This is a genomic window from Microbacterium sp. Mcb102 (genome assembly GCF_024519805.1).
Classification (GTDB): domain Bacteria; phylum Actinomycetota; class Actinomycetes; order Actinomycetales; family Microbacteriaceae; genus Microbacterium.
Map to the genome: position 1 here is coordinate 325,919 of NZ_JALJRG010000004.1, position 56,296 is coordinate 382,214.

At 69.2% G+C, this 56,296-nt stretch carries 55 protein-coding genes (1 of these 55 only partly in view); 36 read left to right on the forward strand and 19 right to left on the reverse strand.

Annotated elements, in window-relative coordinates:
- Window positions 1-664, reverse strand: the 5' portion of a protein-coding gene (locus OC372_RS12930) for an ABC transporter permease (protein WP_262002304.1). 164 nt of this gene lie to the left of the window's left edge; the window shows 664 of its 828 coding nt (coding positions 1-664); it begins with the start codon at window positions 662-664; the stop codon falls past the left edge of the window.
- A complete protein-coding gene (locus OC372_RS12935; RefSeq protein WP_262002305.1) occupies window positions 661-1,554 on the reverse strand; it encodes an ATP-binding cassette domain-containing protein in 894 nt (297 codons plus the stop codon). The genes OC372_RS12930 and OC372_RS12935 overlap by 4 nt, the downstream gene beginning before the upstream one ends.
- A gap of 102 nt (window positions 1,555-1,656) precedes the next feature.
- Between OC372_RS12935 and OC372_RS12940 the strand changes: the two genes are divergently transcribed.
- The 9 genes from OC372_RS12940 to OC372_RS12980 all read left to right on the forward strand — a co-directional run bounded on the left by OC372_RS12940 (window position 1,657) and on the right by OC372_RS12980 (window position 6,681).
- Window positions 1,657-2,589, forward strand: a complete 933-nt coding sequence (locus OC372_RS12940; protein ID WP_262002306.1) for a TetR/AcrR family transcriptional regulator — start codon at window positions 1,657-1,659, stop codon at window positions 2,587-2,589.
- Between the two features lie 139 nt (window positions 2,590-2,728).
- Window positions 2,729-2,920: a helix-turn-helix domain-containing protein gene (locus OC372_RS12945; RefSeq protein WP_017204627.1), complete on the forward strand. Its 192-nt coding sequence runs from the start codon at window positions 2,729-2,731 to the stop codon at window positions 2,918-2,920.
- A 113-nt stretch (window positions 2,921-3,033) separates the two neighbouring features.
- A complete protein-coding gene (locus tag OC372_RS12950; protein ID WP_003792170.1) occupies window positions 3,034-3,132 on the forward strand; it encodes a 30S ribosomal protein bS22 in 99 nt (32 codons plus the stop codon).
- A gap of 78 nt (window positions 3,133-3,210) precedes the next feature.
- Window positions 3,211-3,513, forward strand: a complete 303-nt coding sequence (locus tag OC372_RS12955; protein WP_029263856.1) for a rhodanese-like domain-containing protein — start codon at window positions 3,211-3,213, stop codon at window positions 3,511-3,513.
- Window positions 3,510-3,806 (forward strand): glutaredoxin family protein, encoded by a 297-nt coding sequence (locus OC372_RS12960; RefSeq protein ID WP_029263857.1) that lies wholly within the window; start codon window positions 3,510-3,512, stop codon window positions 3,804-3,806. Before OC372_RS12955 ends, OC372_RS12960 begins: the two co-directional genes overlap by 4 nt.
- On the forward strand, window positions 3,803-4,105 hold the full coding sequence (locus tag OC372_RS12965) for a Dabb family protein (RefSeq protein WP_262002307.1): 303 nt from the start codon (window positions 3,803-3,805) through the stop codon (window positions 4,103-4,105). Before OC372_RS12960 ends, OC372_RS12965 begins: the two co-directional genes overlap by 4 nt.
- A gap of 173 nt (window positions 4,106-4,278) precedes the next feature.
- On the forward strand, window positions 4,279-5,097 hold the full coding sequence (locus tag OC372_RS12970) for a basic amino acid ABC transporter substrate-binding protein (RefSeq protein ID WP_029263859.1): 819 nt from the start codon (window positions 4,279-4,281) through the stop codon (window positions 5,095-5,097).
- 34 nt (window positions 5,098-5,131) lie between these two features.
- Window positions 5,132-5,929, forward strand: coding sequence for an amino acid ABC transporter permease (locus OC372_RS12975; protein WP_029263860.1), 798 nt, complete (start codon window positions 5,132-5,134; stop codon window positions 5,927-5,929).
- Window positions 5,926-6,681 carry an amino acid ABC transporter ATP-binding protein gene (locus OC372_RS12980; RefSeq protein ID WP_029263861.1) on the forward strand — a complete coding sequence of 252 codons (756 nt, stop codon included), beginning with the start codon at window positions 5,926-5,928 and terminating at the stop codon, window positions 6,679-6,681. The genes OC372_RS12975 and OC372_RS12980 overlap by 4 nt, the downstream gene beginning before the upstream one ends.
- A 101-nt stretch (window positions 6,682-6,782) precedes the next feature.
- On the opposite strand, the gene OC372_RS12985 is transcribed toward OC372_RS12980, so the two are convergent.
- The 6 genes from OC372_RS12985 to OC372_RS13010 all read right to left on the reverse strand — a co-directional run bounded on the left by OC372_RS12985 (window position 6,783) and on the right by OC372_RS13010 (window position 11,733).
- Window positions 6,783-6,962: a YegP family protein gene (locus OC372_RS12985; protein WP_029263862.1), complete on the reverse strand. Its 180-nt coding sequence runs from the start codon at window positions 6,960-6,962 to the stop codon at window positions 6,783-6,785.
- Between the two features lie 85 nt (window positions 6,963-7,047).
- Window positions 7,048-8,139, reverse strand: a complete 1,092-nt coding sequence (locus tag OC372_RS12990) for an ABC transporter ATP-binding protein (protein ID WP_029263863.1) — start codon at window positions 8,137-8,139, stop codon at window positions 7,048-7,050.
- The gene (locus OC372_RS12995; RefSeq protein WP_262002308.1) at window positions 8,136-8,927 is read right to left on the reverse strand and encodes an ABC transporter permease; all 792 of its coding nucleotides are present in this window, start codon (window positions 8,925-8,927) and stop codon (window positions 8,136-8,138) included. Before OC372_RS12995 ends, OC372_RS12990 begins: the two co-directional genes overlap by 4 nt.
- A complete protein-coding gene (locus OC372_RS13000) occupies window positions 8,924-9,862 on the reverse strand; it encodes an ABC transporter permease (RefSeq protein WP_262002309.1) in 939 nt (312 codons plus the stop codon). The genes OC372_RS12995 and OC372_RS13000 overlap by 4 nt, the downstream gene beginning before the upstream one ends.
- On the reverse strand, window positions 9,859-10,998 hold the full coding sequence (locus tag OC372_RS13005; protein ID WP_262002310.1) for an ABC transporter substrate-binding protein: 1,140 nt from the start codon (window positions 10,996-10,998) through the stop codon (window positions 9,859-9,861). Before OC372_RS13005 ends, OC372_RS13000 begins: the two co-directional genes overlap by 4 nt.
- Window positions 10,999-11,217: 219 nt before the next feature.
- Window positions 11,218-11,733, reverse strand: coding sequence for a GNAT family N-acetyltransferase (locus tag OC372_RS13010; protein WP_262002311.1), 516 nt, complete (start codon window positions 11,731-11,733; stop codon window positions 11,218-11,220).
- Between the two features lie 66 nt (window positions 11,734-11,799).
- Between OC372_RS13010 and OC372_RS13015 the strand changes: the two genes are divergently transcribed.
- Entirely contained in the window at window positions 11,800-12,627 is an 828-nt protein-coding gene (locus OC372_RS13015) for a sulfite exporter TauE/SafE family protein (RefSeq protein WP_262002312.1), read from the forward strand.
- Window positions 12,628-12,766: 139 nt separating this feature from the next.
- Here the strand turns inward: OC372_RS13015 and aspS are convergent, their stop codons facing one another.
- Window positions 12,767-14,548: an aspartate--tRNA ligase gene (aspS, locus tag OC372_RS13020; RefSeq protein ID WP_029263869.1), complete on the reverse strand. Its 1,782-nt coding sequence runs from the start codon at window positions 14,546-14,548 to the stop codon at window positions 12,767-12,769.
- A gap of 116 nt (window positions 14,549-14,664) precedes the next feature.
- On the opposite strand from aspS, the gene OC372_RS13025 reads away from it, so the two are divergent.
- The gene (locus OC372_RS13025; RefSeq protein ID WP_029263870.1) at window positions 14,665-15,063 is read left to right on the forward strand and encodes a DUF5684 domain-containing protein; all 399 of its coding nucleotides are present in this window, start codon (window positions 14,665-14,667) and stop codon (window positions 15,061-15,063) included.
- A 1-nt stretch (window position 15,064) separates the two neighbouring features.
- The gene (locus OC372_RS13030) at window positions 15,065-15,694 is read left to right on the forward strand and encodes a histidine phosphatase family protein (protein WP_262002313.1); all 630 of its coding nucleotides are present in this window, start codon (window positions 15,065-15,067) and stop codon (window positions 15,692-15,694) included.
- A 95-nt stretch (window positions 15,695-15,789) separates the two neighbouring features.
- Here OC372_RS13030 and OC372_RS13035 read toward each other — a convergent pair whose 3' ends face one another.
- Window positions 15,790-16,683 (reverse strand): NAD(P)/FAD-dependent oxidoreductase, encoded by an 894-nt coding sequence (locus tag OC372_RS13035; protein WP_262002314.1) that lies wholly within the window; start codon window positions 16,681-16,683, stop codon window positions 15,790-15,792.
- 55 nt (window positions 16,684-16,738) lie between these two features.
- On the opposite strand from OC372_RS13035, the gene OC372_RS13040 reads away from it, so the two are divergent.
- The 6 genes from OC372_RS13040 (at window position 16,739) to OC372_RS13065 (ending at window position 22,266) form a co-directional block, all read left to right on the forward strand.
- Complete coding sequence (locus OC372_RS13040; RefSeq protein ID WP_029263873.1) at window positions 16,739-17,143, forward strand: MerR family transcriptional regulator; 405 nt, start codon at window positions 16,739-16,741, stop codon at window positions 17,141-17,143.
- A 63-nt stretch (window positions 17,144-17,206) separates the two neighbouring features.
- Entirely contained in the window at window positions 17,207-17,857 is a 651-nt protein-coding gene (locus tag OC372_RS13045; protein WP_262002315.1) for a TlpA family protein disulfide reductase, read from the forward strand.
- Window positions 17,858-17,873: 16 nt separating this feature from the next.
- Window positions 17,874-18,659, forward strand: a complete 786-nt coding sequence (locus OC372_RS13050) for a cytochrome c biogenesis CcdA family protein (RefSeq protein WP_105711155.1) — start codon at window positions 17,874-17,876, stop codon at window positions 18,657-18,659.
- Window positions 18,640-20,499: a cytochrome c biogenesis protein ResB gene (locus OC372_RS13055; RefSeq protein ID WP_262002316.1), complete on the forward strand. Its 1,860-nt coding sequence runs from the start codon at window positions 18,640-18,642 to the stop codon at window positions 20,497-20,499. The genes OC372_RS13050 and OC372_RS13055 overlap by 20 nt, the downstream gene beginning before the upstream one ends.
- Before the next feature lie 4 nt (window positions 20,500-20,503).
- Entirely contained in the window at window positions 20,504-21,478 is a 975-nt protein-coding gene (gene ccsB, locus OC372_RS13060; RefSeq protein ID WP_262002317.1) for a c-type cytochrome biogenesis protein CcsB, read from the forward strand.
- Between the two features lie 152 nt (window positions 21,479-21,630).
- A complete protein-coding gene (locus tag OC372_RS13065; protein WP_029263878.1) occupies window positions 21,631-22,266 on the forward strand; it encodes a response regulator transcription factor in 636 nt (211 codons plus the stop codon).
- Between the two features lie 16 nt (window positions 22,267-22,282).
- Here the strand turns inward: OC372_RS13065 and OC372_RS13070 are convergent, their stop codons facing one another.
- Window positions 22,283-23,851, reverse strand: a complete 1,569-nt coding sequence (locus tag OC372_RS13070) for an SLC13 family permease (protein ID WP_262002318.1) — start codon at window positions 23,849-23,851, stop codon at window positions 22,283-22,285.
- A 96-nt stretch (window positions 23,852-23,947) separates the two neighbouring features.
- On the opposite strand from OC372_RS13070, the gene OC372_RS13075 reads away from it, so the two are divergent.
- Window positions 23,948-25,609, forward strand: a complete 1,662-nt coding sequence (locus OC372_RS13075; protein ID WP_262002319.1) for an AbgT family transporter — start codon at window positions 23,948-23,950, stop codon at window positions 25,607-25,609.
- 68 nt (window positions 25,610-25,677) lie between these two features.
- Window positions 25,678-27,183, forward strand: coding sequence for a leucyl aminopeptidase family protein (locus OC372_RS13080; RefSeq protein ID WP_105711161.1), 1,506 nt, complete (start codon window positions 25,678-25,680; stop codon window positions 27,181-27,183).
- Window positions 27,184-27,241: 58 nt separating this feature from the next.
- Here OC372_RS13080 and OC372_RS13085 read toward each other — a convergent pair whose 3' ends face one another.
- The 3 genes from OC372_RS13085 to OC372_RS13095 all read right to left on the reverse strand — a co-directional run bounded on the left by OC372_RS13085 (window position 27,242) and on the right by OC372_RS13095 (window position 32,727).
- Complete coding sequence (locus tag OC372_RS13085) at window positions 27,242-27,832, reverse strand: 2'-5' RNA ligase family protein (RefSeq protein WP_258134188.1); 591 nt, start codon at window positions 27,830-27,832, stop codon at window positions 27,242-27,244.
- A gap of 138 nt (window positions 27,833-27,970) precedes the next feature.
- Entirely contained in the window at window positions 27,971-29,944 is a 1,974-nt protein-coding gene (locus OC372_RS13090; RefSeq protein WP_105711162.1) for a YhgE/Pip family protein, read from the reverse strand.
- On the reverse strand, window positions 29,941-32,727 hold the full coding sequence (locus OC372_RS13095) for an MMPL family transporter (RefSeq protein ID WP_262002320.1): 2,787 nt from the start codon (window positions 32,725-32,727) through the stop codon (window positions 29,941-29,943). Before OC372_RS13095 ends, OC372_RS13090 begins: the two co-directional genes overlap by 4 nt.
- 131 nt (window positions 32,728-32,858) lie before the next feature.
- Here OC372_RS13095 and OC372_RS13100 point away from each other — a divergent pair, with 131 nt between their 5' ends.
- Complete coding sequence (locus OC372_RS13100; protein WP_029263884.1) at window positions 32,859-33,482, forward strand: TetR/AcrR family transcriptional regulator; 624 nt, start codon at window positions 32,859-32,861, stop codon at window positions 33,480-33,482.
- Here the strand turns inward: OC372_RS13100 and OC372_RS13105 are convergent.
- Window positions 33,469-34,908 (reverse strand): MFS transporter, encoded by a 1,440-nt coding sequence (locus OC372_RS13105; protein ID WP_146114836.1) that lies wholly within the window; start codon window positions 34,906-34,908, stop codon window positions 33,469-33,471. The two genes, OC372_RS13100 and OC372_RS13105, sit on opposite strands and share 14 nt — an antisense overlap.
- A gap of 78 nt (window positions 34,909-34,986) precedes the next feature.
- On the opposite strand from OC372_RS13105, the gene OC372_RS13110 reads away from it, so the two are divergent.
- On the forward strand, window positions 34,987-35,613 hold the full coding sequence (locus tag OC372_RS13110; RefSeq protein ID WP_262002321.1) for a helix-turn-helix domain-containing protein: 627 nt from the start codon (window positions 34,987-34,989) through the stop codon (window positions 35,611-35,613).
- 31 nt (window positions 35,614-35,644) lie between these two features.
- On the opposite strand, the gene OC372_RS13115 is transcribed toward OC372_RS13110, so the two are convergent.
- Window positions 35,645-36,628, reverse strand: a complete 984-nt coding sequence (locus tag OC372_RS13115; RefSeq protein ID WP_105711166.1) for an o-succinylbenzoate synthase — start codon at window positions 36,626-36,628, stop codon at window positions 35,645-35,647.
- A 237-nt stretch (window positions 36,629-36,865) separates the two neighbouring features.
- Between OC372_RS13115 and OC372_RS13120 the strand changes: the two genes are divergently transcribed.
- The 14 genes from OC372_RS13120 to OC372_RS13185 all read left to right on the forward strand — a co-directional run bounded on the left by OC372_RS13120 (window position 36,866) and on the right by OC372_RS13185 (window position 54,205).
- Window positions 36,866-37,198 carry a PadR family transcriptional regulator gene (locus tag OC372_RS13120; RefSeq protein ID WP_029259789.1) on the forward strand — a complete coding sequence of 111 codons (333 nt, stop codon included), beginning with the start codon at window positions 36,866-36,868 and terminating at the stop codon, window positions 37,196-37,198.
- A 1-nt stretch (window position 37,199) separates the two neighbouring features.
- Window positions 37,200-38,195, forward strand: coding sequence for a permease prefix domain 1-containing protein (locus tag OC372_RS13125; protein WP_105712375.1), 996 nt, complete (start codon window positions 37,200-37,202; stop codon window positions 38,193-38,195).
- A gap of 84 nt (window positions 38,196-38,279) precedes the next feature.
- Window positions 38,280-39,200, forward strand: a complete 921-nt coding sequence (locus OC372_RS13130) for a 1,4-dihydroxy-2-naphthoyl-CoA synthase (protein ID WP_029263889.1) — start codon at window positions 38,280-38,282, stop codon at window positions 39,198-39,200.
- A gap of 13 nt (window positions 39,201-39,213) precedes the next feature.
- A complete protein-coding gene (locus OC372_RS13135) occupies window positions 39,214-40,368 on the forward strand; it encodes an AMP-binding protein (RefSeq protein WP_262002322.1) in 1,155 nt (384 codons plus the stop codon).
- Window positions 40,369-40,391: 23 nt separating this feature from the next.
- Complete coding sequence (locus OC372_RS13140) at window positions 40,392-41,468, forward strand: hypothetical protein (RefSeq protein ID WP_262002323.1); 1,077 nt, start codon at window positions 40,392-40,394, stop codon at window positions 41,466-41,468.
- 5 nt (window positions 41,469-41,473) lie between these two features.
- Window positions 41,474-42,265, forward strand: coding sequence for a class I SAM-dependent methyltransferase (locus tag OC372_RS13145; protein WP_262002324.1), 792 nt, complete (start codon window positions 41,474-41,476; stop codon window positions 42,263-42,265).
- A gap of 130 nt (window positions 42,266-42,395) precedes the next feature.
- Window positions 42,396-46,283 carry an Ig-like domain-containing protein gene (locus tag OC372_RS13150; protein WP_262002325.1) on the forward strand — a complete coding sequence of 1,296 codons (3,888 nt, stop codon included), beginning with the start codon at window positions 42,396-42,398 and terminating at the stop codon, window positions 46,281-46,283.
- Window positions 46,225-48,822: an Ig-like domain-containing protein gene (locus OC372_RS13155; RefSeq protein ID WP_262002326.1), complete on the forward strand. Its 2,598-nt coding sequence runs from the start codon at window positions 46,225-46,227 to the stop codon at window positions 48,820-48,822. The genes OC372_RS13150 and OC372_RS13155 overlap by 59 nt, the downstream gene beginning before the upstream one ends.
- 86 nt (window positions 48,823-48,908) lie before the next feature.
- The gene (locus OC372_RS13160) at window positions 48,909-50,087 is read left to right on the forward strand and encodes a sensor histidine kinase (RefSeq protein WP_105712371.1); all 1,179 of its coding nucleotides are present in this window, start codon (window positions 48,909-48,911) and stop codon (window positions 50,085-50,087) included.
- Window positions 50,084-50,719 carry a response regulator gene (locus OC372_RS13165; protein WP_105712370.1) on the forward strand — a complete coding sequence of 212 codons (636 nt, stop codon included), beginning with the start codon at window positions 50,084-50,086 and terminating at the stop codon, window positions 50,717-50,719. Before OC372_RS13160 ends, OC372_RS13165 begins: the two co-directional genes overlap by 4 nt.
- A gap of 107 nt (window positions 50,720-50,826) precedes the next feature.
- Complete coding sequence (locus OC372_RS13170) at window positions 50,827-51,588, forward strand: ABC transporter ATP-binding protein (RefSeq protein ID WP_029261819.1); 762 nt, start codon at window positions 50,827-50,829, stop codon at window positions 51,586-51,588.
- Window positions 51,585-53,045 (forward strand): ABC transporter permease, encoded by a 1,461-nt coding sequence (locus tag OC372_RS13175; protein WP_029261820.1) that lies wholly within the window; start codon window positions 51,585-51,587, stop codon window positions 53,043-53,045. The genes OC372_RS13170 and OC372_RS13175 overlap by 4 nt, the downstream gene beginning before the upstream one ends.
- Window positions 53,046-53,063: 18 nt before the next feature.
- Window positions 53,064-53,723: a 2-phosphosulfolactate phosphatase gene (locus tag OC372_RS13180; protein WP_262002327.1), complete on the forward strand. Its 660-nt coding sequence runs from the start codon at window positions 53,064-53,066 to the stop codon at window positions 53,721-53,723.
- Window positions 53,724-53,782: 59 nt separating this feature from the next.
- Window positions 53,783-54,205, forward strand: a complete 423-nt coding sequence (locus OC372_RS13185) for a DUF3054 domain-containing protein (protein ID WP_262002328.1) — start codon at window positions 53,783-53,785, stop codon at window positions 54,203-54,205.
- A 7-nt stretch (window positions 54,206-54,212) separates the two neighbouring features.
- On the opposite strand, the gene OC372_RS13190 is transcribed toward OC372_RS13185, so the two are convergent.
- From OC372_RS13190 to OC372_RS13200, 3 genes are all read right to left on the reverse strand, one after another.
- On the reverse strand, window positions 54,213-54,701 hold the full coding sequence (locus OC372_RS13190) for a SprT-like domain-containing protein (RefSeq protein ID WP_029261823.1): 489 nt from the start codon (window positions 54,699-54,701) through the stop codon (window positions 54,213-54,215).
- 47 nt (window positions 54,702-54,748) lie between these two features.
- Window positions 54,749-55,276, reverse strand: a complete 528-nt coding sequence (locus OC372_RS13195; protein WP_029261824.1) for a hypothetical protein — start codon at window positions 55,274-55,276, stop codon at window positions 54,749-54,751.
- 142 nt (window positions 55,277-55,418) lie between these two features.
- Complete coding sequence (locus OC372_RS13200) at window positions 55,419-56,279, reverse strand: spermidine synthase (protein ID WP_105712368.1); 861 nt, start codon at window positions 56,277-56,279, stop codon at window positions 55,419-55,421.
- Between the last annotated feature and the right edge of the window lie 17 nt (window positions 56,280-56,296).

A 56,296-nucleotide genomic window follows, 5' to 3' on the forward strand; every position in this document is an offset into this window, starting at 1 on the left:
CCGCGATCGGCTGCAGCCACTCCGGCATGCTCGCGACGGGCACGAACGCGCTGGAGAGATAGGGCAGGAACAGCAGGACGAAACCGTAGCCGTTCGCGCCCTCCGGGCTTCCTGCGGCGAGACCGATCGCCGCGAACAGGTAGGTGATCGCGAGGATGTAGAGGGTGATGAGGCCCGCCAGCGCGATCCATTCCCCGAGGTCCGCGGTGGGTCGGAACCCGACCAGCACGCCGACGCCGATCACGATCGCGGTGGCGACCAGGTTCCGCAGCACACTGGCGACGACGTGCCCGGTGAGCACGGCGCCTGCACGCAGGGGCATGGTGCGGATCCGATCGATGATGCCGGTGCGCATGTCGTTCGCGACATACACGGCGGTGGACGATGCTCCGAAGCCGGCGCAGGTCAGGATGATGCCCGGCACGACGTAGTCGACGTATGCGCCCGAAGGGTCGATGGCGCCGCCGAAGACCCATGTGAACATCAGCATGAGCATCACCGGCAGCATGATCGCCATCAGCAGCGATTCGCCGTCGCGCACGGAATGGCGCAGGCTCCGTCCGACGAAGACGGCCTCGGCGGCGAACCCGCGCAGCCTCGGACGCGGAGTGGGCGCGGAGGGGGTGGATGCCGTCGGTCGAGGCGTGGCCAGGGTGGCGTTCATGCGTTCTCCTTCACGGGGCGAGAAGTCGAGGTGGGCGAGGTGACGGCGAGGAAGACGTCGTCGAGGGTGGGGCGGCGCAGCGTGACGACGCCGTCGGCTCCCTCCTCATCGAGCAGGTCGAGCGCTCGCCGCAGGTCGGCGACCGTGCCGTCGGTGGGGATCCGTCGGCTGAGTGCGCCGTCACTGTCATGGAGCTCGACCGTGTCTCCGCCGATGCGCGCCTTCAGCTCCGCCGGTGTGCCGAGCGCGGCGATGCGGCCGTCGTGCAGCACGGCGATCCGGTCGGCGAGCTGATCGGCCTCCTCCAGGTACTGCGTCGTGAGGAACACCGTGGTGCCTGACGCCGCGAGCGTCCGGATGATGTCCCACAGGTCGCGGCGGCTCCGGGTGTCGAGGCCGGTCGTCGGTTCGTCGAGGAAGAGTACCTCGGGGGTCACGACGAAGCTCAGGGCGAGGTCCAGTCGACGGCGCATCCCCCCGGAGAACGTGCGCACGGTGCGGGCGGCGGCGTCGGTCAGATCGAACTGGGTGATCAGTTCGGTCGCACGACGCGCGGCGGCTGCGCGGCCGAGCCCGGCGAGCCGGGCGAACATGACCACGTTCTCAGTCGCCGTCAGGGCGTCGTCGACGGCGGCCGCTTGACCGGTGAGGCTGATGCGGCGTTGCACTTCGACCGCGTGGGTGTGCACATCCCACCCGGCGACGGCCGCCGCACCGGCGTCGGCACGGGTGAGTGTGGTGAGGATGTTGATCGTGGTCGTCTTTCCCGCCCCGTTTGGTCCGAGCAGGGCGAAGACCTCTCCGCGTCCGACGGTGAAGTCCAGGCCGTCGACGACGGTCTTCTGGGCGAAGGCCTTGTGCAGGCCGCGCACCTCGATGGCTGTGTCCATCAGGCGATCCTTTCTGTGTATGAAGAAAACTGTGTATGAGCAACGCAACTGTGTATGACCGTAACACACTGTTTATTAAATAAACAGAAGTAGGATGAGCGCATGACTGAGACCGAGCCGCCGGAGCTGCCACGGGGGATCGCGCTCGCCTGGGGTGTCGCCGCGAACCCGCAGCGCGGACCCAAGCGGGAGATGAGCGTCGAGAAGATCGTCGATGCGGCCGTCGAGCTGGCCGATGCCGAGGGGATCGGCGCCGTTTCCATGGCGGCCGTGGCGGCGAAGCTCGGCTTCACGCCGATGTCCCTCTACCGGTACGTGACCGCCAAGGACGATCTGCTGCTGCTCATGCAGGAGCAGGCGACGGGGCTTCCGCCGGCGAGTCACCTCGAGGTCGACGGATGGCGCGCACGATTGCTGGCGCTGTACGAGGCGCAGATCATGCTCTACCTGCGCCACCCCTGGATGCTCTCGCTGCCGATCACCGGATCGCCGATCACTCCGAACAGCTCCGCCTGGCTCGATGCAGGCCTCGCCGCGCTCGAAGAGACCCCGCTGACCGCCGAGGAGCGGCTGGCCGTCGCGCTCGCCATGACGGGGCATGCTCGCTGGTGCGGGATCGTGCTGGCCGGCTACACGGAGCAGGCCCGCGGCAGCGGCCTCACTCCCGACGAGGTCTCTGCGCGCGAGGCCGAGCTCTTCGATCGGGTGATCACCGCGGAGGAATTCCCTGCTCTGCGTCGCGCGATCGAAGACGACGTGTTCCTCTCCGCGGCCGACCCCTTCCGCTTCGGGGTCGAGCGGACGCTCGACGGCGTTGCTGCGTACATCGCCGCCCTCGAGCGTGGTGAGCCGCGATCCGTGGCGACCGACTGGGTCGACCTCGAGCCCGCAGAGCTCGCGGGGGACCGCCGCCTGAAGGAAGCACAGAGGGCGGTGCGCGAAGCGGAGAAGGCTCTGCGCGCGGCCCACAAGATCGAGCGGCAGGCGCTTCGCGAGGCGCGCGAACGACTGGCCAAGGCGAAGAAGCCGGCCTGACCCGCGTCCCGGGTTCAGTGCGTACCCTCGTCGCGGGTCAGTGACCGCGCATTCGTCCCGTTGATCACACGGGCCACATGGGTTTACATGCGTCCCAGCTACCCCATAGAGTGTGCACATCGAGAAAGGGGTACGTGGGATGCCCGAGGTTCCAGATGTCCGATTCCTCACGGTGGCCGAGGTCGCCGAGCTGATGCGCGTGTCCAAGATGACCGTGTACCGGCTGGTTCACGCCGGGGAGCTGCCGGCCGTTCGCTTCGGCCGCAGCTATCGCGTGCCCGAGTCCGCCGTGGCCGATGCGCTGCAGCGGCCCATCGCCGACGTCGGTTGAGGCGCGCGCGGCGGAGCCCGTCGGGTTTGCTAGACTGACCCGAGGCATTTTCCGTGCCCGTACCCGGGTGTCCGATTTCGGCGACACCCAGCCACTGACTTAGTGAGGTTTCCGTGGGTTCTGTCATCAAGAAGCGCCGCAAGCGCATGGCGAAGAAGAAGCACCGCAAGCTGCTTCGTAAGACTCGCCACCAGCGTCGCAACAAGAAGTAAGCGACCAGACACGAGCGCCTGTCTTCGGACGGGCGCTTTGTGTCTCTGCCCGCAGCTCCGTACCGCCGAGAGGATGTCATGAAGTCGATCACCGTCGCCGAACTCGCCGAGCGGTCGGGTGTTCCGCTCATCGACGTGCGGGAGGTGGACGAGTTCGCCGCAGGCCATGTGCCCGGCGCCGTCAACATCCCCATGTCCGAGATCGGCAACAGGCTCGATGAACTGCCGGCGGAGTCGTTCGACGTCATCTGCCAGGCCGGCGGTCGCTCCGCCCGCGTCGTCGAGGCGCTGGAGTCACGCGGCTTCGATGCCACCAACGTCGAGGGCGGCACGGGGGAGTGGATCTCCCAGGGGCGCGCTGTCGAGGTGCCGTCGGCGTGACCACGCTGACCCTGATCCGCAAGCCTGACTGCCATCTGTGCGAGGTGGCCTCCGACGTGATCGACGCTGTCGTCGCCGAGCTGCCCGACGCCGCCGCGGAGCAGATCGAGATCGTCGAGGCGTCCATCCAGGACGACCCCGCACTGTATGAGCTGTGGTGGGAGAAGATCCCCGTCGTCCTGATCGACGGCGATCTGCACGCGCACTGGCGCGTCTCGCCCGAACGACTGCGCGAGGCGCTGGAGGCCGCGGTCCGCGGTGAGGCGCGAACCGAGACGAAGGAATCCCTGTGACCATCCGCCATGTCGTGATGTGGAAGCTCGCGGCCGAAGATGCCGCCGTGCGTGCCGAGCAGGCGGCCGAGGTCGCTCGTCGCCTCAACGCCCTGGGCGGTGTCGTGCCGCAGCTGCTGTCGATCTCCGCCGGTGCCAACGAGGCCTACCCGGAGACGAACTGGGACGTGACGCTCGTGGCCGACTTCGACTCGGTCGCCGACATCGACGCGTACCAGGTGCACCCCGCGCATGAGGAGGTCGCCGGTTACATCCGCTCGGTGGTCGCCTCGCGCGCAGCGGTCGACTTCGAGGTCTGAGACCGCGTCGCACGCGCTGCGGCACTTGATTTCACGTCGCCACTGACGTGCACTTGCAACGCAAACGTGATACGTCGACCGACTGATGTCATTGGTCACGCGACGAGCCGCATGTTTAGATGTTCTCCTACCCGTCCGTGGGCACACCCCGCCCTCGTCTTACAGGAGCCGACATGCCTCGTCGTAACCTCATCGCCGGTCTCGCCCTCGTGGCGACCGCCACTCTCGCGCTCGCCGGCTGCGCGACCGGTTCGTCCGATGCGGGAAGCAGTGACGCTCCCGCCGCGGGCGAGGAGTACGGTCTGATCGAGGCCGGCACGCTCACGGTCTGCTCCGACGTTCCCTACCCGCCCTTCGAGGTCGAGGACCCGTCCAGCGACATCGAGTACTCCGGATTCGACATCGATCTCCTCGCGGCGATCGCCGAGAAGCTCGATCTCAAGGTCTCCGTGCAGGACGTGGGCTTCGACCCGCTGCAGTCGGGTGCGATCCTCGTCTCGGGTCAGTGCGACATCGGTGCGTCGGCCATGACGATCACCGAGGAGCGCAAGGCCAACATCGACTTCTCCGACCCGTACGTCGACTCGCTGCAGTCGCTGCTGGTCCGTGCCGATTCGGACATCAAGTCCATCGACGACCTCGACGGCAAGAACGTCGGCGTGCAGCAGGGCACCACCGGCGAGTCCTACGCGACCGAGAACGCCAAGGGCGCCCAGCTCGTGCAGTATCCGTCGGACGGTGAGCTGTGGCCGGCGATGCAGGCCGGGCAGATCGACGCGATCCTGCAGGACCAGCCCGTCAACTACGTGCACGAGCAGGACGACCCCGCGTACAAGATCGTCGAGACCTACCCGACCGACGAGTCGTACGGCTTCGCCTTCGCCAAGGGCGAGAAGGACGAGCTCCGTGAAGCCATCAACAAGGCGCTCAAGGAGCTCCAGGACGACGGCGGATACCAGGAGATCTACGACGAGTACCTCGCGGCCAAGTGACCGGCGGCGTCGGTAGAGCGGGAGGACCTCGACGATGGCGTTGAGGCGTACCACCAAGGGCAAGCTGTATCGGTATTCGGTCTATGCGGTGCTGATCGCGATCGCCGTCTGGGCGATCGTGACCACCGACTGGGCGAAGATCGGACCGCTGTTCTTCAACCCCGAGATCGCGGCGAAGATGTTCCCCGGGATCATCACGACCGCACTCGTGAACACCCTGTGGTTCACGGCCGTGGCGTTCGTCGGCGGCCTGTTGCTCGGCGTGCTGCTGGCCCTGATGAAGCTGTCGGTCATCGCGCCGTTCCGCTGGATCGCGACGTGCTGGATCGAGCTGTTCCGGGGACTCCCCGCGATCCTCACGATCTTCGCCATCGCCTTCATCCTGCCGATCGCCGTGGGCGTTCCCGGGACGAAGCTCGGCGGACCGGTCGTGCTCGGACTCATCGGTCTCATCCTCGTCGCCTCGGCGTACATGGCCGAGACGATCCGCGCCGGTATCCAGGCGGTCCCGAAGGGGCAGACGGAGGCCGCGCGCTCGCTGGGTATGTCGCCCATGAAGACGACCTTCTGGATCGTCGTGCCGCAGGGGTTCCGGATCATCATCCCGCCGCTCACCAACGAGTTCGTGCTGCTGCTGAAGGACACGTCCCTGCTGTTCATCGCCGGGTCCTTCATCTGGTCGAAAGAGCTCACGAACTTCGCGCGTGACGCGAGCACCCAGAACGCGAACGGAACGCCGTTGATCATGGCGGCGATCCTGTACCTGATCGTGACGATCCCGCTCACGCGCTTCAGCGCGTGGCTGGAACGTCGGATGGCGAGGCAGCGATGATCACCGAACTGATCGATGTGCATGCGCCGGCGATCGACGTGCAGGGGCTCGTGAAGTCGTTCGGCGACAACGAGGTGCTCAAGGGCATCGACCTCACCGTCACCAGGGGCGAGGTCGTCTGCGTGATCGGGCCATCGGGCTCCGGCAAGTCGACGCTGTTGCGGTCGGTGAACCTGCTCGAGGAGCCGACCGCCGGCAAGGTGCTGATCGAGGGGATCGACATCACCGATCCCGACGTCGACATCGACGGTGTGCGCACGCGCATCGGCATGGTGTTCCAGAGCTTCAACCTCTTCCCGCACCTGGATGTGCTCGGCAACCTCACGGTCGCCCAGCAGCGGGTGAAGAAGCGCTCGAAGAAGGAAGCAGAGCTGATCGCGCGCGCCATGCTCGAGCGCGTGGGACTGTCCGAGAAGTCGGATGCCTACCCCGGACACCTGTCCGGCGGGCAGCAGCAGCGCGTCGCGATCGCGCGTGCGCTGTGCATGAACCCGGACATGATGCTGTTCGACGAGCCGACCTCGGCACTGGACCCCGAGCTGGTCGGCGAGGTGCTGCAGGTCATGCGCTCACTGGCCGACGAGGGGATGACGATGCTCGTCGTCACGCACGAGATGGGCTTCGCGCGGGAGGTCGGCTCGCGCCTGATCTTCATGGACGGCGGACACATCGTCGAAGAAGGAGACCCGCGCGAAGTGCTCGCGAACCCGCAGCATCCGCGCACGAAGGACTTCCTGGCACGCGTGCTCTGAGGGCGCGGCGGCACGGTCTGCCGAGACCCCGCCTTCACGACGAGACCCCCTGTTGCAGACGTCTGCACCAGGGGGTCTCGTCGTGAAGTGGGGGTGTCGAGCTAGTCGACCTCGACGACCTCGGCGTCGGCGGCGTTGCGGCGGACGGCGTCGATGCCGTTCAGCGCGCCGGACTTCGACGAGTAGCCCTCACCCGTCGCGATGACCTCGCCGTTGCCGGCCTTCAGACGGAACCGGTACTCACCGGACTTGTCGGTGTACAGCTCGAACGTGCCTGCCATGAGGCGTCCTTTCTCTTTCGGATGGAGGGAACCCGCCCTCGCGGCTCACGCTAGCGGTCCCGGTATATCGGAGGGAAGGGCGGCTTCACCCGCGCGGGTGCACCGCGACCGGCTCCGGGGCGACGGCGATGCGCACCCGGTCGCCGAATGAGGGATGGATGCCGGGGGCATGCTGCACCCGGACGAGCTCGCCCGACTCGGTGCGGACGAGGGTGCGGCGCATGCTGCCGAGGAAGGTGCTCTCCTCGACCAGGGCGTCGGTGGCGGCATCCGCCTCCGACGCGAAGTGGACGTTCTCCGGTCGGAGGTACACATCGACCGGGCCGTCTGCCGGCGACTGCAGCGGCAGGCGCTGCCCCCACACCAGCACGTGGTCGCCCTCGGCGACGCCGGAGACGACGCTGGAGAGCCCCACGAAGGCCGCGACCCCCGCCGTCGAAGGGGTCGTGTACAACTGCTCGGGAGAGCCGATCTGCTCGATCCGCCCCGCGTTCATCACAGCGATCCGGTCGGAGACGGCCAGCGCCTCCTCCTGGTCGTGCGTGACGAAGACCGTCGTGATGCCGAGGCGCAGCTGGATGCGGCGGATCTCATCGCGCAGCTGCACGCGCACCTTGGCGTCCAGTGCCGACAGCGGCTCGTCGAGCAGAAGCACCTTGGGCTCGGTGACGAGAGCCCGCGCGAGCGCGACCCGCTGCTGCTGCCCGCCGGAGAGCTGGTGCGGGAAGCGGTCGGCGAAGTCTGCCAGGCCGACCAGCGCGAGGGCATCGAGCGCGCGCTTCTGCGCCTCCTGCCTGCCGACGCCGCGCCGCCGCAGACCGAAAGCCGTGTTGTCGACCACCCGCAGATGGGGGAACAGCGAGTACGACTGGAAGACCATGCCGATGTCGCGCCTGTTCGTCGGCACGCGCGACACGTCGCCGCCCCCGAGCAGCACCGCACCCTCGTCGGCGCCCTCGAGCCCGGCGAGCACGCGGAGCAGCGTGGTCTTGCCGCATCCCGAGGGGCCGAGCAGCGAGACGAACTCGCCGGGCGCGATGTCGAGGTCCACCCCGTGCAGTACGCGCGTGCCGGCGTAGCTCTTCACGATGCCTTGCAGCTCGACGCGGGTCCCCTCACCGGCTCGTGCCAGGAGCAGGTTGTCCTTGGTGCGCGGCAGCGCCTGATCGAGGGTCATGAGCGGGCCTTTCCGGTGCCGCGGGCGACGCGGCCGATGAGGAGGAGCAGAAGGAAGACGAACGCCAGCGCCAGCAGGGTGAAGATCGCCGGCGCGAAGGGATCCTGCTTCTGCACGACGACCATGGCGGTCTGGAACACCGGGCGGTTCAGGAGCGAGGCGATCGTGAACTCGCCCAGCACGACGGCGATCGAGATCAGCGATGCCGCAAGGAGCCCTTGCCGGAGATTCGGGGCGAGCACCTTCAGGATCACGGTCGGCCAGCTCGCGCCGAGTGAGCGTGCGGCTTCGGAGAGGGTGCGCAGGTCGGCGGCATCGATCGAGGCCTGGATCGATCGGGAGGCGTAAGGGAGAACGGTGATGCCGTAGGCGAACGCGAGGGTCCAGGTGCCCGTGCCCAGCGTCCGCCCGATCTGCAGATAGAGGGGCGCGAGCCCGACGACGAGTACGATCGCGGGGATCGAGATCGGCAGCAGCGCCGCGAACTCGAATGCGGGCTTGAGCTTCGGGAAGCGCAGGTTGACCAGGATCATGGTCGGCGCCAACAGGAGCAGCACGATCACGACCGTGACGACCGCGAGGATGAGCGAGTTGCCTAGGCCCGTCCAGATCGGCTTGATGGCGGCGGAGGCGGCCGGATCGAAGAGGGCGGCCCAGTGTTCGAGAGTCGGTCCTTCCTTCCCGCGGAGCGTGAACAGGAAGGTCGAGGCGAGAGGGATGGCGAAGAACGCGCCGACGAGGATGCCGATGACCCACCGAGTCGTGCGAGAGGGACCGAGGCGACTCATGACTGCCACCGGGCGGCGCGGCGCTGGATGAGCGAGTACAGGGACATCACGACCGCCACCACGACGATCATGCCGAGTGCGAGGGCTCCGGCGAGGTTCTCCCGCCCGAGCAGCGTCTCGCTCGTGAGTGCGGTGCGGATCTGCAGCGGCACGATCTGCGAACCCTGGCTCGCGAGAGCGGCGGCCGTCGCATAAGAGGAGAACGCGTTGGCGAACAGCAGCAACAGGCTGGCGAGGAACGAGGGGGCGAGCACGGGGAAGCCGATGCGCAGCCAGAAGCTGGACCGGCTACCGCCGAGCGTGAGGTTGGCCTCGGCCCACTGCGGCTTGAGCGCGGCGAGGGCGGGCATGAACGTGATGACCATCAGCGGGATCTGGAAGTAGATGTACGGGAGGATCAGCCCGGGCAGCTCGTACAACCAGGCGCCGTTCGCGAAGATGTCGATCCCGAACGCGTCCTGGAGGAACAGGGTGACCACGCCCTGGATGCCGATCGTGGCGATGAAGGCGAACGCCAGCATGACCCCGCCGAACTGGGCGAGCACTCCGGCCGCGGCATCCACTGACTGCCGCATCGCCCCGTCGGGATTCATGCCGAGGAGCGCGTAGCAGACGAGGGCGCCGACGACTGCACCGACGACGGCAGTGAGCAGCGAGAGCCAGGCGGAGTTCGCGAAGGTGTTCAGCACGACCGGGTCGCCGAGTGCCGCGACGTTCGTCCAGGTGAAGGTGCCGTCGTCGTCGAAGAAGCCGGAGCCGATCGCGAGGATGGTCGGCACGGCGAGGAACAGCACGACGTAGGCCGCGAACGGGACGAGCCCGAGCCACGCGGGGGACGGGCCGGACCGCCGGGCCCTCGCATGCTGCGAAGGCCCGGCGGCCGTGGCGGGGGCGGATGCCGCAGCATCCACCCCCGGTGCGGAGATTGTCGTCACTGGACGGCCGCGGCCCACTTCTCACCGAGCAGCGTGCCGGCGTTCGTCGACTGCTCCTCGGTCGGCACCACGGTCTCCTCGGGAGCCTCGGGGAGCGCGGCCGCGAGGTCGGCGTCGATCGTTCCCGCCTCGGTCATGGCCTCCATGCGCACCGGACGCGCGCCACCCTTCAGCCAGAGGTTCTGCACCTCGTCGCTGTAGAGGAACTCCTGCCACAGGCGGGCCGCCGCCGGGTTCGGGGCGTCGACGTTGATGGCCTGGTTGTAGTAGCCGGCGTATCCGGTGCCGTCGAGCACGACGACCTTCCAGTCCTCGTTGTCGGCCGTGTGCGAGGCGTTCAGGTAGTCCCAGTCGAAGACGACCGGGGTCTCGCCGCTCGCGATGGTCGCCGTGGTGACATCCACCTTGAGCAGGTTGCCGGCCTTCTGCATGTCCGAGAAGAAGTCGATGCCGGGCTGGAAGTCATCGAGCGTGCCGTCGGACTGCACGGTGGCGAGGCCCACGGCGGCGAACGCGGCGCCGGCTTGGGTCGGGTCGCCGTTGATCGCGACGGCGCCCTTGTAGTCGGCCGACAGCAGGTCGGCGAGCTCGGACGGCGCGTCGAACTTCGACGAGTCGTACCCGATCGACATGTATCCGCCGTAGTCACCGACGAAGAGTCCGGTCGGCTCCTTGAGCTCGTCGGGGATCTCGTCCCACGTCTGCACCTTGTAGGGGGCGAACGTGTCGGTGTTCTGCAGTGCGACGGTCAGACCGAGGTCGAACACGTCGGGCGCGGTGTCGAGGCCCTTGTTGGTCTCGGCGGCCTGGATCTCCTCGGCACTGGAGACGTCGGGCGAGGCCTCGTTGATCGTGATCTCGGGGTACTTCTCGGTGAACAGGTCGAGGATCTCGCCGTAGTTCGCCCAGTCGCGAGGAAGGGCGATGACGTTGAGCGACCCCTCCTCCTTCGCAGCGGCCTCGAGGTCGGCGAACGTGCCGAAGTCCTCCACGGACGTGGCCGCGGCGGCATCGACCCCCTCGCTGCTCGAAGCCGGTGCGTCGGTGGCGGACGCGCAGGAGGTCAGCGCGAGTACGGCCGTGGTGGCCAGGGCGATGCCGGCGCCGATGCGCGCGCGGCGGGTGAAGCGAGCCATGAGTGTCCTCTCGGTGTCCGGCGGGGGTGCGCCGGTTTCGGGTTGCGAGAGGACACTATGAGGCGCAGGTTGCCGACCGTCCCGGGTCGGGTGAACGGCGCGTGTCGCGGTGGTGGCGGGACGGGTGCGGGGCGCGGTTCGCTCGGCCTTCCGCGCTTCGCTCGGCCCGAATCCGAGAATCAGGCCGAGGACGCTGCGATCGGCCGAGGGAAGCGCGGGTCAGGCCTGCGGGACGTTGTACTTGAATCCGCGGTGCGAGCCCACGTAGCCCAGGCGTTCGTAGAAGCGGTGGGCGTCGGTGCGGGCGGCATCCGAGGTGAGCTGCACCATCGACGCTCCGACAGCGGGGGCCGCCGCCTCACCCACCCAGCGCATCACCGCGGATCCGATGCCCGACGACCGCAGCCCGCTGTGCACTCGTACCGCCTCGACCAGCAGCCGCCGTGCACCACGGCGGGACATCCCGGGGATCGAGGTGAGCTGCAGCGTGCCGACGACCGCACCGTCGAGCTCGACGACGAGCAGATCGTTCGAGGGCTCGGCCAGGATCTCGGTGAGTGCCTGAGCGTAGACAGGGCGATCCTCGTCGGATGCCACATCGCCCCGCGCCGCGCTGATCGGGTCGTCCGCGAGCAACGCGATCACGGCATCCGCGTCGTCGACCACCGCGCGGCGGAGCACGGCCGTCCCGATGCGCGATTCGAAGGAGTGGGGCAGTGGGAGGGCCTCGAGCATGCGACCAGTCTGCCAGCGGGCGGAGCGGATGCCGGCGTGCGGCCGACTCTCTGGAATCATGGCCGAGTGGATATCGGCGCAGTGCTCGGACTGGAGCAGCTCACCTGGGGAATGCTCCTCCTCGTCGTCATCGCCGCGTTCTGCGCCGGCTGGATCGATGCGGTCGTCGGCGGGGGAGGCCTGCTGCAGCTGCCGGCGCTGCTGCTGATCCCCGGCATCTCGCCCGTGCAGGCGCTGGCGACCAACAAGCTCGCCTCCGTCTTCGGCACCGCGACCAGCAGCGTCACCTACTACCGCCGCGCCAAACCCGACATCCGCACGGCGCTGCCGATGGCGGCGATCGCGTTCCTCGGCTCGTTCGGGGGCGCGGCCGTCGCGACGGTACTGCCGCCCGCCGCGTTCAAGCCCATCATCGTCATCGCTCTGCTGGTCGTCGCCCTGTTCACCGCGTTCCGACCACAGATGGGCGCGGCGACGAAGCTGCGGTACCACGGGCACAAACACCACATCATGGCGGGTGCCGCCGGGCTCGGCATCGGCTTCTACGACGGGATGATCGGCCCCGGCACCGGCACCTTCCTCGTCATCACGCTCGTCGCCCTGCTCGGCTACGACTTCCTGCAGGCGAGCGCCAAGGCGAAGATCGTGAACCTCGCGACGAACGCGGGCGCGCTGATGCTGTTCATCCCGCACGGGGCGGTGCTGTGGCTGCTGGGCGGCATCCTCGCGGTGGCGAACGTCGCGGGCAGCTACCTGGGGTCGCGGATGGCGATCTCGCGGGGGACGACCTTCATCCGCGTCGTCTTCCTCGTGGTCGTGGTCGGCCTGATCGCGAAGCTCGGCGTCGACGTGTGGAACGAGAACATCGTCCCCGCGTTCGCGCTCCTCGGCTGAACGGCGTTTCGTCTCGTCGCTGCGCTCCTCGCTCAACGACCGAGGTTGGCATTGGCTGGGCGTTGCGCTCCTCGTTCAACGACCGAGGCCCCTGGGAGGAACCCGGTCGTTGAGCGAGCGGAGCGAGACGAAACGGTCGTCAGGCCTCGTCGTCCTCCGGCTCGAAGTCGACGCCGGCCTCGGCGCGCTGCGCGTCGGTGATGGGCGCGGGAGCGGAGGTCAGCGGGTCGAAACCGTTGCCGGACTTCGGGAACGCGATGACCTCGCGGATCGACTCGGTCTTGGACAGGTGCTGCAGCACGCGGTCCATGCCGAGCGCGATCCCGCCGTGCGGCGGAGCGCCGAACTTGAACGCGTCGAGCAGGAAGCCGAACTGCTCGTCGGCCTGCTCATCGCTGATGCCCATGACCTCGAACACGCGCTTCTGCACGTCTTCGCGGTGGATGCGGATCGAGCCGCCGCCGAGCTCGGAGCCGTTGCACACGATGTCGTACGCGTAGGCGAGGGCCGAGCCGGGGTCGGTGTCGAACGTGTCCTGGAACTCGGGCTTCGGACCGGTGAACGCGTGGTGCACGGCGGTCCAGGCGCCCGCGCCCACGGCCACGTCGCCCGAGGCGACGGCGTCGGCGGCCGGCTCGAACATCGGAGCGTCGACGACCCAGGTGAACGCGAACTCGTCCGGGTTCAGGTAGCCGAGGCGGCGACCGATCTCGACGCGGGCGGCGCCGAGCAGCGCGCGGCTCTCCTTGGTGGAACCGGCGGCGAAGAACACGCAGTCGCCCGGCTCAGCGCCCACGAAGGCGGCGAGTCCGGCCTGCTCCGCCTCGGACAGGTTCTTCGCGGCCGGGCCGCCGAGCGAACCGTCCTCGTTGAACAGGACGTACGCGAGACCACGCGCACCGCGCTGCTTCGCCCAGTCCTGCCAGGCGTCGAGCTGCTTGCGCGGCTGGCTCGCACCACCGGGCATGCGGACCGCACCGACGTACTCCGCCTGGAACACGCGGAACGGGGTGTCCTGGAAGTACTCGGTCGCCTCGACGAGCTCGAGGCCGAAGCGCAGGTCGGGCTTGTCGGAGCCGTACTTGGCCATGGCGTCGGCGTACGTGATGCGCGGGAGCGGGGTCGCGACCTCGACGCCGATCGTCTTCCACATCGCGACGATGAGCGACTCCATCAGCGTGATGACGTCTTCCTGGTCGACGAAGCTCATCTCGATGTCGAGCTGCGTGAACTCGGGCTGGCGGTCGGCGCGGAAGTCCTCGTCGCGGTAGCAGCGCGCGATCTGGAAGTACTTCTCGACGCCGCCGACCATCAGCAGCTGCTTGAACAGCTGCGGCGACTGCGGCAGGGCGTACCAGCTGCCCGGGCTCAGACGTGCCGGCACCAGGAAGTCGCGGGCGCCCTCCGGGGTCGAGCGCGTGAGAGTCGGCGTCTCGACCTCGGTGAAGTCCTCGGCGTGCAGCACGTCGCGGATCGCCTTGTAGACGTCCGAGCGCAGGCGCAGGTTCGCTGCCTGGGCGGGACGACGCAGGTCGAGGTAGCGGTACTTGAGGCGTGCCTCCTCGCCGACGGTCTCGGTGTCGGCGACGGCCGTGGAGACCTGGAAGGGGAGGGGGGCCGACTCGTTCAGGACCTCGACGTCGGTCGCGATGAGCTCGATCTCGCCGGTCGGCAGGTTCGGGTTCGCGTTGCCCTCGGGGCGCCGCGACACTTCGCCGGTCACCTTCAGGACGAACTCGTTGCGCAGCGGGTGGGCGATCTCCTCGTCGCGGATGACGACCTGGGCGATGCCCGAGGCATCCCGCAGATCGATGAAAGCGACTCCTCCGTGGTCACGACGGCGGTCGACCCAACCCGAGAGGGTGACGGTCTGACCGATGTGCTCGGCTCGCAGAGAGCCTGCCGAGTGGGTGCGAAGCACGGAGTATTCCTTCTGATCTGGGAAATGGGGAACCCGGCCATTCTACGGGGGTGCGCGGCTCCTCCCGGCGGGGTGGGCCGACGATCAGTAGGGTGGCTGTGAACGGAAGGTGCCCCATGAATCTCACCCTCGTCCCCGCGGCCGACGTCCCGGTCGTCCCCGACTTCGTCAGTCAGATCTTCTCCGGAACCTCCGGCGTGGTGGCGCTGATCTTCTACATCCTCCTCGCCGTCGCCTGGTGGAAGGTGTTCACCAAGGCCGGATACCCCGGCATCCTCGCCCTCATCCCGATCGTCAACGCGATCTTCCTGCTGCGCATCGCCGGCATGTCGGGCTGGTGGGTGCTGCTCTATCTGGTGCCGATCGCGAACGTGGTGCTCGCGATCGTCGTCGCCGTCAAGGTCGGCGCGCGCTTCGGCAAGGGCGGGGTCTTCTCGTTCTTCCTGCTCTTCGTGTTCTCGTTCATCGGATACTTCATCCTCGGCTTCGGCGACTCCCGCTACCGCAAGGCGTGACATGACGGCGTCTCGTCTGCACCTCGTCCGACACGGTGAGGTGCACAACCCTGCTCGCGTGCTCTACGGGCGGCTTCCCGACTATCACCTGAGCAAGGCAGGCCGGGGGATGGCGGCGGCCGCGGCCGACCACCTGGCGTCGCTCGATCGCCCCGTCGTCGCGCTGTACGCCTCGCCTCTCGAGCGGGCGCAGGAGTCGGCGGAGCCGTTCGCCGAGCGGTTCGACCTCGGGCCCGAGACGGACATCCGCCTGATCGAGCCGGCCAACGTGTTCGAGGGCACGCAGATGCGTCGCTCCCTGATGAACCCGATGAACTGGTGGCACCTGCGCCAGCCTTCGGTGCCGAGCTGGGGCGAGCCGTACACCTCCATCGCGGAGCGGATGCTCAGCGTGATGGACGAGGCCTGGGATGCGGCGCCGGAGGGGGACCTCGTGATGGTCTCGCACCAGGCGCCGATCTGGATCACGCACCTCCGGGTCGCGGGTCTGCCGTTGCGGCACGACCCGCGCACCCGTCGCTGCGCGCTGTCGAGCGTCACCTCGTTCGAGCGGGTCGGTGATGTGTGGCGCGAGGTGGCCTACGCGGAGCCCGCCGCGACGGGCTCCGCTGTCGACGTCGGCGCGGTCTGACTTTCGTTCGCGTGGGCATTTCGTCTCGCTGCGCTCGCTCAACGACCGAATCGGTCGTTGAGCGAGGAGCGCAGCGACGAGACGAAACGTCCCGCTCAGGCGAGTGACTGGATGATGCCGACCGCGGCGAGCTGACCGGCGGCGGCCGCGAGCAGCACCGACGCCATCGGGCCGGGGAGGCTCGCGCGGTGGGCGAGGTCGCCGGCGGCGAAGACGCCCGGGATCGAGGTGCGGCCGAACTCGTCGATCTCGATCGAGCCGGACTCGAGCATCGCCAGCCCGAGGTCCGCGGCGAACGGCGCCCGCTGACGCATCGATCCCGCGGCCACGAAGATGCCGGCCACCACGCGCTCGCCGTCGTCCGTGCGGATCCGCACGCCCTCGGTGTCCTTCTCTAACGAGACGACCGGGGTGCTGCTCACCCGCACGCCCTTCGCCACCAGCGTGCGCACGTCTTCGTCGGAGAATGCCTCGCCGACGGGGAAGACGGTGATGTCGCCGACGAAGCGACCGAGAAGCCCGATGAGGTGCTCGGCGCGAGGGGCAGCACCGAGGATGCCGATGGCCCTGCCCGCGTGCTCATGTCCATCGCAGAACGGGCACATGAATGCGCGCGTGCCCCACAGATCCTGCAATCCGGGGACGTCGGGCAGATCGTCCGCGACGCCCGTGGCGAGGATCACGCGTCGTCCGTCGACCGTCGAGCCGTCGGCCAGGGCGACCTGGAAGGCCCCCTCGCTTCCGGAGATGCCGGTCGCGCCGGCGTCGCGCACCTCCACGTCGGCGTAGGCGGCGAGCTCGGCGCGGGCGGTGGCGCGGAGCTCCGCCGGGGGTGCGCCGTCTTCACCGATCATGTTGTGCATGTGCAGGACGGTGCCGTTGCGGTACTCGCCCGAATCGAGGAGCAGCGTCGAGCGGTGCATGCGTCCGAGGGTCAGAGCGGCCTGCAGTCCTGCCGGTCCTGCGCCGATCACGATGGCGTCGTACATGGTGGTCCTTCCGGTGGATGTTGCGTTCTTCGCCAGTCTGTGACTTCATGTCAACATGAAGTCAAGCGCTGAGCATCCGTGGTCCGTCGGCGATGTCGCTGCCCGTTTCGAGCTGCCCACGAACGTGCTGCGGCACTGGGAGTCGGTGGGTCTGCTGCGGCCGCCGCGTGACTCTGCCGGTCGCCGCCGCTACGGAGAGGACGAGGTCGTGCGCATCGCCGTGATCCAGCGCAGCAAGGCCGCCGGGATGACGCTCGACCAGATCGCCGTGCTGCTTGACGACGGAAGTGCAGGTCGCCACCAGGTGCTGCAGCAGCATCTGGACGACCTCGATCGGCGCATGGAGGAGATGCGCCGGTCACGCGAGATGACCGAACATGCGATGGGATGCCGGGCTCATGACATCGCGACCTGTCCGCGGTTCCGGGCCGGCGTCGACGACGTCCTGGCGCGGTTCTGACCGGGGTCTCAGGCCCTTCCGCATCCACCTCGTGCATAGGATCCTCTGCGTAAACTCGGAGTCGTGCCACGCGATTCGACGGTCCGTCAGATCCGCAGCGGCCGCTCCTCCCGCACCCGGCGTTCACGCCGTGCGGTCGGTGCCGCGCTCGCTGCGGTGCTCGCCATCGGTCTGAGCGCCTGCGCTCCCGATCCGGTCAGCCAATCCTTCCTGAGTGGCGAGAACACCGGCTACGTCGCGGCCGACGGCGCGATCGTCGAGATCCCCGTCGCCGAGCGCGACGAACCCGTGAAGTTCGGTGGCGTCACCGAGACCGGCGAGAAGTTCGACAGTGCGGACATCGCCGGCAACGTCACGGTCGTCAACTTCTGGTACGCCGGGTGCGCGCCGTGTCGCCTCGAAGCCGCCGACCTGGAAGCCGTGTGGCAGGACTTCTCCGACGAAGACGTCTCGTTCGTCGGCATCAACACCCGCGACCAGGCCGACACCGCCGTCGCGTTCGCCGACGAGTACGACATCACGTACCCCAGTCTGATCGACGTCGACACCGCCGAGGCCAAGCTCGCGTTCGCGAAGGTCACGCCGATCGCTGCCACCCCGACCACGCTCGTGCTCGACAAGCAGGGCCGTGTCGCCGCGCGCATCATCGGCCCCATCGACGGCCCCTCGATCCTCTCGACGCTCGTCAAGGACGCGCTCGCGGAGGACTCGTGAACACCCCGGTAGCGTTGTGAACCCCGAAGCGATCATCGGCTCCGGGGCCCTGTGGATCGCGATCCCGGTCGCGATGCTGGCGGGACTCGTCTCGTTCCTGTCTCCGTGCGTGCTGCCGCTCGTGCCCGGCTACCTCGGCTTCCTCGGGGGGGCCGTGGCCCCCCGTCCGGCCGTCGCCGCCGACGGCGAAGGGCGCGCCACGACGCAGACGGCTGAGACCGCGACACGCGGCCGGCTCGTCCTCGGCGTGCTGCTGTTCATCTTCGGCTTCAGTCTGGTCTTCGTCTCCATCACCGCCCTCGGGGGCGTGGCGAGCGTCTTCCTGCTGCAGTGGGGCGAGATCATCACGCGCATCCTCGGTGTCGTGATCATCGCCATGGGCCTGGTCTTCCTCGGCCTGTTCGGCTTCGCGCAGCGCGAGCTGCGCTTCCACGTGGACTCGAAGGCCGGCATCATCGGCGCTCCGCTGCTGGGCATCGCGCTCGGCATCGGCTGGGCGCCGTGCCTGGGCCCGACGCTCACGGCGATCTTCGCGCTGTCGTTCAACGCCGGCGATCCGGTGCGCGCGGGTTTCCTCGGCCTCGCCTACTCGCTCGGGCTCGGCATCCCGTTCCTGCTCGTCGCACTCGGTTTCGGCTGGGCGACGAAGGCGATCGGCTTCCTCCGCCGCCACATCCGCGTGGTCAACGTCATCGGAGGGGTGCTGCTGATCCTGCTCGGCATCCTGATGGTCACCGGCCTGTGGACCGACATCATGTCTCGACTGACGGCGGTGATGGGCAGTGTCATCCTCCCGCTCTGACGGTTCCGGCCGTTCCCAGAAGAACACCCGCCCCGAGAAGACCACCACGAAGAACAAGGGTGCCGTGAACAGCGACTCCAGCGATCCGCTCCGCCCGTCCGACCACGTCGACGGCGACGACTCGATCACCCAGCCGCGTCTCGGCTTCGTCGGCTGGCTGCGCTGGGGCTGGCGGCAGCTGACGTCGATGCGCACGGCGCTGGTGCTGCTGCTCGTGCTCGCGATCGCGGCGATCCCCGGCTCGATCTTCCCGCAGCGCATGGCCGACCCGAACGGCGTCACGCAGTGGGAACGCGACAACCCGGATCTCTTCCCGGTGCTCGACGGACTCAAGATGTTCGACGTGTACCTGTCGCCGTGGTTCTCGGCGATCTACCTGCTGCTGTTCGCCTCGCTCGTCGGCTGCGTGATCCCGCGCATCAAGCACCACGCCAAGGCGCTGCGCGCCCGTCCCCCGCGCACTCCCGCGCGATTGCAGCGGCTCGAGGACTACCGTGCCGTCACGCGCGATCCCGCTGCCGACTCGGGAACGAAGACGGGCGACGCCGAGGCAGAAGCCGCCGCGTCGATCGACGTCGCCACCCAGCAGCTCAAGGCTCTCGGCTACCGCGTGGAGCGCTACGACCGCGGCCGCACGTTCTCGGTCTCCGCCGAGCGCGGATACTGGCGCGAGACCGGCAACCTGCTCTTCCACCTCGCGCTCGTCGGGGTGCTGGTCACTGTCGGTGTCGGCGGCGGCTTCTCCTACACGGGCCAGCGCGTGCTGGTCGAAGGCGAGACCTTTGCGAACACCCTGCTCGACTACGACTCGATGAACCGCGGCCGTTTCGTCGCCGACGACGCCTTCTCGCCGTACTCGATGCGGCTCGACTCGTTCGACGTGACCTATCAGCCCTTCGGCGAGCCGGGCTCGGGACAGGCGGGCGACTTCTCGGCCAACGTCACAGTGCAGGAGAACGGCGAGGAGCGCACGGGATCAGTCAAAGTCAACGAGCCGCTCGGGGTGGCCGACGACGACGTGTTCCTGCTGGGCAACGGCTACGCGCCGACCGTGACCGTGCGCGACCCGGGCGGCAATGTGGTCTTCACCAACAGCACGCCGTTCCTCCCGCAGGACACCAACATGACCTCGCTCGGTGTGCTGAAGATCCCGGACGGCCTGGCCGAGCAGGTCGGCCTGGTCGGGTTCTTCTACCCGACGACGGGTGTGCTCGAGAGCGGGGCCTTCTTCTCCGCCTACGGCGACCTCACCAACCCGACCCTCACGCTCGATGTGTACACCGGCGACCTCGGCATCAACGAGGGCGTGCCGCGCTCTGTGTACGTGCTCGACACCACCGGCATGACCAAGCTCACCGGTCGCAGCACCGACGTCGAATCGATCGAGCTCGTCCCCGGACAGACGGCCCAGCTGCCGAACGGCCTCGGCTCGGTCACCTTCGAGGACGAGTCTCCGGCCGGGGCGACGGATTCCTCCGAATCGGTGAAGAGATTCGCGTCGCTGCAGATCCACCGTGACGAGTCGGGTGTGTGGGTGCTCGGCTTCGCGCTGCTGGCGCTCGGCGGGCTCATGATCGCCCTGTTCGTGCCGCGTCGGCGCGTGTGGGTCAAGGCCACCGCGCACGACGGGGAGATCGCGCTGGAATACGCCGCGCTCGCTCGCGGTGAGGACCCGACCCTCGCGGCCGCCGTAGACGATCTCGTCGCCGGTCACGCCCGACTCCTCGACGCGGCGGGCGGCACCGTCGTGCGCGCCGAGACGGATGCCGCCGACGACGACATCGCGGAGGATCCCGCAGCGCCGGACACCCCGGCTCCCGACACCCGGAAAGTAGACTGACACCATGCTCGAGCTCAACGTGATCTCGCCGGTCCTGCTGTGGACGGCGATCGCGATCTACGCGGCGGCCTTCGTGGCCTACGCCTTCGATCTCGCACGGCGCTCGCAGGCGACGGCCGACGCACAGACCGTCCGCGAGCCGGCGCTCGTCGGAGCCGGCGGCGGAAGCGTCACCGCGTCGTCGGGTGCATCCGATGCCGCAGCCCCGCCGCAGCGCTTCGTGATGGCGCGGATCGGCACCTCGCTGACGGTGCTCGGATTCGTCTTCCACCTCGCGGCGGCGGTCACCCGTGGCATCGCCGCCGGTCGCGTGCCCTGGGCGAACCTCTACGAGTTCGCGATGATGGGCACGCTGCTCATCGTGGCGGTCTTCCTCGTAGTCCTCACGCGCCTCGACCTGCGCTTCCTCGGCACTTTCATCACCGGGCTCGTCGTGGTGCTGCTCGGCCTCGGAGCGACGAACTTCTATGTCGACGTCTCGCCGCTCATGGACCCGCTCAAGAGCGTGTGGCTCGTCATCCACGTGTTCGTCGCCTCGCTCGCCACGGCGTTCTTCGCCCTCGCTTTCGCGCTCTCGGTGATCCAGCTCATGCAATCGCGTCGGGAGCGTCTCGTCGCAGAAGGAGCGGCGAAGACCGGCCCGGGCTTCCTCCGCACCTTCCCGAATGCGGTGCGCCTGGAGAGCCTGGCGTACATGTTCACGATCATCGGGTTCATCCTCTGGACGTTCACGCTGATCGCGGGATCCATCTGGGCCTACTACGCCTGGAGCCGCTTCTGGGGCTTCGACGTCAAGGAGACCTGGACGTTCGTGATCTGGGTCATCTACGCGGGGTACATCCACGCACGTGCGACCCGCGGCTGGCGAGGCAACCCCTCGGCGTGGCTCGCTATCGTCGGCTTCTCGGCCGTGATCTTCAACTTCACGATCGTGAACGTGTTCTTCAAGGGCCTGCACGCCTACTCCGGCCTGAGCTGAGTCTCGACCACTCGCACACCCGAGACCCGTCCGCGGCACCATCCGCGCGGACGGGTCTCGTGCGTCCGACACGTGCGCAAACATGCCGCCGAAACCGCGGATACGCGGTTGTATGCTCATCGCAGGGGAGCGCGCCCGAGGCAGGAGCCCACATGCCCGTACTCGTCGGAATCGTCGAAGATCACCCTGCGATGCTGTTCGGCATCGCCACGATCCTCAATCGCAGCGGGGGCATCCGGGTAGCGGCCAGCGGTGCGACGGCTGCTGAGGTTGCGAGCCGCGCTCGGCGGCTCGACGTGATCCTGCTCGATCTCTCGCTATCCGACGGTTCCACTCCGTCTGAGAATCTGCGCACCCTCGAACCCCTCGGCGCGAGCGTCGTCGCCTACACCGCAGGCGATCAGCCGCATCATCTCCGCGAAGCGGCGCGAGCGGGTGCCGTGGGCATGATCAACAAGTCCGACTCCCTCGAGGTGATCACCTCCTCGGTGCGACGGGCGGCGCAGGGCCACATCCTCGCCACGACCGAGTGGGCGGCCGCCCTCGACGCGGATCACCAGTTCGTCGCTGCGCATCTCAGCCGCCGGGAATCCGAGGTGCTGTCCCTCTACGCTTCGGGAGAGACGGCCGAGAGGGTGGCGCAGGCACTGTTCCTGTCCCGTGAGACCGTGCTCGATCACATCCGTCGCATCCGGGCGAAGTACGCGGCGGTCGATCGCGCCGCACCGACCAAGGTCGACCTGTTCCGGCGGGCCGTGGAAGACGGGCTGGTCCTGCAGAACCGGTGAGGGAGGCCGGACTCGCTCAGCCCGTGAACGGCCAGATCAGCGGTACGTAGAACACCGCGACGACGAAGAACAGGACCGTCAGTGGCCAGCCGAAGCGCGCATAGTCGCCGAAGCGGTAGCCGCCGGGCTCCATCACCATGAGGTTCGCCGGCGTCGCGACGGGGGTGAGGAACGACGCCGCCCCGGCGATCGTGAGAGCCATCAGGAACGGCAGCACCGACGCATCCATCGCGGCCGCCAGAGCGACGGCCACCGGAGCCACGATGAGCACGGTCGCGGTGTTGCTGATGAGCTGCCCGAGCACCAGCGTGATCAGCACGATCACCGCCACGGCCGCGTGCGGACCCGCGTCACCGAGGAACGAGCGCAGCCCGTCGGCGATGAGCTGCGCGGCACCGGTCTCCTGGAATGCCGTGGAGAGCGGGATCATTCCCGCCACGAGGATGACCGTCGTCCAGGAGATCGCGCGGTAGGCCTGGGTCATCGAGACGACACGGGTGAGGATCAGCGCTCCCGCGGCGAGCAGCCCCGCGATCGCGGCCGGCACGATCCCTGTCGCGAGGAGCACGATCATCGCGAGCAGGATCACCGCCGTCCGCTTGGCCCCCGCACCGAGCGGCACGGAGCGGCGGAGGGTGAGTGGCGCGTCGACCACCAGGACCTCGTCGCGCTGGGACGTGTGCCGTTGGAGGTCGTCCCAGGAGCCGTCGAGGAGCAGGGCATCGCCGGCCTGCAGGTCGGTGCCGGACTCGTCCAGCGCCTCCTGCCCGCGCCGCACACCGAGCACGACGAGGTCGCCCGACGGTGTGCACATGCCGGGGAACACGTGCAGGCCGATCAGGCTGGAGCGCGGCGGCACGACGACCTCGGCGACTCCGCGCGAGGCCGACACCAGCGCCCGGTCCGGGGAGAGCGCATAGTCGGTGCGCAGCAGGGACGCGAGGCGCTCGAGGTCTATCGGTGCGGATGCCGGAGTGCGCTCCGGCAGCAGCCGGTTGCCCAGGAGCAGGATGATCGCGAGCGTGCCGACGAGCAACGGGAGCCCTGCGAGCGCGAACTCGAAGAAGCCGAACGGTCGGGCGCCGTTGTCGGTGGCGACCTCGGACACGATGATGTTCACCGGCGTGCCGGTGAGGGTCAGCATAGACCCCGCGTGGGCTGAGAAGGCGAGCGGCATCAGCATCTGCGAGGGGCGGATCCCCGCGCGGGCGGCGACCACGACGACGAGCGGCAGGAGCGAGGCGACCGAGCCGTTCACGCTGATCACCGCCGTCATCGCGGCGGTCAGCAGCCCGATCGTGAGCAGCAGCCGCCGACGGCCGGTGCCGGAGTGGGCGACCACCTTCTGCCCGGCCCACGCGATGATGCCGGTCGATTCCAGCGCCTCGCTGACGACGAACAGGGAGGCGATGAAGAGCACCGTCGGGTCGCCGAATCCGGCGAGAGCCGAACCCAGGTCGAGCACGCCGGTCAGATAGAGAGCGACCGAGACACCGACGGCGACGACACCGAGGGGGATGCGGTTGGAGACGAAGGCGATCACCGCGCACAGCAGGATGACGAGGGTCGCGACGATCGGGTCCACGGCCCCACGATAGGGCGCGCCCCGGATCACGGCGACCCCCCTAGTTCTAGGGGGTGTGCTTGCAGGAGCTTCTCGCTCGACACGATCATGGGGGCTATGGCTGCGGAGAAGTCGGTGAGTGCCTCGGATGCCGAGAGCAGGGGGTTCCTGAACTGGATCGAGAAGGTCGGCAACAAGGTGCCGGACCCGACGATCATGTTCGTCTACCTGATCGGTCTGATCGCGGTGCTCTCCGCCATCCTGTCCTGGGTGGGGGTGTCGGTCACGGACGACGTCGTGATCCCGGTCCCGAAGGACGAGTTCTCCCAGGTCAACGAGCAGTTCGGCGGCAACTGGGAGATCTACGACACCACGACCGGCATGCCCGCGGAAGTTCCCGACTACACGATCGAGGAGCAGACCTTCGAGGTGCGCAACCTGCTGTCCATCGACGGCATCCGCTTCTTCTTCTCGTCCTTCGTCGACAACTTCGCCGGCTTCGGCGTCGTCGCGGTGGTGCTCATCGCGATGGCCGGTGTCGGCGTGGCCGAGCACGCCGGACTCATGGGGGCGATGATCCGCCGCGTGGTCAAGGTCGCGCCGCGTCGCTGGCTCGCGTTCATCCTGATCTTCGTCGGTGTGCTCTCCTCGGTGGCGACGGATGCCGGCTACCTGATCCTGGTTCCCTTGGCTGCCGCCGCGTTCTTCACCGTGGGGCGGCATCCGCTCGCGGGTCTCGCCGGTGCGTTCGCCGGCGTCGGGGCGGCGTTCGGCGCGAACCTCCTCATCACACCGAGCGACAGCATGCTCACCGAGATCACGAACGAGGTGCTCACCAGTGCCGGGATGCAGCCGATCGAGGTGACGCAGAACTTCTACTTCGGGATCGTGTCGACGTTCCTGCTCACGACGGTGGCGCTGCTCGTGACCGTCCTCGTCACCGAGAAACGGCTCGGAAAATACGATCGCAAAGAGATGACGATCGCGGACGAGGCCGAGAACGTCGACCACGACGCCGAGGCCCGTGGGCTGAAGTTCTCGTTCTGGGCGCTGCTGGGCTTCGTCGCCGTGATCCTCGTGCTCACCCTGCCGCCGGGCGCACCGCTGCGCGACCCGGAGACGGGCGACATCATCGGCACCACGCCGTTCATGGCCAGCCTGGTCTTCATCATCTCGCTCGCGTTCCTCGTGTGCGGCCTCGCGTACGGGGCGGGGGCGAAGACGCTGCGCGGTGGCTCGGCCGCGGTCGGTGCGATCGCGAAGACGTTCGGGAGCCTGGGCGGCCTGCTCGTGATGTTCCTGATGATCGCCCAGTTCATCGCGCTGTTCAACTGGAGCAACCTCCCCACCGTCGCCGCCATCTCGGCCGCCGAACTGCTGGAGCAGGCGAACGTGCCTGCGATCGTGCTGCTGCTCGCGTTCATCGTCGTGATCGTGATCCTCGACTTCATCCTTCCCGGCCTGGTGCCGAAGTGGGTGATCTTCGCCCCGGTCTTCATCCCGATCTTCGCGTCGCTCGATGTGGCACCGCAGACGCTGCTCGCCGCCTACCGCGTCGGTGACTCGCCGGTGAACGTGCTGACCCCGCTCATGGTCTACCTGCCGTTCATGGTCACGGTCGCACAGCGCTACAAGAAGGAGGCCGGCATCGGCACGATCATCGCGCTGATGATCCCGTACGCGGTGTGGATGCTGCTGTCGTGGACCGCCCTGTACGTGGTCTGGTTCCTCCTCGGCATCCCCTGGGGCCCGGGCTCACCGGTCGACATGGTCGGCTGACCCGTCTCCCGTCCCGCAGGGTGCAGGGACGGATCTCGACGCCGCATCGCAGAACAAGGAGCAGACTCATGGACCGCAGGCCGAACAAGCTGATCCCCGCCGATCTGAAGACCACACCGGGACTGGACGCCGTCGATGCGGTCCGGATCCGGGTGGGTGAGGTCGCCGCCGATGTCGGGGCGATCGGGATCGGGGTGTACTCCGACGGTGAGGTGCCCGCAGACCTCGGGTTCGATCGCGACGCACTCGAGAACGCCGGCTTCACGGCGAAGCCGGGTACCACGATGGTGCTTCCGCGCGCGGGAGAACCCGACCTCGTCGCCGTCGGTCTCGGGGCGAAGGCCGATGCCGGGGCGGGCGGCCTGCGCGACGCCGCCGCGACTCTCGCCAGGGCCGCCTCGCGGCGGGAGACGCTGGGCCTGCGGATCGACGACCTCGCGGGAGTGGATGCCGCAGCTGCCGTGCGCGCGCTCGCCGAAGGGGCGCTGCTCGCCCGCTACCGCTACACGGTGCTGAACGGGTCGTCGAAGCACGTCCCGCTCGCGGCGTTCACGATCGACGTCCCCGGAGGGACGACCGAGCCCGTCGCCGCTGCCCTCACCGCCGTGCGTGCCGCTGTCGTCGCCCGCGACCTGGCGAACACCCCTCCCGGACATCTGACGGCGGTCAACATGGGCGAGATCGCCGTCGAGCTCGGCGCGCGCTTCGGGTTCGAGGTCGAGCTCTTCGACAAGCAGGCGCTCATCGATCTCGGCTGCGGCGGGCTGCTCGGCGTGAACCAGGGCTCGGTGGAGGAGCCGCGCATGATCAAGCTGGTCTACACCCCCGGCGGCGGCGGCACGGGACATCTCGGCCTCGTCGGCAAAGGCATCATGTACGACTCGGGCGGCATCAGCCTCAAGCCCAGCGACCCGATGCACCTGCTCATGAAGATGGACATGGGCGGCGCAGCCGCCGTGCTCGGTGCCTTCGTCGGACTGCGCGACGCCGGGGTCACGGCCAAGGTCTCGGGCTGGCTGATGTGCACCGACAACATGCCCTCGGGCACCGCGTACAAGCTCGGCGATGTGCTGACTGCGCGCGGCGGCACCACGATCGAGGTGAAGAACACCGACGCCGAGGGGCGCCTCGTGATGAGCGATGCGCTCGTGCTCGCGAACGAAGACGAGGTGGATGCCATCGTCGACATCGCGACGCTCACCGGAGCCGCGCTGGTGTCGCTCGGCGCCGCGACCGCGCCGGTCTTCGGCAATGACCAGGCGACGGTCGACCTGGTGCGCGCGGCCTCCGAGGCCGTCGACGAGTCGGTGTGGCAGCTGCCGCTGGAGCAGAAGTACCGCAAACAGCTCGACTCCGAGATTGCCGACATCGCGAACCTCGGCGGTCCGTTCGCGGGGGCGACGACGGCGGCGCTGTTCCTGGAGCACTTCGTCGGCGGCACTCCCTGGGCGCACCTCGACATCGCCGGCACGATGCAGACCGAGAAGGACGACTCTTGGCGCACCGCCGGAGCCACCGGGTTCGGGGCGCGGCTGCTGCTGGAGACGGCGCGCACCTTCGCGCCGGCATCCTGAGGCCTGACTGCACGGCCGGGGACGGGGTCGCCGAGGGGTTCGCCGGTCCGGCGGCCGGTCAGCCGCCGAGTGGCAGGACCTCGGCGTGCTCGATGCCGTCCTGGTACCAGACCAGTTCGGCCTCGGTGATGACCTCGGCCGGTGCGGGCCGGAGCACGCGGGACTCGGCCTGCGCGAGAGCGCCCCACTCGGCGGCATCGAGGGTCTTGCCGTAGAGCACGGACAGGTGGAACGTCCAGTCCTCGAGCGGGAGCTCGCCGAGACGGCGGAAGTCCGTGGCATCCAGGGCGGTGGTGAGGGTCGAGTAGGCCGAGACGAGGGAGTCGGTGCGTTCCAGGCGGACGATCAGGATCTGCCAGGGCACGGGGAACTCGTCGACGGCCTCGGCGATGACCTCGATCGGAGACTGCCGTGCTGCCCATGAGCGGATCAGCTCGGCCAGCTCCGCGCGCCGCTCAGGTTCGTAGAACCCTCGGAGCGTGACGTGCCCGGTGTGCGGATGCCGTGTCGGGATGCCGAGGCGCGCGAGCGCAGCATCCTGGACTTCGCGGTAGACCTCGTCGACGCCCGCGGTGGGCCGGAGCACGAGGTACTGCTGGCCCTCCAGGCTCGTGAGTTGCTCGGTGGTGTCCATGAACGGTCGGCGCATGCCGAGAGCCTAGGGTCGCGCGTCTCCTGTGCGGAAACGGAGACCGAAACACGCACGGCGCGCCGCGTCATACTTCGACGCGCCGGGCCGGGAGCGGATGGTCTCCGTTTTGGCAGGGGTCCAGGGGGAGGGGGCGGGTCAGGCGGTGGCGAGGACCGCCTTGGCCGAGGTCGTCCGACGGAGGGTGACCGCGAGCGTGGTCGCGACCAGAGACAGCACGCCCCACACCACCAGGGCAGCGACGGCCGAGCCGCTTCCCGCGATCAAGCCGGCGAACGCCGGAGCGGTGGGGAGCGCTGCGCCGATGCTGGAGAGCCACCCTGGCACGGTCGAGATGAGACCTGTCGCGACGGCGAGCACACCGACGAGGGCGGAGATCCAGCGCCCGACGCCACCGAACAGGGCCACGAGGGCCTGGTTCACGGCTGCGAACGCCACGCCGGCAAGCACCGCTGTTCCGGCGAACGCCCACCAGGTGGCGGCGTCGTAACTCGCCACGATCTGCACGATCAGTGACACGAGCAGCCCCTGTCCCGCGCCTATCAGGGCGGCGGGTGCGAACGCACGCAGCGTCAGCGCGGCGGATGAGCGCCGGGACGTGAGAGTGCGGGCGGTGTGGGCGCGCATCACGATGAAGGTGGCGAGTCCGCCGAACCACAGCACGACGGCGGCGAGCAGCGGGATGGCGGTCGGACCGAAGATCGTGTCCATCGAGGAGTTCGACGACACCGGGTCGGCGATCACCGAGGCGAGCGACTTCGAGTCGCTGTCGCTGAACGAGGGGAGCGAGTCGGATGCGGTGCGCAGCCCGCCCGCCAGGTCGCCGGTCCCGGTCGCCAGGGTGTCGATCCCGGTCGCCAGCTCGGTCGTGCCGTCGGCCAGTGCGGTCGCACCGGTGGACAGCTGGGTCGCACCGGTCGCGATGCCGCGGGCTCCGGTCGCGGATGCGGCGATGCCCTGGTCGGCGAGCTGCGTGAGTCCGCCGGAGAGCTGGGTGGCGCCCGCACCCGCCTGGGTCATGCTCGAGGCGATCGTGCTGAGCGAGCCGGGGAGGGCGGCGATTCCGCCGGCGACCTTCGGGCTGTTGAGCACACCGGAGGCGGTTCCAGCTGAGGTCGCGACCGCGCCCGCGTCCGTGGCGAGCGAGGTCAGGAGGTCGCACTCATCCTGGTCGGCGACCGGCGGCGTGCAGGCGGTCTGCGCCAGCCCGCCCAGCTTCTGCGCGAGAGCGGCCGATCCGCTCGCTGCACTCTTCGCCGATGTCGACGCCCCCTGAATCGCTCCGACGAGCTGCTGGGTCTGACCGACGCTCTGCTGCAGCTGGTTGCCGCCGCCGGTCAGCCCCGAACCGATCTGCGCAGCACCCGCCGCAGCCTCCCGCGTCTTCCCGGCGATCGTGTCGAGGCCGGTGGCGAGCGACGACGCACCCGTCCCGAGCTCGCCCGCGCCCGAGGCCAGCTTCGTGGCACCGTCGGGGATGGCTGCCGCTCCGGTCGCGGCGTCCCGCGCACCGTTCGCGAGCTTCAGCGCCCCGTCGGCGGCTTCGCCGATCTGGTCGCCGATGGTGGTGAAGCCGACCAGGATGTTCTCGGTCGTCGCCTCGGACAGCATGGTGCCCATCGTCGAGGCCGCGACATCGGCGATCTGGCCGGTGATGAGGTCGTCGGCGACGAGGCCGTCGTCGGGAGTGGTCACGGTGATGGTGGCCTGCTCGGCCTCACCGCCGCCGTCCGAGATCGCCTGACCGGCCGAGGTGGCCGCCGCGGAGAACTCTTCGGGGATGGTGATGACCGCCTGGTACGAACCGTCGGCGAGACCGTCGGCCGCATCGTCCTCGTTCGAGATCACCCACGTGAGGTTGGAGTCGAGGTCGTCCGAGCCCTCGACGAGACCTGCGGCCAGCTGGCGTCCGAGCGGGGTGACCTGGTCGTCGATGGTCACCGGCTCGTCGAGGTTCACGATGGCCGCGGTCATCGAATCCAGACGCTCGGTCGGGTTCTGCAGGGCCGCGACCAGGATGCCGCCGACCGCCGCCGGCAGCAGCAGCACGCCGAGGATGGTCAGCCACGTGATGGGCTTGCGGGAGCGCGCACGCTCGATGGGGAGGGTCATGCGGTCACCTCGGTGGATTCTGCGGCGCTCCGGCGAGGAGCGCGCGTGTCGAGAGTCTGTGCGTCGGGCCAACCGGCCTCCGCGAGAGTGGTCTGTGCCGCGTCGGCATCGGACGCGGTGGCGAACACCGCGAGCGTGCGGGAGGCCGCGGCATCGCGCAGCATCGCGGCCGCCTGGTCGCGCTGGCCGCCGGTCAGGCGATCGATCCCGTCGATCACGACGATCTGCGACTTTCCGCGCAGTGCCTCGGCGAGGTCCGCGAGGGCAGCGTCGGCGTCGTCGACCAGCACGCAGCCGACGTGTGCGCGCACCCAGGCGCCGCGTCCGGGCAGCAGATGGCCCGCGACGCGGAGCCGTCCGTCGGTAGGTGTCACCCGGCCCGCGATCGTGAGCGCCAGCGCCCGTCGTGCCCGCACGTCGCCACCGGTCGCGATGAGTGCTCCGCCTTCCGGGATGCGCAGCGAGAGGTTCTCGACGATCGGCGCATCGGCGCTGATGTCGAGATCATCCGCGGCGACGATCGAGCCATCTCCCGGCCATTCGGCCAGGTGGCGCTCGCGCTCCACGGCCTCGCCCTCGACGTCGACGCGCGGGAGGATCTTCTCCAGCCACGCGGGCAGCTCCCAAGCGCGCTCGCCGAGGATCGCCATGAGGGCGGGGATCAGTGTCATCCGCACCAGGAAGGCGTCGATCGCGATGCCGGCCGCGAGGCCCAGGGCGATGGGTTTCAGCGACGAGTCGCCCTCGGGGACGAACGCCACGAAGACCGCGAACATGATGAGTCCTGCGGCCGTGACGACCTTGGCCGAGCCCGTGAAGCCGCTGCGGACGGTGCGCAGCGCGGCAGCGCGTCGCGTCGCCCGATCGGGGCTCTTCGAGTCGGGGTCGTGCACGAAGTCCTCGCGCATCCGCGAGACGAGGAACACCTGATAGTCCATCGCGAGCCCGAACAGCACGCCCATCAGGATGATCGGCATGAAGCTGATGATCGGACCGACCTTGGCGACGTGCAGCAGATCGGCGAACCAGCCCCACTCGAACACGGCGCCGACCACGCCGAACGCGGCGACGATCGAGAGCAGGTAGCCGGCGGCCGCGGTGATCGGCACCCACAGCGAGCGGAAGACGATGGTGAGCAGGATGAGCGAGAGCCCGATCACGAAGATGCCGAACGGCAGCAGCGCATTGCCCAGCTGGTCGGAGATGTCGATGCCGACGGCGGTGAAGCCGGTGACCTTGAGGTCGATTCCGAACTCATCGAGCCACTCGTCGTGGTGGCTCCGCAGCTCGCGCACGAGGTCTGCCGTGGCCGGGTCGTCCGGAGCGGTCTCCGGGACGATCTGCACGATCCCGGTGTCGGCGGTCTCGTTCGGGGTCGCGAGCGCGACCTCCTTGACTCCGGGAACCTCGGCGACGGCATCCCCGAGGTCTTCCATCAGGGTGAGCGGGTCGGTCGAGGTGACGATCGTGCCGGTGAGGATCATCGGTCCGTTGAACCCCGGTCCGAACTCCTCAGCCACGAGGTCGTACGTCTGACGCGCCTCCGAGTCCTTCGGCAGCACGCCGGCGTTCGGGAGCGCGAGGTTCAGGCTGAGCGCGGGGATGGCCACGATGCCGAGGCCGATCACGATGGCGAGCGAGACGAGGATCGGGCGCTTGGTGACGCCGTTCACCCACCGCGCGCTGCCCTTCGCGCGCACCGGAGCGGCGGGCGCATCATCGCTGTCTGCGTTCTTCTTCGCCTTCGGCGCGCGCCTCGGGCGACCCACCACCTTGCCCTTCATGAAGCCGAGGAATGCCGGGGTCAGCGTGACCGCGATCGCGACCGCGACGGCGACCGAGACGGAGGCCGCGATGCCCATGGTCGTCAGGAACGGGATGCCGGCGAAGCCGAGGCCGATCAGTGCGATGAGCACCGTGACGCCGGCGAACACGACCGCGGATCCGGCCGTTCCGACGGCACGCGAGGCGGACTCTTCGGGATCGACGCCCTCGCGGACCTGATCCTGATGTCGCGCCATGATGAACAGCGCATAGTCGATGCCGACCGCGAGCCCGAGCATGAGTGCGAGCAGCGGGGTGGTGGACGACACGGTCGCGAAGGCCGTCGCGGTGAAGATGCCCGCCATCGAGATGCCGACACCGAGGATGGCCGTGAGCAGCGGCAGACCGGCCACGACGAAGGAGCGGAAGGTGACGATCAACACGAGCAGTGCGATCAGGAGGCCGACCGCCTCAGTGAGCGTGACACCGGGGATCGAGATCGCGAAGAGGTCGCCGCCCAGCGAGGTCTCTGCGCCGTCCGGGAGCTCGGCGTCGAGGTCGCTCACGACGGAGCGCAGCGCGTCTTTCGTCTCGTCCGAGACATCGGTGGATTCGCCGTCGAACTGCACGCGCACGATGGCGGCGGTGTCGTCGTCGTTGATCATGCCCTCGACCATCTCGTCGTAGGGCGAGGTGGCGGCGAGCACGCCGTCGAGGTCGCCGAGTTCGTCGACGGCATCCTCGATGTGGTCGCGGTAGTCGTCGGCGGTGATCTCGTCGCCGTCGGCTGCCACGACGATGAACTGCGCGTTCGTGCCGCTCACCTGCGGGAACGACCGCGAGAGCTGCTCGAGGCCGGCCTGCGATTCAGTGCCGGGGATCGAGAACGTGTTGTCGGTGCCCGCTCCCAGCACGAGTGCTCCGGCTCCGGCGATGCCGAGCGCGAGCAGCCAGGACACGAGGACTCGCCAGGGGTGCCGGAAGGACCAGCGGCCGAGCGAGGACAGGAGTGTGGACACGCGTTCCTCCGAGGGGTACTGATTGGATACACAGGTGTATCCGATACATACATGTATCGTAAATTGACCGGCACGTCGGAATCTGTGTGCCGGGTGTGAATCGTGCGAGAGTGAAGGGTCAGGAGGTTTCGATGTCGACACCCGCAACCCGCAGCCGTGAGAACACGCGTGCCCGTCTGCTCGAGGCCGCCGCGCAGGTCTTCGCCGAGGTCGGTCTCGACGGCGCCTCTGTCGAGGCCGTGTGCGAGCGAGCCGGATTCACCCGCGGTGCGTTCTACTCCAACTTCGAATCCAAGGACGAGCTGTTCCTGATGCTCGCCGCGAGCGTCTCCGACGTGCGCGTGAGGGGAGTGCGCACCCGCGTCGAGGAACTGACGGCGGAGGGTGCCCTGGTGGAAGGGTGCGATCCGATCGAGCTCGTGCAGCAGATCATGGAGCTCGGCGGCGATGACCGCCTCGGCGTGATGCTGCTGAGCGAGATCCGCATCCGGGCTCTGCGCGACGCGAAGTTCGGCGAGGCGTACCTCGCGCAGGAGAGCGAGATGGTCGCGAGCATCGCGCAGATCATCGACGACATCGTCTCGGTGAGTGCGCTGAAGCTGCGCCTGCCGGCCGAGACCGCGGCACGCATGCTCATGATCCTCTGGGAGGGCATGACCGTGCGCGGGGCGATGGCCGGCCAGGACGACGCGCAGCTGCGCCAGGCGGGCAGCGAGCAGCTCGGCCGTCTCGTGCAGCTGATCATCGAGTCGTAGCGCGCGTCGCCGGAGCATCGGTCGCGGAATCGCTCGATCGTGCGCGGTTCGGCGCGAGCGACAGCAGGGCGCCGGCTGCCAGGAGCGCGGCCGTCACGAGGAACGTCGTCCGCAACGCAGAGGTCAACGCGTCCGGGGAGGCGGCTGCGATCTCGCCGGAGCCGGATGCTGCCGCGAAAAGCGCGGCGAGCACGGAGGCGCCGGTGACGAGACCGAGATTGCGGGAGAGTCCCAGGAGGCCCGAGGCCGCACCGCGACGGTCGGCGGGGGTCGAGTTCAGAACGCCGGTGTTGTTGGCGGCGAGGAACAGCTGGTAACCGGGAGCGAGCAGCACGGTGCCCGTGATGTATCCCGGCAGCCCCCACCACCCGGGGAGCAGGGCGAGCGCGAGCGCCCCGAGGAGCATGCCGCCGAGTCCGACCGATGTCATCCGGTGCGTGCCGAACCGGTCGACCGCGCGTCCGGCCAGCACGCCGGTGCAGATCGATGCGAGCGGACCGGCCGCCATGACGGCGCCGATCGCCGCGGGCGGCAGGTGCAGAGCGCCCGCGAGGAAGAAGGGGCCCACCACGAGGGTGCTCATCATGACGGTGCCCACGATGAGGTTGAGGACTGCGCCGAGCGAGACGCGGCGGTTCCTGAGCAGGGTCGGCGGCAGCAACGGGTGTTTCGCGCGACGCTCGCGCATCACGAACAGTCCGGTGGCGACGACCGCTCCGCCGAGGAGGGGCAGCGTCGGCCACGAGGCCTGATCGCCCGGTGCGGTGACGCCGAGCGTGTAGAGGGCGACCGCCACCGTCAGCAGGACCATGCCCGGAAGGTCGAAGCCGCGTCGGGGGCTGCCTGCCTGCCGTGCTTCCGCTCCGGTCACCGCCGCCAGGGCTGCGGCGAGGAGTCCGAGCGGCACCATGGCGGCGAAGATCGCCGGCCAACCGGCCACCGTGATCAGGAGCCCGCCGAGCACCGGACCGGAGGCGGTCCCCACCGCGGCCGTGGTGCCGAGCAGGCCCATGACGCGGCCGAGACGATCCGGCGGGACCAGGTCGCGGGCGCGCGCCAGGGGGAGTGCCATCATGACGGCGGCACCGATGCCCTGCAGTGCGCGGGCGGCGATCAGCATCCACAGCGACGGCGCGATCGCACTCAGTGCCGCCGCGATCGTGAAGACACCCATGCCGAGCAGCAGTACCCGACGGCGCCCGATCAGATCGCCCAGGTGCCCCACCGTGAGGCTCGTCGCCGTCATCGTGAGCAGGTAGGCGAGGGCCACCCACTGCGCCTGCGCGAAGGTGCCGTCGAGTTCGACGGCGATCGTGGGGAGCGCGACATTCGCGGCGCTCGTCCCCAGCGATGCGACCAGGACGCTGAGGGCGAGCCCGGCCGTGCCCGCGCGAAGGAGGGGTGTGGGGGTGGAAGTCTCCGTCATACCGTCAGCATCGATCGCGGAACGTCCCACCAGCAACTCGTGTTGCCGAAACCGGGACGCCTGTGGTCCTATGAAGTCATGGAAGAACAGGAATCGGTGCTCGACGCGACACTGGAACAGATCGGCCCCCGTCTCCAGTCGCTGCGCGCTCGCCGAGGCCTGACGCTCGCCGAGGTCGCCACGGCCACCGGGATCTCGAAGAGCACGCTCTCCCGCCTGGAGACCGGTCAGCGGCGGCCGAGCCTGGAGCTGCTGCTGCCCCTCGCGCGGATGTATCGGGTCTCCCTCGACGACCTCGTCGGTGCTCCCGAGACCGGAGATCCCCGTGTCCGGCTGCGCCCGCGACGCGTCAACGGTCGGACCGTGGTGGCGCTCACTCGCCAGCCGGGGGAGAGGCATGCGTGGAAGATCATCGTGCCGCGGGAGGCGTCGGAACCGAAGCTCACCGCGCACGAAGGTTCGTCCTGGATGTACGTGCTCACCGGCCGCATCCGGCTCATCGTCGGCGACCGCGACGTGATTCTGGAAGCCGGCGAGGTCGCGGAGTTCGACACGCGCACCCCGCACTGGTTCGGCGCCGACGGCGAACAGGATGCGGAGATACTGACCATCTTCGGCGCGGATGGTGACCATGGCCCGCGGGGCGCTGACCTTGCGACGCGTCACCTCGCCGAGATGCTCGGCGAGCAGGTGGAGACGCACTGACCACCGGTGGGATGTCGCGCGCCGTATCGGTTCAGTTCGCGGCGGACGTCAGTTCGTAGTGGCAGCGGGCGAGCCGTGCCACCCACCACTCACGGCGCTCATCTGAGGCCGCGAGACGGGTGAGCGCATCGGCATCCGGCGTCACCCGACCCACCGGGATCGAGCCGTCGACGGGACGCAGGTCCGCCACGTCGTCGAGGAAGAGCGACGCGGTACCGAGCCCGCAGTCGTAATCCAGCGTCGGGAGGGCTGCGGCCAGTGCGGCACCCTGCGACAGGCCGATCGCGGTGTCGAGTGCGCTCGAGACCACGACCGGGAGCCCCGCCGCGGTGACGATCTGCAGCGCGTGGGTGATGCCGCCGAGCGGCTGCGCCTTGATGACGAGCAGATCGGCCGCACCGGCGCGGGCGACGGCGAGCGGGTCGGAGGACTTGCGCACGCTCTCGTCGGCGGCGACCGGGATGCCCATGTACTTGACCCGCTTGCGCAGATCCGCGAGCTCCGGCACGGTCGCGCAGGGCTGCTCCACGTACTCCAGGTCGTACTCGCCCAGGGCGTGTACGGCGTGCTCGGCCTCGTCGACGTTCCAGGCGCCGTTGGCATCCACGCGGATGCGTCCCTCCGGTCCCATCGCCTCACGCACGGCGCGGACTCGCGCCACATCGTCGGCGAGGTTGTGACCCGGTTCGGCGACCTTGACCTTGGCGGTGCGGCATCCGGGGAACCGGTCCAGCACCTCGGCGACGCGGGCGGCATCCACCGCGGGGATCGTCGCGTTCACGCCGATCCGGTCGCGCAGTGGCGCCGGTTGCTCGCGCCACGCGAAGTCGATCGCGGCGGCGAGCCAGGTCGCGGCCTCCGCATCCTCGTACTCGGTGAACGGCGAGAACTCCGCCCACCCCCGCGGGCCCTCGAAGAGGAGCGCCTCCCGCACCTCGACGCCGCGGAAGCGGCTGTGCATCGGGAGGGCGACGACCCTGGCCGAGTCGATCAGGTCTGCGAGCGGCGGGATCATGTGCCCATTCTGCTCCGTGGAAGCCCCGCCGCGCCGCTCGTCCCCCGGGTGAGTCGCCCCGCCCCGCCCCGCCTCTCTGCCGAGCGCACGGCTTGCTGCCGAGCGCACGGCGTGTAAACGCGACGAAGCCGTGCGCTCGACGAGAAGCCGTGCGCTCGGCTATCCCGAGGGGAGGGGGTGGGTCAGGCATAAATGTGTGATTGACAATGGTGTGTGACGCACAGTAATGTGATCGACATGAACGAGACGCTCGACACGCACCTGCAGGAACTGCGGCGCGGCACCGTGGTGCTGGCCTGCCTGCAGCTGCTGCGCACGCCGGGATACGGATACTCGCTGCTCGAGCAGCTTGAACAGCGAGGCTTCGCGACCGACGCGAACACGCTGTACCCGCTGCTGCGACGACTCGAGAAGCAGGAGTACCTCACGAGCGAGTGGAACACCGACGAGGCCCGGCCCCGCAAGTTCTACCGCACCTCGGATGCCGGCATCCGCCTCGCCGACACCCTCACCGACGAATGGCGGTCGCTCACCACGGCGATCGCCTCCCTCACCGCAGAGGAGAACTGACATGACCACCACAGCCACACTCACCGAGCGCTACATCAGCGCGACGATCCGCAGTCTCCGGCCCGAGGCACAGGACGACGTCCGCGCCGAGCTCGAAGCCTCCATCGCCGACGCGATCGAGGCGAGGCTCGAGCAGGGCGAGACGCCGGAAGACGCCGAGCGCGCCGTCCTCACCGAGCTCGGTGACCCCGGAGTCCTGGCCGCCGGGTACGCGGATCGCCCGTTGTACCTCATCGGCCCGCGCTTCTACCTGACCTGGTGGCGGCTGCTCAAGCTGCTGCTGATGATCGTCCCGGTCTGCGTCCTCGGCGGCGTGGCACTGGGGCAGACCATCTCCGGTGCCCCCGTGGGCGAGATCATCTCGACCTCGATCGTGGCGACCGGCGGCGCGATCCTCCACATCTGCTTCTGGACCACGCTCGTCTTCGTGATCCTCGAGCGCTCGAACAGCACGACGGCGATCGAGAAGTGGGATCTCGACCAGCTGCCGGAGCCGACGGAGAAGGGAGTGGGGCGTAGCGAGCTGATCGCGTCGCTCGTCTTCCTCGGTATCGCGATCGGCGCTCTCCTCTGGGATCGCTACCGCGGCTTCGTCCACGTCGACGGCGAGACCTTGCCGATCCTGAACCCGCAGCTGTGGCCGTGGGGGATCGGCGTCCTGTTCCTGCTCATCGTCGCGGAGGCCGTGTTCGCGGTCGTGCTCTACCGCAGGGGCCGCTGGACCACGGGGCTGGCCGTGACGAACACGATCCTCGCCGTCGCATTCCTCGCCTGGGTGCTCGTCCCGCTGCTGACCGGTGACCTGGTGAACCCGGAGTTCGTGGCGCAGGTCACCGCGGCCGGCGGTGAGGGCTTCGCGGCAGGACAGGCCGAATCGGCCGACGAAGGCGGGGTGTTCCGCATCCTCGCCGTGCTGCTGGGATTCGGTGTCGCGCTCGGCGTCGGCTGGGACATCGTCGACGGCTGGATCAAGACGGTCCGCGCTCGGCGTCGCTGACCACGCGCGATCGAGGAAGCGCCGTCCCGGTCGGGGCGGCGCTTCCTCCGTGGCCGGGGGCGGGCGAGGAATAGGGTGGAAGCCGTGACCAGCGCATTCGTCTCCGATCTGTTCGACCCGGCCGAATGGGTGCTCGCGCCCGGCGCCGAGGACTACACCGACATCACCGCCCACGTGTCGCACGACGGCGGGGTCGCGCGCATCGCCTTCAACCGTCCGGAGGTGCGCAACGCCTTCCGCCCGCACACCGTCGACGAGCTCTACCGTGCGCTCGACATCGCCCGGCAGGATGCGCACATCGGAGCGGTGCTGCTGACCGGAAACGGCCCGAGCCCGAAGGACGGCGGCTGGGCGTTCTGCTCGGGTGGGGACCAGCGCATCCGCGGTCGCGACGGCTACAAGTACTCCGATGCGGAGACGGCGATCGTCGACGGTGCGAGCCGCGCGGCTGTCGGCCGCCTGCACATCCTCGAGGTGCAGCGGCTCATCCGCTTCATGCCCAAGGTCGTCATCGCGGTTGTGCCCGGGTGGGCTGCCGGCGGCGGGCACTCGCTGCACGTGGTGTGCGACCTCACGATCGCTTCGGCCGAAGAAGCCCGGTTCAAGCAGACGGATGCCGACGTGGGCAGCTTCGACGCCGGGTACGGTTCGGCGTACATGGCACGGCAGACCGGACAGAAGTTCGCCCGCGAGGTGTTCTTCCTGGCCGAGGAGTACTCCGCACAGCGTGCCTACGAGGCCGGCGCCGTGAACCGCGTGGTGCCGCACGCCGATCTCGAGCGCGAGGCCCTGAAGATGGCGCGCACCGTGCTCACGAAGTCGCCCACCGCGATCCGCATGCTGAAGTTCGCCTTCAACGCGGTCGACGACGGTCTGGTCGGACAGCAGGTCTTCGCCGGCGAGGCGACCCGTCTGGCCTACGGAACCGACGAGGCCGTCGAAGGTCGCGACTCCTTCCTCGAGAAGCGCGACGCCGACTGGTCGTCGTTCCCCTGGCACTACTGAGCCGGAGACCCGCATGACCGCCCTGACCCCCACGGACGCCGAAGATCCGGATCTGCTGCGGGAGGCCTTGCAGCGCGCGCTCGAGGGCGGACCGGCGCTGGGGCTCGGCATGGTGGCCGGTGCGCCCGAGAACGTGGCGGACGGCATCGCGGCGGTGATCGCGACCTCGGGGTCGAGCGGCATACCGAAGCGGGTCGCGCTGAGCGGTGAGGCGCTGCGCGCGAGCGCCGAGGCGACGGCGGCGAGGATCGGGAGCGGCCGCTGGCTGCTTGCTCTGCCGGCCGGCTACGTGGCAGGGCTCCAGGTGATGGTGCGCTCTATCGTCGCGGGGACCCGGCCGGCCGTGCTCGACGGCCGGTTCTCGCCTGCGTCCTTCGCCGATGCGACACTGGCGATGCTGCGCCCCTCGGCGGGGGCGGGGATTCCCGAGCTGTACACCTCGCTCGTCCCTGCGCAGATCGCGACGCTGCTCGAGGCCGCCGACGACACGGCCGTGCGTGCTGCGCTGACGGCGTACCGGGCGATCCTGGTGGGCGGACAGTCGCTGCCGGAGCCGCTTCGCGAGCGTGCGGCCGACCTGGGCGTGCGGGTGGTCCGAACATACGGCTCCACCGAGACCAGCGGTGGCTGTGTGTACGACGGCGTGCCGCTCGACACGGTCGGCGTTCGCACGGTCGACGGGGAGCTGCGCATCGCGGGGCCCATGCTCGCCGAGGGTTATCTCGGTGACGCCTCGTTGACGACGCGCACCTTCGTGCGGGACGAGCACGGCATCCGCTGGTATCGCACAGGCGACCTCGGTCTGGTGGAAGACGGGATCGTGCGGGTGCACGGGCGGGCCGACAACGTGATCGTGTCGGGCGGCATCAACATCTCCCTCGATCGGGTGGAGCGGATCGTCCGGCGTGTCCCGGGGCTGCACGAGGCTGTCGTGGTCGGAGTGGAGGATGAGCGCTGGGGGGAGGCATCGGTGATCGTCGCGGCGCGTGGCGAGGTGCTGCGGCGCAGCGAGTCCGAGCAGCTCGCGCAGGCCCGTGAGGCTGTCGCGGAAGAGCTCGGCAAGCACGCGCGTCCCTCCCGTCTGATCCTGGTCGACGAGATGGATGTCCTGCTCTCCGGCAAGCCCGACCGCGAGGCGATCCGACGAGCCGTCGCCGACCTGCGCTGATCCCCGCTGCCAGACTGGGTCGCATGGATGTGCTGCGGCTGGCGGGAGTGCCGGGGGTGGGGAAGAGCGCCGTCGCGTGGGCTGTCGCTGAGCGTCTCGCGTCGGACGGTGTGCCGACCGGGTATGTCGACATCGATCAGCTCGGCATGTGCTACCCTGCGCCGTCCGACGCCCCCGACCGGTGGGCGCTGAAGGAGACCGCACTCGCCCGGCTCGCCGTGCGGTTCCGCGACGCGGGTGTCGAACGTCTCGTGGTGTCCGGAGTCGCCGATCCGTCGCAGCCGCCGCCGGCGAGCGGGTTCCCGACGTCGTCCCTGTGGCTGGATGCGGATGAGGAGACGAGGCGGAGACGATTGGCTCCCCGGAGGTGGGAGCGCGAACAGGTCGATGCCGCACTCGCCGCCGGCACCGAGGAGGCGAGCACGGCGCACCCCGCATGGCAACGACTGGACACGGCGCACTCGACCATCGAGGAGACGGTGCAGGCAGTGATCGCCCGGCCGGCAGGCGGGGCGGAGGTGGCATCCGATGTCGTATTCCCCGAAGAGCATGCGACGGCCCGGGTCATCTGGATCACGGGTCCGAGGTGCGCCGGTGCCTCGCGCGTCGGCTGGGAGCTGGCTCGCAGGCAATGGGTTGCGGGCGAGCGCACGGGGTTCGTTGACGTCGCGCAGTTGAGCTTCTCGTGGAATGCGGATGCTGTGAACGGAGCAGAGGCCGCAGCGGTGGTGCAGACGGTGTTCGTCGAGGTCGGGGCGAAGGCGCTGATCGTCGTCGCACCGTTCGAGGTCTCGCCGAAAGACGTACGCGCGGCTTTCCCGCGAGCGGACGTCCGGTTCTTCCGACTCGATGCCGACGATCGCACGCGCCGCGGCCACGCTGTCCGGAGGGCGGAAGGAGCCGACGGCGCATCTCTCGCCGGGGACGACCTGTACGGTGCGTCCGCCGACGCGATCGAGAGGATCATCGCGACCGGAGCCCGTCAGCGGGCATCGTCGTTGCGCATCGGAGAGATCCTCATCGGCACACCGATGTCCTCGACGCAGCCGGTGGTCGACGAGGTGGCGAAGCGGGCCGGTCTGAGCGCTCTGCCACACTGAAACGCATGGCCTCGTACACGCACGGACACCACGAATCAGTCCTCCGCTCGCACAACGTGCGCGACATCGGGAACTCCGCTGCTTACCTCCGCCCCCACCTCACGTCCGGGACCCGACTCCTCGACGTCGGGGCCGGCCCCGGTACCATCACCGTCGACTTCGCCGGCGTCGTCGCCCACGTCACCGCGACCGAGATCGACGAGAACGCGCTGTCGCTGTCGCGCGGCCTCGCCGAGGAACGCGGCCTGGCCAACCTCGACTTCTCGGTCGAGGATGTGCACGCGCTGAGCTTCGCCGACGACTCGTTCGACGTCGTGCACGCGCACCAGGTGCTGCAGCATGTCGGCGACCCGGTGCAGGCGCTTCGCGAGATGCGCCGCGTGACCGTGCCCGGCGGGATCGTCGCCGCGCGCGATGCCGACTACTCGGGCTTCATCTGGTTCCCGGTCCTGCCCGAACTCGATCGGTGGCTCGCCCTGTACCAGGCGGCGGCGCGTGCGAACGGCGGCGAACCCGATGCGGGTCGTCGGCTGCTCTCCTGGGCGCGCGCCGCGGGCTTCGACGACGTCACGGCGACGGCATCCACCTGGTGCTACGCGTCGCCTGCGGAGCGTGCCTGGTGGGGCGGGATGTGGGCCGACCGCATCCTCGAGTCCGCGCTCGCGCGGCAGCTCGTGGACAGCGACATGGCCACTCCGGCGGACCTGCAGGAGATCAGCGATGCGTGGAAGCGCTGGGCCGACGACGGCGACGGCTGGTACCTCGTGCCGCACGGCGAGATCCTCGCCCGCGTCTGACCCCGCGCCCGCGTTTAGCGCGGCGCATTATATCGGTATTTTTGCGGTAACCCTATGTTTCCGCTGAGTGTCGTAATACTCTTCGATCGTTACGTGTGCCCCAGCGCGGAACAGTTGAGGGGAAAGAGCAATGAAGCGGATCACTCGCGGGACAGATCCGGTTCGCCGGGCTGCCGTGGCCCCTGCGGCCCCTCGTGCCGCGGCCCCACGAAAGACGGCTGCGACTCTGGCGCTGCTCCTCGGCGTGGCGTCGGCGTTGACCGCGGGCTTCGGCGGGTCGGAATCCGCTTCGGCAGCGGAGGTCGCGTGTGTCCCGACGGGCGCGTACGTGCATTGCGTCGACTTCACCTACACCGGCGGCGGTCAGACCTTCACCGTCCCTGCAGGCGTCACGCAGGTGAGCGCCACGCTCACGGGTGCGGGCGGCGGGGGGCAATGGGCCGGCGCGAGTCAGGGCGCGCAAGGCGGTGGTGCGGGTGGGCAGGCCATCGGCGTCCTATCCGTCACGCCCGGGGCATCTCTCACGGTCACCGTCGGCCAGGGAGGCGCGGCGCTGCATGGAGCCCCGACATACGGCGGTGGCGCTGCTGGCGGTGGCGCTGCCACCGGAAACGTGCGTCCGGGTGGAGCCGGCGGAGGCATGAGCGCAATCTGGCAGGGAGGGTATGGCGTCACCCCCTTGCTCATCGCCGGCGGGGGCGGCGGTGCGCCGGGAGGGAGCGGCGTGGCTGGCTCTGCGGGAGGCGCTGGGGGCGGAACGACGGGAGCCCCGGCGGCGGCGGATGCCGCAGCGGAGACCGGACGTGGAGGCAGCCAGACCGCAGGAGGGGCGGGTGGGGCGGGCGCCTGTACAGCTGGCGCGCCTACAGCGGGTGCGCAATACGTCGGAGGTATCGGCGGTGGCGGCACCAGCCTGACCCTCGACGGCGGTGGCGGCGGTGGCGGCGGGTACTACGGCGGCGGTGGTGGTCGCTGTGTGGCCGTTCAAGGCATCGGCGACGGCGGCGGTGGCGGAGGGTCAGGCTACGCTGCCCCAGGTGTCGTCGGCGCGGCGCTGACCCAGGGCGGAGGAGCGGTCGGCGGTGGACCCGCAGCCAGCGGTGGAAACGGCACGGTACGGCTCCAGTGGGGGGCGGCAGCCGTGGTGACCGGTCCCGCCGATGGAGCCACGGTTCCGCCTCGACCGGCATTCTCCGGCACGGGAACACCGGGCGATGCCGTCGAGATGCGCGACGACTCGGGAGCCGTGCTCTGCACCGCGACGGTGACCGCGGCGGGGACGTGGAGCTGCACCTCGACATCGGATCTCGCCGTGGGTGCCAACATCGTGCAGCCGTACACCGTGGTGAACGGCCAGGCGTTCGCCGGCAACGCGATCACCGTGACCGTCCCTTCACCGTCGACGCCGGTGATCACCGGACCTGAGGATGGCGCCGCGGTGGCGGATTCCACGCCGACCTTCACGGGCACCGGAGACGATGGCGACACGATCACGGTCCGCGATGGCGGTGGTGCCGTGCTCTGCACGACGACCGTGGTGGACGGTGCATGGTCGTGCACGCCCACGACGGCGCTACCCGAAGGTGCAGCCACGGCGACGCCGACGGCGACGAACATCGACGGCACGAGCACGACCGGTGCGCCCGTCGCGTTCACGGTGGATACGGTGGCCCCTTCGGCGCCGGTGATCACTGGTCCAGCGGATGGTGCGGTGCTGACGGATGCCACGCCGACATTCACCGGCACGGGTGATGATGGCGACACGATCACCGTGACGGATGACGACGGCACCGTGCTGTGCACGGCCACTGTGGTCGATGGCGCGTGGTCGTGTACCCCGACCGATCCGTTGCCGGAGGGCGGGAGCACGATCACGCCGACGGCGACGGACGCGGCGGGGAACTCCACCCCGGGGGAACCGATCGAGGTGACGGTGGACACGGTCGCCCCGACGGCGCCGGCCATCACGGGCCCGGCGGATGGCGATGTGGTGGACACGGCGACACCGACGTTCACGGGGACCGGTGATGACGGTGACACGATCACGGTGACGGACGGTGACGGCACCGTACTCTGCGCGACGACTGTGGTCGATGGGGAGTGGTCCTGCACCCCGACCGATCCATTGCCGGAAGGCACGAACACGGTCACCCCGACCGCGACCGACCCGGCCGGGAACTCGACGGCGGGAGACCCGATCGAGGTGACGGTGGACACGGTGGCGCCGTCCGCTCCGGTGATCACTGGCCCCGCCGATGGCGCCGTGGTGACGGATTCGACGCCGACATTCACCGGAACGGGTGATGACGGCGACACGATCACCGTCACCGATGGTGACGGAAACGTGCTGTGCACGACGACCGTGGCGGCTGGCGCCTGGTCCTGCACGCCCACGGATCCGCTGCCGGAGGGCACCAGCACGATTACGCCGACCGCGACGGACCCGGCCGGGAACTCGACGGCGGGTACTCCGATCGATCTGACCGTGGACACGGTCGCCCCGTCAGCCCCGGTGATCACCGGTCCTGAGGACGGCGATGTGGTGACGGATGCGACGCCGACGTTCACGGGCACGGGTGACGATGGCGACACGATCACGCTGAACGATGGCGATGGCAACGTCGTGTGCACCGCGACCGTGGTGGACGGTGAGTGGTCGTGCACGCCGACGACTCCGCTGCCGGAGGGCGCGAGCACGATCACCCCGACGGCGACGGATCCGGCAGGCAACTCGACCGAGGGCGACCCGATCGGACTCACGGTCGATACCGTGCCCCCGTCAGCCCCCGTGATCACCGGTCCGGCGGATGGTTCTGTGGTGACGGATGCGACGCCGACGTTCACCGGAACGGGCGATGACGGCGACACGATCACGGTGACGGACAGTGACGGCACCGTGCTCTGCACGACCACCGTGGTCGACGGCGGATGGTCGTGCACGCCGACGGATCCGCTGCCGGAGGGGACGAACACGATCACGCCGACCGCGACGGACCCGGCCGGTAACTCGACGGCTGGCGATCCGATCGATCTCAACGTCGACACCGTGGCTCCGTCGGCTCCGGCGATCACGGGGCCGGCTGACGGCGCTGTGGTGGACACGGCGACGCCGACCTTCACGGGCACCGGTGACGACGGTGACACGATCACCGTGACGGACGGTGATGGAACCGTGCTGTGCACGACGACCGTGGTGGATGGCGCCTGGTCGTGTACTCCGACCGATCCGCTGCCGGAAGGGACCAACACGGTCACGCCGACGGCGACGGACCCGGCCGGCAACGCGACAGCGGGCGACCCGATCGATTTCACCGTCGACACCGTGGCTCCGTCGGCTCCAGCGATCACGGGGCCGGCAGATGGTGCTGTGGTGGACACGGCGACACCGACCTTCACCGGTACCGGTGACGACGGTGACACGATCACCGTGACCGATGGTGACGGCAACGTGCTCTGCACCACGACCGTGGTCGACGGCGAATGGTCGTGCACTCCGACCGATCCGTTGCCGGAAGGCACGAACACTGTCACCCCGACCGCGACGGATCCGGCCGGGAACTCTACAGCGGGCGATCCGATCGAGTTCTCGGTCGACACGGTTGCCCCTGCTGCTCCGGTGATCACGGGTCCCGCTGACGGTGCTGTGGTGGACACGGCGACCCCCACGTTCACGGGCACCGGAGACGATGGTGACACGATCACGGTGACGGATGGCGACGGCACGGTGCTGTGCACGACGACCGTCGTTGATGGCGCCTGGTCGTGCACTCCGACCGATCCGCTGCCGGAAGGCGTGAACACGATCACCCCGACCGCGACCGACCCGGCCGGCAACTCGACCGAGGGCGATCCCATCGACGTGATGGTGGACACGGTCGCCCCGTCAGCCCCGGTGATCACCGGTCCCGAGGACGGCGATGTGGTGACGGATGCGACGCCGACGTTCACCGGAACGGGCGATGACGGCGACACGATCACTGACGGATGCGACGCCGACGTTCACCGGAACGGGCGATGACGGCGACACGATCACCGTGACCGACGGAGACGGCGCCGTGCTCTGCACGACCACCGTCACGGATGGCGCCTGGTCGTGCACTCCGACCGATCCGCTGCCGGAAGGCGTGAACACGATCACACCCACGGCGACGGACTCGGCCGGGAACTCGACGGCGGGCGACCCGATCGATATAACGGTCGACACGGTTGCCCCTGCAGCCCCCGTCATCACAGGTCCGGTTGATGGTGCCATGGTGACGGATGCGACGCCGACTTTCTCGGGCACCGGTGACGATGGCGACACGATCACGGTGACCGATGGTGACGGAAACGTGCTGTGCACGACGACCGTCGTCGATGGCGAATGGTCGTGCACGCCGACCGATCCGCTGCCGGAAGGGACCAACACAATCACACCGACGGCAACCGACCCCGCGGGTAACTCGACGGACGGTACTCCGATCGAGCTGACCGTGGACACTGTGGTCCCTACGGCCCCGGTGATCACGGGGCCCGCCGACGGTGCTGTCGTCGACACAGCGACGCCGACGTTCTCGGGCAGCGGTGACGATGGCGACACGATCACCGTGACCGACGGTGACGGCACGGTGCTGTGCACGACGACCGTGGTCGACGGCTCATGGTCGTGCACGCCGACCGATCCGCTGCCGGAAGGCACAAACACGATCACGCCGACGGCGACTGACCCCGCAGGTAACTCCACGGCGGGCGACCCGATCGACGTGACCGTGGATACGGTGGCCCCGTCCGCTCCGGTCATCACTGGCCCGGCGGATGGTTCTGTGGTGACGGATGCGACGCCGACCTTCACGGGTACCGGTGATGATGGCGACACGATCACGCTGACCGACGATGACGGTACCGTGCTCTGCACGACGACCGTCGTCGACGGCGGATGGTCGTGCACGCCGACGGATCCGCTGCCGGAGGGGACGAACACGATCACCCCGACCGCGACCGATCCGGCCGGGAACACGACTCAGGGCGATCCCATCGATCTGACGGTCGACACGGTGGCCCCCTCCGCTCCGGTGATCACCGGCCCGGCTGACGGCGCTGTGGTGACGGACGCGACTCCCACCTTCACGGGCACCGGCGATGACGGCGACACGATCACTCTGACCGACGATGACGGCACGGTGCTGTGCACGGCGACCGTGGTCGATGGCGTTTGGTCGTGTACGCCGACCGATCCGCTGCCGGAGGGCGCGAACACGATCACGCCCACGGCGACAGACCCGGCGGGTAACTCCACGGCGGGCGATCCCATCGATCTCACGGTCGACACGGAGGCCCCGTCGGCGCCGGTGATCACCGGGCCGGCTGATGGTGCTGTCGTGACGGATGCGACGCCCACGTTCACCGGAACCGGTGACGACGGTGACACGATCACCGTGACGGATGGTGACGGGACCGTGCTGTGCACGGCCACCGTGGTCGATGGCGCTTGGTCCTGCACGCCGACCGACCCGCTGCCGGAAGGTGCGAGCACGGTCACGCCGACGGCGACTGACCCCGCAGGTAACTCCACGGCGGGTGATCCGATCGATCTCACGGTGGACACCGTGGCGCCGTCCGCCCCGGTCATCACCGGTCCGGCTGATGGCGCTGTGGTGACGGATGCGACGCCGACCTTCACGGGTACCGGTGACGATGGCGACACGATCACAGTGACCGATGGTGACGGGACCGTGCTGTGCACGACGACCGTGGTCGATGGCGCTTGGTCCTGCACCCCGACCAATCCGTTGCCGGAGGGGATGAACACGATTACCCCGACCGCGACCGACCCTGCGGGGAACACGACGGCGGGCGACCCGATCGACGTGACCGTGGACGCGGTCGCCCCCACGGCCCCGGTGATCACAGGTCCGGCGGATGGCGCTGCAGTGACGGATGCCACGCCCACCTTCACGGGCACCGGTGATGACGGCGACACCATCACTCTGACCGACGATGACGGCACCGTGCTCTGCACGACCACCGTCGTCGACGGCGCCTGGTCGTGTACCCCGACCGATCCGCTCCCGGAAGGGACGAACACGATCACGCCGACCGCGACCGACCCCGCCGGTAACACGACCGCGGGCGACCCCATCGACGTGGTCGTCGACACGGTGCCGCCCGCTCCGGTCCTGAACCCGGTCTGTGTCCAGAACCCGGATCTCACGATCACCTGTTCGGGCACCGGCGAGCCGGGGACGACCGTGGTCGTCACGGCGCCGGACGGCACGGAACTGTGCCGCACCGCTGTGGTCATGCCGGAGTGGAGCTGCACCTCGTCCGGTCCTGCCGACCCGCAGGAGGTCACCATCACGGTCATCGATGCGGCAGGCAACGTCTCGACGCCCACGATCGCTCCTGTGACGCCGTACGTCCCGCAGCCGTCCGGCGGGGGCGGCGGCACGTTGGGAACCACCGGTGCCGACAGCTCCGCGGCGATCGCCCTGGGAGTGCTCCTGTTCTTGATGGGCGGGGCGGCGCTCCTGCGCTCGAGGCGATGGGCGCCCATGGAATCAGATTCCTCGACCGCTTGACGGGAGATCCTCGCCCGCGTACGACACCGCACGGATACATCCACGGACGGATGTGTCCGTGCGGTGCGCTCGCGTAGCGTGGGGGAGTGATCCGGCCACTCTCCCGCACGGCGCTCGCGCTCGACATCGTCGGGGCGACGCTGCTCTTCCTCGTCCTGATGCCGACGTCGCTCGTGTTCTACGGGCCGGGCACCGGGAACACGGCGATCGGAGGCATATCGGTCGTGGCGGTGGTCTTCGCTGCCGTGCTGATGTTCGGCGGTGTCGCGATCGGACGACTCGCGCCGGGCTGGTCGCTGGTCGCCGCCTGGGCCGGGGCGATCCTCCAGATGATCGCCGGGTTCGGCCCGCTGCCGATCGACTTCGCCATCCTGCTCGTGCTCTACGCCACGGCGGCGTGGGGCACGAGGCGGGTGCTCTGGTGGGGGTTCGCCTCCGCGCTGTTCGGCGGCATCGTCGCGGCGGTGTACATGGTCATCGTGAACGGCGTCGCCTTCGGGACGGGTACCGGCTGGGAGAAGGTCACGACCGGCACGCTGCTGCTCATCGTCTCCGTCATGGCGCTCGGATTCGCGTGGGTGTGCGGGCTGCTGTGGCGGGTCGTGCTGCGTGCACGTCGGACCCGTGCCGCGCAGCTGCAGGCCGAATCGCTCGCGGTCGAGGAGCAGGAGCGGGTACGCATCGCCCGCGACATGCACGACATCGTCGCCCACTCTCTCGCCGTCGTGATCGCTCAGGCCGACGGTGCGCGCTACGCGGCAGCGGCGAAACCCGAGATGGCGACGGAGGCGCTCGGCACGATCGCACAGACCGCCCGTGGGGCGTTGAGCGACGTGCGGATGCTGCTCACCCAGCTTCGGCACCGGCAGGGAGACGGCCCGCAGCCCACGCTCGCCGACCTCGAAGCGCTGTTCGCGCAGGTGAGGCAGGCGGGGATCGAGCCGCGTGTCACCGTCGACCCGATGCCTCCGGGGGAACCACCGGGGGCGATCCAGCTCGCCGTGTACCGCATCCTCCAGGAGGCGCTGACGAACGCGATCCGCCATGGCGACGGTGCGGTCGACGTGCACCTGGCGTGGTTTCCCGATCGGGTCGACATCGACGTGCGGAACACGGTGCCGCGGGAGACGACGGTCGGGCCCGGCGGGCACGGTGTCATCGGCATGCGAGAGCGGGCACAGCTCGTCGGCGGTAGTCTGCAAGCCGAGCATCGGGGGGCACAGTTCGTGGTCCACGCCTCGCTTCCGATCGGAGCTTCCGAATGATCAGAGTCGTGCTCGTCGACGACCAGGCGCTGTTCCGCGCCGGCATCCGGATGCTCGTCGCCTCGCAACCCGACCTGGAGGTGGTCGGCGAAGCCGGCAACGGACAGGAGGCACTCGACGTCGTCCGTGCCACGCGGCCCGACGTGGTGCTGATGGACATCCGGATGCCGGTCATGGACGGACTCACGGCGACCGCCGAGATCCTCACCCGGCCGGAGCCTCCCCGCATCGTCATGCTCACGACGTTCGACCTCGACGAGGCTGCGGCCCGAGCGATCCGGCAGGGGGCCAGCGGATTCCTCCTGAAGGACGCCGATCCGGAGTTCCTGCTCGCCGCGATCCGCACCGTGCATTCCGGGTCGAGCGTGATCGCCGCCTCGGCGACGCGCGACCTGTTCGCGCACTTCGCCGAGGCACCCAAACCCGTCCCGCCGCAGTACACCACGCTCACCGACCGGGAGAAGGAGATCTTCGCGCTCGCGGCTCGTGGCCTGTCGAATGCCGAGATCGCGGGCCGGGAGTACCTCAGTGAGGCGACAGTGAAGACGCACATCAGCCGGATCCTCACGAAGCTCGCGCTTCGCGACCGGGTGCAGCTGGTGGTCTTCGCCTTCGAGCACGGCCTCGCCTGACCGCCGATCGACCGGGGAAGGGCCGAGTGCGGATCATCCCTGCGATGTACGCGGATGCTCCGGCCGGGCGATGACCGGCGCGGGGCCGCAGAAATAGCGTCGAAGGCATGGAGATCACGACCACCGACCTGGGGCTCGCCGCCCGCGTCCAGCACCTGAAGAAGACCTACGGCTCGGGCGAAGGCACCGTCCGTGCGCTCGATGACGTCAGCGTCGGCATCCGTCGCGGACAGTTCACCGCGATCATGGGCCCCTCCGGTTCCGGCAAGTCCACGCTGATGCACATCATGGCGGGGCTCGACAGCCCGACGGAGGGGCGCGCGTGGATCGGGGACACCGAGATCACCGGCCTCGGTGACATCGACCTGACGATCCTGCGCCGCCGCCGCGTCGGCTTCATCTTCCAGGCGTTCAACCTGGTGCCCACTCTCGACGCGTTGGGGAACATCATGCTCCCGTTCGAGCTCGACGGCCGTCGGCCGAGCGCGATCGAGCGGGCGCGCATCGACGGACTGATCGAGACGCTCGGACTCGGCTCGCGCCTCAACCACCGCCCGCATCAGTTGTCGGGCGGACAGCAGCAGCGTGTGGCCATCGCCCGCGCCCTCGCCACCGCCCCCGACCTGGTGTTCGCGGATGAGCCCACCGGCAACCTCGACTCCAAGACCGGGCGCGAGGTGCTGCGTCTGCTCGCCACCGCGAGCCGCGAGCACGGGCAGTCCATCGCGATGGTGACGCACGACGCGATCGCGGCGAGCCATGCCGACCGCGTGCTCTACCTCGGCGACGGCCGGATCGTCGCCGACCACCCGCGCCAGACCGCGGAGGAGATCTCCGCCTACATGCTCGCTGCCGAGGTGGCGGCATGACCGCCGTCGCCACGGTCGTCCCCGAGACGCGGGCGACCGGTCCTCGCCTGGCCTGGCTGCGCGACCGGGGCATGGGCGCCAGCATCCTCGTCGCCGCGCTCTCGGCCGCGTTCGGTGTGCTCCTCGTAGAGATCACGGCATACATCGGCGCAGTCCTGCAGGCCGACCCCTTCATCGGAGACAGTGAGACGCTCGCGTTCGTGGTCGCGCTGCTGTCGGTGCTGCTCACCGTGGTCGCGATGTACGTGGCCGCGATCGTCACGGCGAACACCTTCTCGACGATCATCGCCGGACGCACGCGGCAGATCGCGCTCATGCGTCTGATCGGGGCGACCGCGCGCTCGCAGCGGGCTCAGGTCGGACGACAGGGTCTCGTCGTCGGTGTCCTCGGCGCCGTGATCGGCCTGCTCGCCGGGCTCGTGCTGGCGGTGATCGGTGTGCAGGTCGGGACGCAGCTGATCGAGAACACCCCGGCGTCCTTCTCGCTCGCACAGCCGTTCGTCGCCCTGCCCGCGATCGGTGTCGCCCTCACGACCTGGGCAGCCGCCTGGGCCGGCTCCCGGCGGGTGCTCTCGGTGACCCCGCTGCAGGCACTGGGCGGCTCCGTCGAGCGGACCCACGACGAGGTATCGGGCAAGGCCGGACGGCACGTCGGCGCCTGGATCCTGCTGATCACCGGAGCCGTGCTCCTCGCCGCGGGCGTGGTCGTCGGACTTCTGACTCCTCTCGGCGTCGTCATCGCCTTCTTCGGCGGTGTGCTGTCCTTCACCGGGCTCGCTCTCGGATCCGTGCTGTTCATGCCGCCGGTGCTGCGCCTGGTGGGCCGGATGTTCGGCTCGAGCGCGACCGCGCGCCTCGCCGCCGAGAACGCGCTGCGCTATCCGGAGCGGTCGTCCCGCATGGCGATCGGCGTGGTGATGGGCGTGACGCTGGTGACGATGTTCGCGGTCGCGCTCGAGTCCGCGAAACGTCTGATGATGAGTCAGGTGACCGGCGAGATCCCCGAGGAGTTCTTCGCCCCGTTCGACGCGTTCGCCGCGATCATGATGGTACTGGTCGCCGTCTCCGCGGTCATCGCGGCCGTCGGCCTCGTCAACCTGCTCACGATCGGCGTGGTGCAGCGTCGCCGCGAGCTCGGACTGCTGCGCTCGATCGGGCTGTCGAACCGTCAGGTGCGTCGCATGGTGCTGCTCGAGGCCACGCACATCACGGTGGCCGCGACGCTGACCGGTCTCGTGCTGGGCGTCACGTATGGGTGGATCGCGGCACAGTCGCTGCTCGGCTCGGTTCCGACCCTGCCGGAGTTCACTCCTGCCGGGCTCGTGGCCCCGCAGATCCCGTGGATCCCCGTCGCCATCATCGTCGTCGCCACGGCGGTGCTCACGCTGGTCGCTGCTGCCACACCCACGCGCCTGGCCACCCGGGTGGCTCCGGTCGAGGCGCTCGCTGCGGATTGACGGCTCTAGGCTGGTCGGATGCCGTCGCCGTTCGATCAGTCCACGTACCAGGTTCGTCTCGACTGGGGCACCGCGGGTCTCGCCCGTCTCGCACCCGCCGACATCGTCGTGGTCGTGGATGTCCTGCGATTCTCGTCCACTGTGATCGATGCCGCAGTCGCCGACACCGAGGTGGTTCTGACCGAGGCCGAGGGATGGTCGCGGAACGGCGCAGCGGTCGCCGCCGCGGCCTCCCCGGATGCGATCGTCCTCGTCGGCGGCATCCGCAACGCCACTGCTGTCGCCCGCGCAGTGCAGACCGTGCAGGAGCGTCGACAGGCACGCACCTCGGTGGCGGTCATCGCGGCGGGAGAGGCTGATGCCGCCGGTGTGCTGCGGTTCGCGGTCGAGGATCAGCTCGGCGCGGGCGCCATCGTCCTGGCGCTCTCGGATCGCGGCATCGATCACACCTCTCCGGATGCGGCGGTCGCCGCCGAGGGATTCCGTGCCCTCCGCGGTGCGCTGCGGCACATGATCGGCGCGAGCGGGTCGGGGCGTGAGCTCGCCGATGGTGTGGCGTCCACCGCTCGTATCGAAGCATCCGGCCTGACGCCGACATCGACGACGGATGCCGCCGTGCTCGACGCCGTCGACGTGGTTCCCGTCTTGCGCGAGGGGTTGTTCACTCGGTTCGAGTGATCTCCGTCCGACGCCGCGCGGGAGACGATGGTTCGGCCGTCGCCACGTAGGGTCGTGGCATGAGGTACCTCCCCGCCGTCATCGTCGACATCGTGCTCGTGCTCGTCTTCGCCGCGATCGGTCGTGCCTCGCACGATGAGAATCCGGCGGGGTTCCTGCTCACCGCCTGGCCGTTCCTGATCGCTCTCGCGATCGGCCATGTGCTCGCGGCTCTGCTCCCCGGCAGGCCCCGTCGGCCGTGGTCGGTGCTGTGGGGCACGGTGGTCTGGGTCGTGACGGTCGCCGGAGGCATGCTCATCCGCGTGCTCAGCGGCGACACCGCCGAGGTGCCGTTCATCATCGTGGCCACGATCGTGCTCGGTGTGTTCCTGGTCGGCTGGCGGGCGATCACCGCACTGCTGCGTCGACGCCGCGCTGCCGCGGAGGCGCAGGCAGATCCCGTCCCGCTCGAGGACGAGTACCCCGACGACCTGCCGCGCTGAGCCGCGGTCAGCGGGGCATCTGAGCGGCGAGACGCACGTCGGACGGGATCTCGCGGCGGGTCCATGCGAAGACGTGTCTGGCGTCGAACGTGCGTGAGCAGCGTGCGCACGAGGTCGCCCTCGTCGGACGCCGATGCCGGTAGGTCACGTGGCCGGCAGGGCAGCTTCCCACCCACGGCGCGAGCTCGACAGCGGTCTCCCCGTGATGGGTCGTGCCGCCGACGTAGCCGAGTTCTTCCGCCACGCGTTTCCATGCCGGTCCGTGTGCAGCCGCATGTCCGGCGAGTGCATGCGCGACCTCATGCAGCAGCACCTGGTGGATCTCGTCGTCTTCGAAGCGGGCGGCGAGGTAGCGCGAGACCGTGATGCGCTTCTTCGTGTAATCGCACTGTCCGGCCCGGCGCTTGGCATGGTCGAACCCGAAGGTCCAGCTGTCATCGAGATGCAGCGTGATCAGTGCTTCGCCCCAGACGCGCACACGGTCGAGTTCCGCCATGCGCCCAGATTATGCCCTGCGACCGACATCGTGGTCGCAGCACGGGTTCAGCCCGCGACGAGTTGCGACGGACGGCGGCGCTCAGCGGCCTCGATCGCCAGCAGAACGGTCTCCAGTTCCCGGTCCTCTGCGCCGGACTCGCGTCGCAGGAACAGCGACTGCTTGAAGCTCTCCCGCGCTGTCTCGTAGTCGCCGGCCTCATAAGCGTTCTTGCCGTGGTGCTGATACGCGAATGCCGCGATCGACAGCCAGCGCTGGCCCTCGGCCTCGGTCGCGCAGGTCGCCAGCTCCTGCTCGGCAGCGGCGTGTGCCCCCCGATACTGCAGGATCGTGGCGTGCAGCACTCGAGCGCGCAGCACGTCCTTGCGGGTGCCGGCCATGCGCGCCTGGCGCACGGTCTCGTCGGCCAGCACGAGCGCTTCGTCCAGACGGTCGAGCACCTTCAGCAGCCACACCCGCTCGAGCAGTGCGGGCAGGCTGCGCTGCGACTCGATCTCGGCAAGGCGCGTCGCGCACTCGTCGAGATCGACCTTTTCGCGGAGCGTCTCCTGGTCGTATCCCCGGATGAAACTCATTGCTCTCCTTCCGCAGCGTCCCCGTCCAGTCTGCCTTCCGGTCGAGCGCTCGTCGGGGCGGCGCGCCCTGGTCGGCGCATCCGACCCGTGACATACCGGCGCGCGGTCGGCGTCGGGCCGCGCCTGATCGATCCCGTCGAGGTCAGCGGAGGAAGAGCGAGGCGTCGGGGCGAGGCGATGCGACCGCATCGGCATCCGTGACGACCCGTGCCCCCTGCAAGAAGGCCGCGGCCTCGGCCCCCTGCGCGATCTTCGCGGGATGCGGGCCGGCGGCCAGCATCCGGGGCAGCCACTCGGTCGGCAGGGGAGAAGCGGATGCCGCGATCACGAGGTTCCCGAAGCGCCGCCCCTTGAGCACCTGGGTATCGGCGAGGATGCCGATCTCGGGCAGCACTTCGGCGATCGTCGCGGCCTGGCGGCGGGCGAAGGCGAGGCCCGGGCCGTCCGCGACGTTCACGAGCAGCACACCTCCGGGCGCGAGCAGGCCGGAGAGCTCGCGGTAGAACTCCACGCTCGTGAGGTGGGCGGGCGTCTGCGCTCCGGAGTAGACATCCGAGACCACGAGGTCGCAGCTCGCCTGCAGGGCGCCCGGCAGCCGGCTCACCCCTTCCCGTGCGTCGCCGATGCGGATGCGGATGGCCGCGCCCTTCGGCAGCGGCAGATGCTCGCGGACCAGCTGGGCGAGCGGCGCTTCGAGTTCGATGACCTGCTGGCGGGAGCCGGGTCGTGTGGCGTCGATGTAGCGCGGAATCGTGAGGGCGCCGGCGCCGAGGTGCACGGCCGTCAGCGGCCCGGGCGCCAGCTGATCGATCACCGCGCCCATGCGCACGATGTACTCGAAGTGCAGGTGCGTGGGGTCGTCGAGGTCGACGTGCGACTGCGGGGTGTCGTCGACGATGAGCTCGAACCCGCTGGTGAACTCCGACGGCACGATGCTGGCGATGCCGCCGTGGTCCAGGCGGACCTGCGGATGCTCGGCGTCGCGCGATCGGTTTCGGCCCATGGCCCGAGCCTACGCGG

Excerpts from the sequence above, each read along its gene's own strand:
- OC372_RS12935 (WP_262002305.1), bottom strand. The coding sequence starts at position 1,554 with ATGGACACAGCCATCGAGGTGCGCGGCCTGCACAAGGCCTTCGCCCAG.
- OC372_RS12940 (WP_262002306.1), top strand. The coding sequence starts at position 1,657 with ATGACTGAGACCGAGCCGCCGGAGCTGCCACGGGGGATCGCGCTCGCC.
- OC372_RS12945 (WP_017204627.1), top strand. The coding sequence starts at position 2,729 with ATGCCCGAGGTTCCAGATGTCCGATTCCTCACGGTGGCCGAGGTCGCC.
- OC372_RS12955 (WP_029263856.1), top strand. The coding sequence starts at position 3,211 with ATGAAGTCGATCACCGTCGCCGAACTCGCCGAGCGGTCGGGTGTTCCG.
- OC372_RS12970 (WP_029263859.1), top strand. The coding sequence starts at position 4,279 with ATGCCTCGTCGTAACCTCATCGCCGGTCTCGCCCTCGTGGCGACCGCC.
- OC372_RS12975 (WP_029263860.1), top strand. The coding sequence starts at position 5,132 with ATGGCGTTGAGGCGTACCACCAAGGGCAAGCTGTATCGGTATTCGGTC.
- OC372_RS12980 (WP_029263861.1), top strand. The coding sequence starts at position 5,926 with ATGATCACCGAACTGATCGATGTGCATGCGCCGGCGATCGACGTGCAG.
- OC372_RS12985 (WP_029263862.1), bottom strand. The coding sequence starts at position 6,962 with ATGGCAGGCACGTTCGAGCTGTACACCGACAAGTCCGGTGAGTACCGG.
- OC372_RS12990 (WP_029263863.1), bottom strand. The coding sequence starts at position 8,139 with ATGACCCTCGATCAGGCGCTGCCGCGCACCAAGGACAACCTGCTCCTG.
- OC372_RS12995 (WP_262002308.1), bottom strand. The coding sequence starts at position 8,927 with ATGAGTCGCCTCGGTCCCTCTCGCACGACTCGGTGGGTCATCGGCATC.
- OC372_RS13005 (WP_262002310.1), bottom strand. The coding sequence starts at position 10,998 with ATGGCTCGCTTCACCCGCCGCGCGCGCATCGGCGCCGGCATCGCCCTG.
- OC372_RS13010 (WP_262002311.1), bottom strand. The coding sequence starts at position 11,733 with ATGCTCGAGGCCCTCCCACTGCCCCACTCCTTCGAATCGCGCATCGGG.
- OC372_RS13025 (WP_029263870.1), top strand. The coding sequence starts at position 14,665 with ATGAATCTCACCCTCGTCCCCGCGGCCGACGTCCCGGTCGTCCCCGAC.
- OC372_RS13030 (WP_262002313.1), top strand. The coding sequence starts at position 15,065 with ATGACGGCGTCTCGTCTGCACCTCGTCCGACACGGTGAGGTGCACAAC.
- OC372_RS13035 (WP_262002314.1), bottom strand. The coding sequence starts at position 16,683 with ATGTACGACGCCATCGTGATCGGCGCAGGACCGGCAGGACTGCAGGCC.
- OC372_RS13040 (WP_029263873.1), top strand. The coding sequence starts at position 16,739 with ATGAAGTCAAGCGCTGAGCATCCGTGGTCCGTCGGCGATGTCGCTGCC.
- ccsB (WP_262002317.1), top strand. The coding sequence starts at position 20,504 with ATGCTCGAGCTCAACGTGATCTCGCCGGTCCTGCTGTGGACGGCGATC.
- OC372_RS13065 (WP_029263878.1), top strand. The coding sequence starts at position 21,631 with ATGCCCGTACTCGTCGGAATCGTCGAAGATCACCCTGCGATGCTGTTC.
- OC372_RS13075 (WP_262002319.1), top strand. The coding sequence starts at position 23,948 with ATGGCTGCGGAGAAGTCGGTGAGTGCCTCGGATGCCGAGAGCAGGGGG.
- OC372_RS13080 (WP_105711161.1), top strand. The coding sequence starts at position 25,678 with ATGGACCGCAGGCCGAACAAGCTGATCCCCGCCGATCTGAAGACCACA.
- OC372_RS13085 (WP_258134188.1), bottom strand. The coding sequence starts at position 27,832 with ATGCGCCGACCGTTCATGGACACCACCGAGCAACTCACGAGCCTGGAG.
- OC372_RS13090 (WP_105711162.1), bottom strand. The coding sequence starts at position 29,944 with ATGACCCTCCCCATCGAGCGTGCGCGCTCCCGCAAGCCCATCACGTGG.
- OC372_RS13100 (WP_029263884.1), top strand. The coding sequence starts at position 32,859 with ATGTCGACACCCGCAACCCGCAGCCGTGAGAACACGCGTGCCCGTCTG.
- OC372_RS13105 (WP_146114836.1), bottom strand. The coding sequence starts at position 34,908 with ATGACGGAGACTTCCACCCCCACACCCCTCCTTCGCGCGGGCACGGCC.
- OC372_RS13110 (WP_262002321.1), top strand. The coding sequence starts at position 34,987 with ATGGAAGAACAGGAATCGGTGCTCGACGCGACACTGGAACAGATCGGC.
- OC372_RS13115 (WP_105711166.1), bottom strand. The coding sequence starts at position 36,628 with ATGATCCCGCCGCTCGCAGACCTGATCGACTCGGCCAGGGTCGTCGCC.
- OC372_RS13120 (WP_029259789.1), top strand. The coding sequence starts at position 36,866 with ATGAACGAGACGCTCGACACGCACCTGCAGGAACTGCGGCGCGGCACC.
- OC372_RS13125 (WP_105712375.1), top strand. The coding sequence starts at position 37,200 with ATGACCACCACAGCCACACTCACCGAGCGCTACATCAGCGCGACGATC.
- OC372_RS13135 (WP_262002322.1), top strand. The coding sequence starts at position 39,214 with ATGACCGCCCTGACCCCCACGGACGCCGAAGATCCGGATCTGCTGCGG.
- OC372_RS13140 (WP_262002323.1), top strand. The coding sequence starts at position 40,392 with ATGGATGTGCTGCGGCTGGCGGGAGTGCCGGGGGTGGGGAAGAGCGCC.
- OC372_RS13145 (WP_262002324.1), top strand. The coding sequence starts at position 41,474 with ATGGCCTCGTACACGCACGGACACCACGAATCAGTCCTCCGCTCGCAC.
- OC372_RS13150 (WP_262002325.1), top strand. The coding sequence starts at position 42,396 with ATGAAGCGGATCACTCGCGGGACAGATCCGGTTCGCCGGGCTGCCGTG.
- OC372_RS13155 (WP_262002326.1), top strand. The coding sequence starts at position 46,225 with ATGACGGCGACACGATCACTGACGGATGCGACGCCGACGTTCACCGGA.
- OC372_RS13165 (WP_105712370.1), top strand. The coding sequence starts at position 50,084 with ATGATCAGAGTCGTGCTCGTCGACGACCAGGCGCTGTTCCGCGCCGGC.
- OC372_RS13170 (WP_029261819.1), top strand. The coding sequence starts at position 50,827 with ATGGAGATCACGACCACCGACCTGGGGCTCGCCGCCCGCGTCCAGCAC.
- OC372_RS13175 (WP_029261820.1), top strand. The coding sequence starts at position 51,585 with ATGACCGCCGTCGCCACGGTCGTCCCCGAGACGCGGGCGACCGGTCCT.
- OC372_RS13180 (WP_262002327.1), top strand. The coding sequence starts at position 53,064 with ATGCCGTCGCCGTTCGATCAGTCCACGTACCAGGTTCGTCTCGACTGG.
- OC372_RS13185 (WP_262002328.1), top strand. The coding sequence starts at position 53,783 with ATGAGGTACCTCCCCGCCGTCATCGTCGACATCGTGCTCGTGCTCGTC.
- OC372_RS13190 (WP_029261823.1), bottom strand. The coding sequence starts at position 54,701 with ATGGCGGAACTCGACCGTGTGCGCGTCTGGGGCGAAGCACTGATCACG.
- OC372_RS13195 (WP_029261824.1), bottom strand. The coding sequence starts at position 55,276 with ATGAGTTTCATCCGGGGATACGACCAGGAGACGCTCCGCGAAAAGGTC.
- OC372_RS13200 (WP_105712368.1), bottom strand. The coding sequence starts at position 56,279 with ATGGGCCGAAACCGATCGCGCGACGCCGAGCATCCGCAGGTCCGCCTG.